58 protein-coding genes, 1 pseudogene and 2 riboswitches (2 of these 61 running past the window's edge) are annotated in these 54,872 nt (G+C 64.6%); of the genes and pseudogenes, 25 read left to right on the top strand and 34 right to left on the bottom strand.

Annotated elements, in window-relative coordinates; all coding sequences use genetic code 11:
- Positions 1 to 495, top strand: the 3' portion of a protein-coding gene (locus tag LZ016_RS03150) for a PilZ domain-containing protein (RefSeq protein ID WP_241445798.1). Its footprint begins 144 nt before the window's first position; only the last 495 of its 639 coding nucleotides appear in the window; its start codon lies off the left edge, out of view; the stop codon is at positions 493 to 495.
- 1 nt (position 496) lies between these two features.
- Here LZ016_RS03150 and LZ016_RS03145 read toward each other — a convergent pair whose 3' ends face one another.
- The 9 genes from LZ016_RS03145 to LZ016_RS03105 form a co-directional block, all read right to left on the bottom strand.
- Positions 497 to 907: a PilZ domain-containing protein gene (locus tag LZ016_RS03145; protein WP_241445797.1), complete on the bottom strand. Its 411-nt coding sequence runs from the start codon at positions 905 to 907 to the stop codon at positions 497 to 499.
- Between the two features lie 35 nt (positions 908 to 942).
- Positions 943 to 1,593, bottom strand: a complete 651-nt coding sequence (locus tag LZ016_RS03140; protein WP_241445796.1) for a DUF938 domain-containing protein — start codon at positions 1,591 to 1,593, stop codon at positions 943 to 945.
- Complete coding sequence (gene gcvPB / locus LZ016_RS03135; RefSeq protein ID WP_241447435.1) at positions 1,594 to 3,102, bottom strand: aminomethyl-transferring glycine dehydrogenase subunit GcvPB; 1,509 nt, start codon at positions 3,100 to 3,102, stop codon at positions 1,594 to 1,596.
- Positions 3,103 to 3,155: 53 nt separating this feature from the next.
- The gene (gene gcvPA / locus LZ016_RS03130) at positions 3,156 to 4,514 is read right to left on the bottom strand and encodes an aminomethyl-transferring glycine dehydrogenase subunit GcvPA (RefSeq protein WP_241445795.1); all 1,359 of its coding nucleotides are present in this window, start codon (positions 4,512 to 4,514) and stop codon (positions 3,156 to 3,158) included.
- Between the two features lies 1 nt (position 4,515).
- Positions 4,516 to 4,908, bottom strand: coding sequence for a hypothetical protein (locus LZ016_RS03125; RefSeq protein ID WP_241445794.1), 393 nt, complete (start codon positions 4,906 to 4,908; stop codon positions 4,516 to 4,518).
- Positions 4,905 to 5,669: a class I SAM-dependent methyltransferase gene (locus LZ016_RS03120; RefSeq protein ID WP_241445793.1), complete on the bottom strand. Its 765-nt coding sequence runs from the start codon at positions 5,667 to 5,669 to the stop codon at positions 4,905 to 4,907. The genes LZ016_RS03125 and LZ016_RS03120 overlap by 4 nt, the downstream gene beginning before the upstream one ends.
- Complete coding sequence (gene gcvH / locus LZ016_RS03115) at positions 5,651 to 6,022, bottom strand: glycine cleavage system protein GcvH (RefSeq protein WP_241445792.1); 372 nt, start codon at positions 6,020 to 6,022, stop codon at positions 5,651 to 5,653. Before gcvH ends, LZ016_RS03120 begins: the two co-directional genes overlap by 19 nt.
- Positions 6,019 to 7,221, bottom strand: coding sequence for a glycine cleavage system aminomethyltransferase GcvT (gcvT, locus tag LZ016_RS03110; RefSeq protein WP_241445791.1), 1,203 nt, complete (start codon positions 7,219 to 7,221; stop codon positions 6,019 to 6,021). Before gcvT ends, gcvH begins: the two co-directional genes overlap by 4 nt.
- Positions 7,222 to 7,282: 61 nt before the next feature.
- A riboswitch (glycine riboswitch) is annotated at positions 7,283 to 7,382 on the bottom strand.
- A 1-nt stretch (position 7,383) separates the two neighbouring features.
- Positions 7,384 to 7,487: riboswitch (glycine riboswitch) on the bottom strand.
- 68 nt (positions 7,488 to 7,555) lie between these two features.
- Positions 7,556 to 8,188, bottom strand: a complete 633-nt coding sequence (locus LZ016_RS03105) for a hypothetical protein (protein WP_241445790.1) — start codon at positions 8,186 to 8,188, stop codon at positions 7,556 to 7,558.
- Between the two features lie 91 nt (positions 8,189 to 8,279).
- On the opposite strand from LZ016_RS03105, the gene ispH reads away from it, so the two are divergent.
- The 3 genes from ispH to LZ016_RS03090 all read left to right on the top strand — a co-directional run bounded on the left by ispH (position 8,280) and on the right by LZ016_RS03090 (position 10,599).
- Positions 8,280 to 9,239: a 4-hydroxy-3-methylbut-2-enyl diphosphate reductase gene (ispH, locus tag LZ016_RS03100; protein ID WP_241445789.1), complete on the top strand. Its 960-nt coding sequence runs from the start codon at positions 8,280 to 8,282 to the stop codon at positions 9,237 to 9,239.
- Positions 9,239 to 9,700 (top strand): ribonuclease HI, encoded by a 462-nt coding sequence (gene rnhA, locus LZ016_RS03095; protein ID WP_241445788.1) that lies wholly within the window; start codon positions 9,239 to 9,241, stop codon positions 9,698 to 9,700. Before ispH ends, rnhA begins: the two co-directional genes overlap by 1 nt.
- Before the next feature lie 197 nt (positions 9,701 to 9,897).
- Positions 9,898 to 10,599 carry a L,D-transpeptidase family protein gene (locus tag LZ016_RS03090; protein ID WP_241445787.1) on the top strand — a complete coding sequence of 234 codons (702 nt, stop codon included), beginning with the start codon at positions 9,898 to 9,900 and terminating at the stop codon, positions 10,597 to 10,599.
- Here LZ016_RS03090 and LZ016_RS03085 read toward each other — a convergent pair.
- Both LZ016_RS03085 and LZ016_RS03080 read right to left on the bottom strand, forming a co-directional pair.
- The gene (locus LZ016_RS03085; RefSeq protein WP_366512878.1) at positions 10,591 to 11,631 is read right to left on the bottom strand and encodes a rod shape-determining protein; all 1,041 of its coding nucleotides are present in this window, start codon (positions 11,629 to 11,631) and stop codon (positions 10,591 to 10,593) included. The two genes, LZ016_RS03090 and LZ016_RS03085, sit on opposite strands and share 9 nt — an antisense overlap.
- 175 nt (positions 11,632 to 11,806) lie before the next feature.
- Positions 11,807 to 12,889 (bottom strand): NAD(P)/FAD-dependent oxidoreductase, encoded by a 1,083-nt coding sequence (locus tag LZ016_RS03080; RefSeq protein WP_241445786.1) that lies wholly within the window; start codon positions 12,887 to 12,889, stop codon positions 11,807 to 11,809.
- Positions 12,890 to 12,940: 51 nt separating this feature from the next.
- Between LZ016_RS03080 and LZ016_RS03075 the strand changes: the two genes are divergently transcribed.
- The 8 genes from LZ016_RS03075 to LZ016_RS03040 all read left to right on the top strand — a co-directional run bounded on the left by LZ016_RS03075 (position 12,941) and on the right by LZ016_RS03040 (position 20,291).
- Positions 12,941 to 13,411 carry an A24 family peptidase gene (locus tag LZ016_RS03075; protein WP_241445784.1) on the top strand — a complete coding sequence of 157 codons (471 nt, stop codon included), beginning with the start codon at positions 12,941 to 12,943 and terminating at the stop codon, positions 13,409 to 13,411.
- Positions 13,412 to 13,456: 45 nt separating this feature from the next.
- Complete coding sequence (cpaB, locus tag LZ016_RS03070) at positions 13,457 to 14,485, top strand: Flp pilus assembly protein CpaB (RefSeq protein WP_241445782.1); 1,029 nt, start codon at positions 13,457 to 13,459, stop codon at positions 14,483 to 14,485.
- A gap of 1 nt (position 14,486) precedes the next feature.
- Positions 14,487 to 15,944, top strand: coding sequence for a type II and III secretion system protein family protein (locus LZ016_RS03065; protein ID WP_241445780.1), 1,458 nt, complete (start codon positions 14,487 to 14,489; stop codon positions 15,942 to 15,944).
- A 29-nt stretch (positions 15,945 to 15,973) separates the two neighbouring features.
- A complete protein-coding gene (locus LZ016_RS03060) occupies positions 15,974 to 16,606 on the top strand; it encodes a CpaD family pilus assembly protein (protein ID WP_241445778.1) in 633 nt (210 codons plus the stop codon).
- Between the two features lie 2 nt (positions 16,607 to 16,608).
- Positions 16,609 to 17,877: a pilus assembly protein CpaE gene (locus tag LZ016_RS03055; protein WP_241445776.1), complete on the top strand. Its 1,269-nt coding sequence runs from the start codon at positions 16,609 to 16,611 to the stop codon at positions 17,875 to 17,877.
- Between the two features lie 52 nt (positions 17,878 to 17,929).
- Positions 17,930 to 18,898 carry a type II secretion system F family protein gene (locus tag LZ016_RS03050; RefSeq protein WP_241445774.1) on the top strand — a complete coding sequence of 323 codons (969 nt, stop codon included), beginning with the start codon at positions 17,930 to 17,932 and terminating at the stop codon, positions 18,896 to 18,898.
- A gap of 16 nt (positions 18,899 to 18,914) precedes the next feature.
- Positions 18,915 to 19,904 (top strand): type II secretion system F family protein, encoded by a 990-nt coding sequence (locus LZ016_RS03045; protein WP_241445772.1) that lies wholly within the window; start codon positions 18,915 to 18,917, stop codon positions 19,902 to 19,904.
- Between the two features lie 117 nt (positions 19,905 to 20,021).
- Positions 20,022 to 20,291, top strand: coding sequence for a hypothetical protein (locus LZ016_RS03040; RefSeq protein ID WP_241445770.1), 270 nt, complete (start codon positions 20,022 to 20,024; stop codon positions 20,289 to 20,291).
- Between the two features lie 3 nt (positions 20,292 to 20,294).
- On the opposite strand, the gene glyS is transcribed toward LZ016_RS03040, so the two are convergent.
- Both glyS and LZ016_RS03030 read right to left on the bottom strand, forming a co-directional pair.
- Entirely contained in the window at positions 20,295 to 22,538 is a 2,244-nt protein-coding gene (gene glyS, locus LZ016_RS03035) for a glycine--tRNA ligase subunit beta (protein ID WP_366512877.1), read from the bottom strand.
- Positions 22,526 to 23,386, bottom strand: coding sequence for a glycine--tRNA ligase subunit alpha (locus LZ016_RS03030; protein ID WP_241445768.1), 861 nt, complete (start codon positions 23,384 to 23,386; stop codon positions 22,526 to 22,528). Before LZ016_RS03030 ends, glyS begins: the two co-directional genes overlap by 13 nt.
- Positions 23,387 to 23,508: 122 nt before the next feature.
- On the opposite strand from LZ016_RS03030, the gene LZ016_RS03025 reads away from it, so the two are divergent.
- The 5 genes and pseudogenes from LZ016_RS03025 to pth all read left to right on the top strand — a co-directional run bounded on the left by LZ016_RS03025 (position 23,509) and on the right by pth (position 27,438).
- A complete protein-coding gene (locus LZ016_RS03025) occupies positions 23,509 to 24,402 on the top strand; it encodes a TraB/GumN family protein (RefSeq protein WP_241445766.1) in 894 nt (297 codons plus the stop codon).
- 173 nt (positions 24,403 to 24,575) lie between these two features.
- Positions 24,576 to 24,902, top strand: a pseudogene (locus LZ016_RS03020) (PilZ domain-containing protein); the annotation flags it as partial.
- A 278-nt stretch (positions 24,903 to 25,180) separates the two neighbouring features.
- Positions 25,181 to 25,990 carry a TraB/GumN family protein gene (locus tag LZ016_RS03015; protein ID WP_241445764.1) on the top strand — a complete coding sequence of 270 codons (810 nt, stop codon included), beginning with the start codon at positions 25,181 to 25,183 and terminating at the stop codon, positions 25,988 to 25,990.
- 111 nt (positions 25,991 to 26,101) lie between these two features.
- The gene (locus LZ016_RS03010) at positions 26,102 to 26,776 is read left to right on the top strand and encodes a 50S ribosomal protein L25/general stress protein Ctc (protein ID WP_241445763.1); all 675 of its coding nucleotides are present in this window, start codon (positions 26,102 to 26,104) and stop codon (positions 26,774 to 26,776) included.
- 86 nt (positions 26,777 to 26,862) lie between these two features.
- Complete coding sequence (pth, locus tag LZ016_RS03005) at positions 26,863 to 27,438, top strand: aminoacyl-tRNA hydrolase (protein ID WP_241445762.1); 576 nt, start codon at positions 26,863 to 26,865, stop codon at positions 27,436 to 27,438.
- Here pth and LZ016_RS03000 read toward each other — a convergent pair.
- Complete coding sequence (locus tag LZ016_RS03000; RefSeq protein WP_241445761.1) at positions 27,404 to 29,185, bottom strand: TIR domain-containing protein; 1,782 nt, start codon at positions 29,183 to 29,185, stop codon at positions 27,404 to 27,406. The genes pth and LZ016_RS03000 overlap by 35 nt on opposite strands.
- Positions 29,186 to 29,233: 48 nt before the next feature.
- Between LZ016_RS03000 and LZ016_RS02995 the strand changes: the two genes are divergently transcribed.
- Positions 29,234 to 29,830: a TIGR02466 family protein gene (locus tag LZ016_RS02995; protein ID WP_241445760.1), complete on the top strand. Its 597-nt coding sequence runs from the start codon at positions 29,234 to 29,236 to the stop codon at positions 29,828 to 29,830.
- A 15-nt stretch (positions 29,831 to 29,845) separates the two neighbouring features.
- Here the strand turns inward: LZ016_RS02995 and LZ016_RS02990 are convergent, their stop codons facing one another.
- Both LZ016_RS02990 and LZ016_RS02985 read right to left on the bottom strand, forming a co-directional pair.
- Complete coding sequence (locus LZ016_RS02990) at positions 29,846 to 30,544, bottom strand: glutathione S-transferase N-terminal domain-containing protein (RefSeq protein WP_241445758.1); 699 nt, start codon at positions 30,542 to 30,544, stop codon at positions 29,846 to 29,848.
- Positions 30,545 to 30,581: 37 nt separating this feature from the next.
- Entirely contained in the window at positions 30,582 to 31,334 is a 753-nt protein-coding gene (locus tag LZ016_RS02985) for a hypothetical protein (RefSeq protein WP_241445757.1), read from the bottom strand.
- Between the two features lie 127 nt (positions 31,335 to 31,461).
- Between LZ016_RS02985 and ychF the strand changes: the two genes are divergently transcribed.
- Positions 31,462 to 32,562 (top strand): redox-regulated ATPase YchF, encoded by a 1,101-nt coding sequence (gene ychF / locus LZ016_RS02980; RefSeq protein ID WP_241445756.1) that lies wholly within the window; start codon positions 31,462 to 31,464, stop codon positions 32,560 to 32,562.
- On the opposite strand, the gene LZ016_RS02975 is transcribed toward ychF, so the two are convergent.
- From LZ016_RS02975 to LZ016_RS02960, 4 genes are all read right to left on the bottom strand, one after another.
- Entirely contained in the window at positions 32,552 to 32,746 is a 195-nt protein-coding gene (locus tag LZ016_RS02975) for a hypothetical protein (RefSeq protein ID WP_241445755.1), read from the bottom strand. The genes ychF and LZ016_RS02975 overlap by 11 nt on opposite strands.
- A complete protein-coding gene (locus tag LZ016_RS02970; protein ID WP_241445754.1) occupies positions 32,743 to 33,396 on the bottom strand; it encodes a phosphatase PAP2 family protein in 654 nt (217 codons plus the stop codon). Before LZ016_RS02970 ends, LZ016_RS02975 begins: the two co-directional genes overlap by 4 nt.
- A gap of 21 nt (positions 33,397 to 33,417) precedes the next feature.
- Positions 33,418 to 36,015 (bottom strand): TonB-dependent receptor, encoded by a 2,598-nt coding sequence (locus LZ016_RS02965; protein WP_241445753.1) that lies wholly within the window; start codon positions 36,013 to 36,015, stop codon positions 33,418 to 33,420.
- A gap of 107 nt (positions 36,016 to 36,122) precedes the next feature.
- The gene (locus LZ016_RS02960) at positions 36,123 to 37,715 is read right to left on the bottom strand and encodes a tetratricopeptide repeat-containing sulfotransferase family protein (RefSeq protein ID WP_241445752.1); all 1,593 of its coding nucleotides are present in this window, start codon (positions 37,713 to 37,715) and stop codon (positions 36,123 to 36,125) included.
- A 62-nt stretch (positions 37,716 to 37,777) separates the two neighbouring features.
- On the opposite strand from LZ016_RS02960, the gene LZ016_RS02955 reads away from it, so the two are divergent.
- Positions 37,778 to 38,224, top strand: coding sequence for a MaoC family dehydratase (locus LZ016_RS02955; RefSeq protein ID WP_241445751.1), 447 nt, complete (start codon positions 37,778 to 37,780; stop codon positions 38,222 to 38,224).
- Between the two features lie 39 nt (positions 38,225 to 38,263).
- Here LZ016_RS02955 and LZ016_RS02950 read toward each other — a convergent pair whose 3' ends face one another.
- The 5 genes from LZ016_RS02950 to LZ016_RS02930 form a co-directional block, all read right to left on the bottom strand.
- On the bottom strand, positions 38,264 to 38,938 hold the full coding sequence (locus LZ016_RS02950; RefSeq protein WP_241445749.1) for a hypothetical protein: 675 nt from the start codon (positions 38,936 to 38,938) through the stop codon (positions 38,264 to 38,266).
- 142 nt (positions 38,939 to 39,080) lie between these two features.
- Positions 39,081 to 40,010: a cytochrome c1 gene (locus tag LZ016_RS02945; RefSeq protein ID WP_436286339.1), complete on the bottom strand. Its 930-nt coding sequence runs from the start codon at positions 40,008 to 40,010 to the stop codon at positions 39,081 to 39,083.
- A 9-nt stretch (positions 40,011 to 40,019) separates the two neighbouring features.
- Positions 40,020 to 41,324, bottom strand: coding sequence for a cytochrome b (locus tag LZ016_RS02940; RefSeq protein WP_241445747.1), 1,305 nt, complete (start codon positions 41,322 to 41,324; stop codon positions 40,020 to 40,022).
- Positions 41,325 to 41,341: 17 nt separating this feature from the next.
- A complete protein-coding gene (gene petA, locus LZ016_RS02935; protein WP_241445745.1) occupies positions 41,342 to 41,914 on the bottom strand; it encodes a ubiquinol-cytochrome c reductase iron-sulfur subunit in 573 nt (190 codons plus the stop codon).
- Between the two features lie 129 nt (positions 41,915 to 42,043).
- A complete protein-coding gene (locus tag LZ016_RS02930; RefSeq protein ID WP_241445744.1) occupies positions 42,044 to 42,937 on the bottom strand; it encodes a hypothetical protein in 894 nt (297 codons plus the stop codon).
- A gap of 106 nt (positions 42,938 to 43,043) precedes the next feature.
- Here LZ016_RS02930 and hemF point away from each other — a divergent pair, with 106 nt between their 5' ends.
- Together hemF and LZ016_RS02920 are read left to right on the top strand one after the other, a co-directional pair.
- Complete coding sequence (gene hemF / locus LZ016_RS02925) at positions 43,044 to 43,907, top strand: oxygen-dependent coproporphyrinogen oxidase (protein WP_241445742.1); 864 nt, start codon at positions 43,044 to 43,046, stop codon at positions 43,905 to 43,907.
- Positions 43,904 to 44,512, top strand: coding sequence for a GNAT family N-acetyltransferase (locus LZ016_RS02920; RefSeq protein ID WP_241445740.1), 609 nt, complete (start codon positions 43,904 to 43,906; stop codon positions 44,510 to 44,512). The genes hemF and LZ016_RS02920 overlap by 4 nt, the downstream gene beginning before the upstream one ends.
- On the opposite strand, the gene LZ016_RS02915 is transcribed toward LZ016_RS02920, so the two are convergent.
- On the bottom strand, positions 44,461 to 45,279 hold the full coding sequence (locus LZ016_RS02915; RefSeq protein WP_241445738.1) for a hypothetical protein: 819 nt from the start codon (positions 45,277 to 45,279) through the stop codon (positions 44,461 to 44,463). The genes LZ016_RS02920 and LZ016_RS02915 overlap by 52 nt on opposite strands.
- A 95-nt stretch (positions 45,280 to 45,374) precedes the next feature.
- Between LZ016_RS02915 and lipB the strand changes: the two genes are divergently transcribed.
- Together lipB and LZ016_RS02905 are read left to right on the top strand one after the other, a co-directional pair.
- A complete protein-coding gene (gene lipB, locus LZ016_RS02910) occupies positions 45,375 to 46,037 on the top strand; it encodes a lipoyl(octanoyl) transferase LipB (protein ID WP_241445736.1) in 663 nt (220 codons plus the stop codon).
- 85 nt (positions 46,038 to 46,122) lie between these two features.
- The gene (locus LZ016_RS02905) at positions 46,123 to 46,398 is read left to right on the top strand and encodes a hypothetical protein (protein ID WP_241445735.1); all 276 of its coding nucleotides are present in this window, start codon (positions 46,123 to 46,125) and stop codon (positions 46,396 to 46,398) included.
- Positions 46,399 to 46,471: 73 nt separating this feature from the next.
- Here the strand turns inward: LZ016_RS02905 and queE are convergent, their stop codons facing one another.
- From queE to LZ016_RS02870, 7 genes are all read right to left on the bottom strand, one after another.
- Positions 46,472 to 47,104, bottom strand: a complete 633-nt coding sequence (queE, locus tag LZ016_RS02900) for a 7-carboxy-7-deazaguanine synthase (protein WP_241445734.1) — start codon at positions 47,102 to 47,104, stop codon at positions 46,472 to 46,474.
- Complete coding sequence (queC, locus tag LZ016_RS02895) at positions 47,101 to 47,784, bottom strand: 7-cyano-7-deazaguanine synthase QueC (protein ID WP_241445733.1); 684 nt, start codon at positions 47,782 to 47,784, stop codon at positions 47,101 to 47,103. The genes queE and queC overlap by 4 nt, the downstream gene beginning before the upstream one ends.
- Positions 47,785 to 47,954: 170 nt before the next feature.
- Positions 47,955 to 48,347, bottom strand: coding sequence for a DUF3617 domain-containing protein (locus LZ016_RS02890; protein WP_241445732.1), 393 nt, complete (start codon positions 48,345 to 48,347; stop codon positions 47,955 to 47,957).
- A 50-nt stretch (positions 48,348 to 48,397) separates the two neighbouring features.
- Positions 48,398 to 49,300 (bottom strand): Hsp33 family molecular chaperone HslO, encoded by a 903-nt coding sequence (gene hslO / locus LZ016_RS02885; RefSeq protein ID WP_241445731.1) that lies wholly within the window; start codon positions 49,298 to 49,300, stop codon positions 48,398 to 48,400.
- A gap of 39 nt (positions 49,301 to 49,339) precedes the next feature.
- Positions 49,340 to 50,530: an aspartate aminotransferase family protein gene (locus LZ016_RS02880; protein WP_241445730.1), complete on the bottom strand. Its 1,191-nt coding sequence runs from the start codon at positions 50,528 to 50,530 to the stop codon at positions 49,340 to 49,342.
- 130 nt (positions 50,531 to 50,660) lie between these two features.
- Complete coding sequence (locus tag LZ016_RS02875) at positions 50,661 to 51,128, bottom strand: hypothetical protein (protein WP_241445729.1); 468 nt, start codon at positions 51,126 to 51,128, stop codon at positions 50,661 to 50,663.
- A gap of 119 nt (positions 51,129 to 51,247) precedes the next feature.
- Positions 51,248 to 52,084 carry an ABC transporter permease gene (locus LZ016_RS02870; protein ID WP_436286338.1) on the bottom strand — a complete coding sequence of 279 codons (837 nt, stop codon included), beginning with the start codon at positions 52,082 to 52,084 and terminating at the stop codon, positions 51,248 to 51,250.
- A 64-nt stretch (positions 52,085 to 52,148) separates the two neighbouring features.
- Here LZ016_RS02870 and LZ016_RS02865 point away from each other — a divergent pair, with 64 nt between their 5' ends.
- Complete coding sequence (locus tag LZ016_RS02865; RefSeq protein WP_241445727.1) at positions 52,149 to 52,820, top strand: GcrA family cell cycle regulator; 672 nt, start codon at positions 52,149 to 52,151, stop codon at positions 52,818 to 52,820.
- Here the strand turns inward: LZ016_RS02865 and LZ016_RS02860 are convergent.
- Positions 52,817 to 54,872, bottom strand: the 3' portion of a protein-coding gene (locus LZ016_RS02860) for an alpha/beta fold hydrolase (RefSeq protein ID WP_241445726.1). Its footprint extends 635 nt past the window's final position; the window shows 2,056 of its 2,691 coding nt (coding positions 636-2,691); its start codon lies beyond the right edge, outside the window — the gene reads right to left on this strand; its stop codon occupies positions 52,817 to 52,819. The two genes, LZ016_RS02865 and LZ016_RS02860, sit on opposite strands and share 4 nt — an antisense overlap.

Here is a 54,872-nt window from a genome sequence, read left to right as displayed (position 1 = left end):
ATCAAGAACATCTCTGCCGGCGGCATGATGATCCGCGCTTATTGCCCGCTGACGCAAGACATGCGCGTTTCCGTCGAGCTGAAGCGCGGGGAGCAGATCTCGGGCCGTGTCAGCTGGATCCAGGACGGTTCCGCCGGCGTGGAGTTCGACAAGCGCATCGACGTCGTCGAGCTTCTCGCGAACTCTATGGACGGTCCGCGCCCGCGCATGCCGCGCGTCGAAGTGCGCTGCATCGCCTCGATCAGGCTCGGCGCGCAAGTCTACGGCATGCGCGCGCACGACATTTCACAGGGCGGCCTCAAGGTCGAATCGAACAGCAGTCTGCCGATTGGTTCGGAAGTGGTCGTGGCGATTCCCGGTCTGCGCCCGCAGCCGGGCGTCATCCGCTGGCGCGAAGGCTCCTGCTACGGGATCACCTTCAGTCGGCTTCTTGCCCTCAGGGAATTGGTCGACTGGCTTCAATCGCAACGCGAGCTGCTGCGCGCCGCCGGTTAGTTCACTCGCCTGGGCGATTCGCGCCCGGGCTCCAGATCCAGCTTTCCGCCAGGCGCTGCTGTTCGGAGGTCATCGACCGAGGCGTGAAACCTGGACGGTATGCACGCGGCTGAATCTTCGGCCGGGGCTGCGGAATGTGCCGAAGCACTTCTTCCGGGTTCAGCTTCGAATTGAAGGCGATGCCGGCGAAACTGCCGTTCACCCAGACGACCTTGCCTTGGACGCACAATTCCTTGCGGCAGAACACCACCGGCGTGCCTTCGATCGGCAGCGACTTGCTTTCCACAAGCGCGCCGTCCGCAGACATGTTGCGGAGTTTCACCGATTGGGTCGCACCCGCGTGCTCGATCTCTGCCGTAAGCAGGACCTGAGAACGACGCGATCGCCGATTCTGACAGTTGCTAGCGTCCATGCGCATCGAGATAAACGAGCGAGGTAAAGCTTTGCTTAAGTGCGAGGCGAATTCGTCAGCCTGAACAGCAGCATGAGGTTGTTGGCGGGCATTTGGCGGGTTTGGGCCAGAACGAAACCGGCGCGCGATGCCGCGTCCGCGAAATCTTCGACGCGGCGAAGGCCCCATGCAGAATCGCGGCGCTTCAGCTCGGCGTCGAACGCGACGTTCGATGGGGCGGTCTCGAGGTCGTCCTTCAGCCACGGCCCGTAGAGGATCAACGGACCACCCGTCTCCAGCACGCGTGTCGCGCCCGCGATCAAGCCGAGCGAAGCGCTCCAAGGGCTGATGTGCGCCATGTTGATGTTGAGCACGGCATCGGCACGGTCGACAGGCCAGTCGGCCTGCGAGGCATCGATGACGACAGGCGCAAGCAGGTTCGGCAGGGCAGCTTCATTCCGCCGCGCGGCGAGCGATGCGAGCGCGTCCGGATGCGTGTCGCTCGCCTGCCAATCGAGGCCGGGGAAGCGTTCCGCGAAATACACCGCGTGTTCGCCGGTCCCGCTCGCGACTTCGAGTACGGTACCGCTCTCCGGTAACCATTGACGAAGCACATCCGCAATCGGCTCGCGATTGCGGAGCGCTGCAGGAGCGGAGCGGCGCGCCTGGCTCCCGGCGGGAGCTTCGTAGAAGCGCCGGTCGCCCACCTACTCCGCCGCTTGGGCCGGCTCCGCGTCCTTGTAGACCAGCACCGGCTTGCGCGCGGCGAGCGTCTCGTCGAGGCGGCGCCGCGGCGCATAGACCGGGGCAGCCTTCAGTCTTTCGTCCCCCGCCTTGGCCCGCTCGGCGATCGAGCGGAACGCGGCGATGAACTGGTCGAGGCTCGCCCTCGATTCCGTCTCGGTCGGCTCGACGAGCATCGCGCCATGCACCACCAAGGGGAAATACATGGTCATCGGATGGAAACCCTCGTCGATCAGTGCCTTGGCGAGATCCAGCGTGCTGAGCCCCTCGCCGAAGCCGCGATCGGAGAAGAGAGCCTCGTGCATGCAAGGGCCGCTCGGGCCGAACGGCGCATCCAGCAGGTCCTCGAGCGAGCGCAGGATGTAGTTCGCGTTGAGAACCGCATCCTCCGCAACCTGCCGAAGACCGTCCGAGCCATGGCTCAGCATGTAGGATGCCGCGCGTGTGAACATGCCCATTTGCCCATGGAACGCGACCATGCGCCCGAAGCTCTGCGCGTGATGCTCTTCGGCCGTCTCTTCTTCGACGAGGACGAAGCGATCACCCTGCTTCTCCACGAACGGGAGCGGAGCGAAGGGCGCTAGCGCGGCGCTGAGAACGACCGGACCCGCACCCGGACCGCCACCGCCGTGCGGTGTGGAGAAAGTCTTGTGCAGGTTGATGTGCATCGCGTCCACGCCGAGGTCGCCCGGACGGACCTTGCCGACGATCGCGTTGAAGTTGGCTCCGTCGCAATAGACGAATGCACCGGCCGCATGCACCGCGTCGCTGATCGCCTTCATGTCCGGCTCGAACAGGCCGCACGTGTTCGGATTAGTGATCATCACCGCCGCGACGTCCGGCCCCAGCCGGGTCTTCAGCGCTTCGAGGTCGACGCGGCCCGCCTTGTTCGCGGGGATGTTCTCAACGCGATAGCCGGCGAAGGCCGCCGTTGCCGGGTTCGTCCCGTGAGCGCTCTCCGGAACAAGCACGACCTCGCGTGCATCGCCGCGCGCTTCGAGCGCCGCGCGAATGCAGAGCAGGCCGCACAGCTCGCCATGCGCCCCCGCCTTCGGGCTCATGGCCACCGCCGGCATGCCCGTGAGCGTCGTCAGCCAGTTGCCGACCAGATCGATCAGCTCGAGCGCACCCTGGACACTGTCGATCGGCTGCAGCGGGTGCGCGTCCGCAAAGCCCGGGAGTCGCGCGACCTTCTCGTTGAGCCGCGGGTTGTGCTTCATGGTGCACGATCCGAGCGGGAAGAGCCCGAGGTCGATCGCGTAATTCTGGCGCGAAAGCCGCGTGTAGTGCCGCACGGCTTCCGGCTCGCTGAGCCCGGCCAAGCCGATACCGCGATGGCGCTCCAGATCGCCGAGGCGGCCCGCGTTCGCCTTGAACTCGGGGAAGTCGACGCCGGTCTGCTCGGTCGAGCCGATCTCGAACAGCAGCGGCTCTTCGAGCATCAGCGCCCGATTGCCGGTCACGGTCTGCATTTCGCCCTGCTCGTTCGCGCGAGTCGACGGCCGCCAGCCTGAAGGATTGACGGTCACTTGCACACCTCCTTCAGGCCCGCTTCCAGGGCGTCGATATCCTCGTCGGTCGCGGTCTCGGTGACCGCGATGACTAGCCCGTTCTGAAGCGCATCGGCGCCCGGATAGAGACGGCCGAGCGAAACGCCGCCCAGGATGCCGTTGTCGGCAAGGTGACGAACGACGGGGCGAGCCTCGACGGGCAGCTCGATCGTGAATTCGTTGAAGAAGCTGTCGTTGACCAGCCGAACGCCCGGGATCGCCGCCAGCCGGTCCGCGACCTCGCACGCGCGCGCGTGATTCAACTGAGCGAGCTGCCGCAGCCCCTTCTCGCCGAGCAGGCTCATGTGGACCGAGAACGCTAAAGCGCAGAGGCCGGAGTTGGTGCAGATGTTCGACGTCGCCTTTTCGCGGCGGATATGCTGCTCGCGCGTCGAGAGCGTCAGCACGAAGCCGCGCTTCCCCTCGGCATCGACCGTCTCGCCCGCGAGGCGGCCGGGCATCTGGCGAACGTATTTCTCGCGGGTGGCGAACAGACCGACGTACGGCCCGCCGAACTGCAGCCCGACGCCGATAGATTGGCCCTCGCCGACCACGATGTCCGCGCCCATTTCGCCCGGCGAGCGGATCAGGCCGAGCGCGACGGGCTCCGTCACCACTGCGATGAGCAAAGCGCCATTTGCGTGAGCAGCTTCGGCGATCGGAGTCAGGTCGGTAATCCGACCGAGAATGTCCGGGTATTGGACGACGACCGCGCTCGTTTCGCCGTCGATGGCTGCAATCAGCTTGTCGGCGTCAGTTGCGGCGTTCAGCTCGGGCAGCGACGTGTTGAGAACGTCGCCCGTGAACTTCGCCATCGTGTTCGCGACGCTGACGTAATGCGGGTGCAAGCCCGACGAGAGGATCGCCTTCGTCCGCCTCGTGATCCGCCGCGCCATGACGATCGCTTCCCAGCAAGCCGTCGAGCCGTCGTACATCGAGGCGTTGGCGACCTCACAGCCGAGGAGGCGCGCGACCTGCGTCTGGAATTCGAAGAGCACCTGCAGCGTGCCCTGAGCGATTTCCGGCTGATACGGCGTGTAGGCCGTCAGGAATTCCCCGCGCTGAATGATATGATCGACGCTCGCCGGGATGTGGTGCTTGTAGGCGCCGCAGCCGAGGAAGAACGGCACCTCGCCGGCGGCAAGGTTCTTGCGCGACAGCGCCGTCAGTTGGCGCTCCACGGCAAGCTCGGACGCATGAGCCGGAAGCTCGGCTATCGGTCCGGCAAGCAGCGCATCCGCCGGGACGTCGCAAAAGAGATCGTCGATGGCGGAGGCCCCGACGGCTTGCAGCATCTCGCCGCGGTCGGCTTCGGAAAGTGGAAGGTATCGCATCCTAATTCTCGAAAGGCGGGGGTTCAGTGGAAACGACCGAGCGCAGGCTCACCACGGTGAGGTCGGGCGCGCGGTCGAGGCAGACTTGGACGACGCAGCCGGAGTCGAAGCGTGCGTCGAATTCGACGTAGGTCGGCAAAAGCGGCTGGATCGTCTGGTCGAACTTCGCATCGGTCGCGATCGAAAGATGCTCTCCCGCACCCTCGGGATCCGAGGCCGGGCGCTCATCGATGGCGCACGACAACGAGCGGCAGGAGTTCACCCAGCCCTGCAGCCGTACGGTTCGCCCGTTAAACTTCTGCGGATCGGACCGGATGGCGGCGATCGTCGTCGCGACCGGCGGCGCCGGAGCGGGCGCCAGCTCGATTGGCGCGAACATCGCAAGCCAGATCACTTCGGCTTCCTCATGATGAAGCGAAGGCGCACGTAATCGGCATTGTCGGAAGCGACGGTCTCGGCGACGGCTTGCGCAATGTCGGCGCGGTCCTCTTGCGGGACGCCGGCGCGATCAAGCCAGCCGCGGCGAAAGGTCGTAACCCACTGCCCCACCCCATTGGGCAGCGGCGTTGGGCGCTCGATCAGCCGGGCATCGATCTCGTCGAATCCGGCAGCCTCGTAGATGTCGGCGAACTCTTCGACCGACGGATACCAGTTCGAGGATTCGAGCGGCGGCGGGTAGCCACGAGCGACGAGCTCCGCATCGAGCGCCTCGCGAAGCCGGCGCAGATTGCCCTCGCCGCCCATCTCGCCCGCAAAGCGGCCGCCAGGCTTCAGCGCCTGGAACGTGGCGCGAGCAACGCGCTCCTTGTCGAGCATCCAGTGCAGCGCCGCGTTGGTGAAGGCCGCATCGAACTCGGCAGCGAACGTCATGTCCGCTGCGTCCATCTCTAGCACTTCGATGCCGATAGCGCGCGCTGCGGCCACCAGTTCGGGCGAATTGTCGACCCCGATCACCTCGGCACCGCGCTCGATGATCTTGTGGGTCAGCGCGCCGTCGCCGCAGCCGACGTCGAGGATCCGCTCGCCCGGCTGCGGGTCGAGCAGATCCAGCGCGGCCTCCCCCAGATCGGAGACGAACCGTCCGATCCGGGCATAGTCCGCAGCGTCCCAGCTGCTGGTCGAGGCGGCTATTTCGGTCAGAGCGTCTTCACCCACTCGCGGTAGGACGCCTCGCCCATGAGTTCCTCAAGCTCTCCCGGATTGTCGAGGCGCAGCTTGAAGAACCAACCTTCGCCTTCGGGATCGCGGTTGATCAGCGCGGGATCGTCGGCGACCGCCTGGTTGCCTTCGGTCACTTCGCCCGCGACCGGCGAGTAGACGTCCGAAGCTGCCTTCACCGATTCGACGACCGCCGCTTCCTGCCCCTTCGCGAGCGTGCGCCCGGCCTCGGGCACTTCGGCGAAAACGATGTCACCCAAAGCCTCCTGCGCGTGATCGGAAATGCCGACCGTCGCCGTATCGCCGTCCACGCGGACCCATTCATGTTCGCGGGTGAAGTAGACCGTCATGCATTTGCTCCCTTGCGGTGATAGCGGTGGGGGACGAACGGCATCGTCGTGACGCGCACGTCGAACAGCTTTCCGCGCTGCTCGGCCTTCAGCGTCGTGCCCATTTCGGCGAGATGGCTTGCGACGTAGCCCATGGCGATCGGCCGCTGCAGCGAGGGCGAGAAGCCGCCGCTGGTGATCCGGCCGACTTCATTGCCTTCCCCGTCGAGAATGAGAGCGCCCTCGCGCACCGGCTGGCGACCCTCGACATCGAGCCCGACGCGCTTCTGCGCGGGACCGTCCCGAAGTTCGGCGAGGATGCGCATGTCGCCCGAGAAGCCGCCTTCCGCGCGGCGGCGCTTGCCGATGGCGAAGGAGAGACCCGCCATGACCGGCGTCGTGCTGCGGTCCAGGTCGTGGCCGTAGAGGGGCAGACCGGCCTCAAGGCGAAGGGAGTCGCGAGCGCCAAGCCCGATCGGCTTCACCCGCTCGTCGCCTACGAGCCAGTCGGCGATCGTCTGTGCCGCAACCGAGGGGACCGAAATCTCGAATCCGTCCTCACCGGTATAGCCGGAACGGCTGATCCAGACCGGATGGCCGCCCGCGCGAAACGGTCCACCCTGCATGAAGCCGAGATCCGAAACGCCGGGCGCCATGGCCTCGAGCACTTCGGCCGCCTTCGGCCCCTGGAGCGCCAGCAGCGCCTGCTCCCGCATATGATCGACGACGACATATTTCGGCAGCCGGTGCTGCAGGATGTCTATGTCCTCGTGCTTCGTCGCGCCGTTGACCACGACGTAGAATTCCTCGCCGCGGCGGGTCGCCATCAGGTCGTCGATGATGCCGCCGTCTTCGGCGAGAAGCACCGAATAGCGGAGCTTCATGTCACCGAGCAGCTTCAGTTCGCCCGGTAGAAGCGTCTCCAGCGCGACATCGACATGGTTGCCGTGCACTAGCAGCTGGCCCATGTGGCTGACGTCGAACAGGCCGGCATTCTCGCGGGTCCAGAGATGCTCGACCATGATCCCTTCGTACTGGACGGGCATCTCGTAGCCGGCGAAGGGCACCATCCGGCCGCCGTGGCGCCGGTGCCATTCGTCCAGTGGAAGCTTGTCGAGAGTGGGCTGCTCCAGACCCGCGCCGCCCTCAGGATCGCCGCTATAGGGCGTACCCCGGGCCTGGGTCTCGTCGGTCGGGCCGTTGTGGACTTCCTTGCTCATCAAGCACGCTCCGGCATGAGTGCGACGACTTGCGCTCGCGAAAGCGCCACAGCCACCGCCCCCGTCTGTCGCGCGACCTGAGAGCTTTCACCGGCACGGGAGCCGGCTTACCCCTTCGGTGGTCCGCCACGCCTTGCGGCGAGCGAACGCTTTCCAGACTGTCAGGCGCGCGCGGTCCCTTTGCCTGAGAGATTCCGGGGGCGGTTGCTCCTTCGGCGCCGCGACAACCCATTGAGGGCAATCGCGAACTCTCCCGCGCAGCCTTTCCGGAGACCGAGGCCTCCGGCGACGCGGCTGCCTTGGCGTTCGCCAAGGCCTGAGTCAACGGCCCGTGTTAGCGAGTGACGTTGTAGCGGAGCTGCTGTTCGGTCAGCTGAAAGCCGACCAAATGCTCGAACGTCGCATTGGCGACCGCTTCACGGATCTTCGGATCGGTCAAAGGATCGACTGCTGCGGTCGGGTCACCGGCCTTGCGTGGCCGGCTAAGAGTCTGCTGGACGTCCGCCGGCAACGCAGCCGCACCGCGATGCACGCGGGCATAGGCCTGGCCGGACGTCTGGGCGCGATAGCTGCCGGGCGCGAAGGTCAGGCCAACGCGGCCGACGCGCTTGGCGGTCACTTCACTGCCTGCGCGTAGGACGACGTCGTAATATGGCAGGACGACCTGACGCGCCTCGGTGGGGTCGCGGCGCGTGGCAACGACGTCGAAGCTCAAGGTCGAAACGAGCTGGTCGCCCTCTTCGTGGCAGCTGGCGCGAAGGTTCGTGATCGTCGCGGTCACGTCGATCGCCGCTGCGGTCACGTTGTTCGACGGGTTGAACAGGGTCACATCGCCGGTGCCGGCCGTGATGCCGGGAATCGGGCAAGGATTGCGCTTCGTATAGACCCCGCCGTCCATTAGCTCCTTGTCTCGCGAGCAGGCCGGCAGAAGGGCGAGGACGATCAGTGGGAGGTAGCGAAGCTTCACTGGGCTTGGATTCCTTGACGGCCTGGACAAGTCGAATTGCTCATAGGAAGCGCCTTCAAAGGCTGCAAGCGATGGCTTACATGGCACGCGAATGCCTGAACCTAAGCCTAACCCCAAGCCGGCGTTGCGCGTCCTGATTGCAGCGCCCCGCGGATTCTGCGCCGGCGTCGACCGCGCGATCCAGATCGTCGAGCTCGCGCTCGAGCGCTTCGGCTCGCCGGTCTACGTCCGCCACGAGATTGTCCACAATCGCTTCGTCGTGGAGCGTCTCAAGCAATTGGGCGCCGTCTTCGTCGATGAGCTGGACGAAGTTCCCGACGATCGGCCGGTCGTCTTTTCGGCCCACGGCGTGCCCAAGTCCGTGCCCGCGGCGGCCCGAGACCGCAGCCTGACCTTTGTCGATGCCACCTGCCCGCTCGTCTCCAAGGTTCATCGCCAGGCCGAGCGGCTGATCGAGGAAGGTCGCCACATCCTCTTCATCGGCCACGCTGGTCACCCGGAAGTGATCGGCACGTTCGGCCAGGTGCCGGCGGGCTCCATGACCCTGATCGAGACCGTCGAGGAGGCGAACGCCGTCAAGATCGGGAACCCCAGCAACATCGCCTTCCTCACGCAGACGACCCTGTCCGTCGACGACACGGCAGCGGTCGTCGATGCGCTGAAGGCCCGCTTCCCCGACATCCGCGCTCCGCGCAGCGAGGACATTTGCTACGCGACCTCGAACCGGCAGGCCGCGGTGAAGGCGATCGCCGGCGAGTGCGACCGGATGCTGGTGATCGGCGCCCCGAACAGCAGCAACTCGCTTCGCCTCGCCGAAGTCGCCGAGCGCATGGGCGTCCCCGCGCGCCTGATCGAGCGCGCAGACGACATCGACTGGGATTGGCTAGGTCAGCCGTCGACCCTCGGTCTAACCGCCGGCGCTTCGGCGCCCGAACTGCTCGTCCGCGAAGTTCTCGATGCCCTGCGCGAAAGGTTCGACGTGACTGAAGAAATCGCGGACCACACGCCCGAACGCATGACCTTCAAGCTCCCGCGCGAGCTCGTCGCCTAGTGGCGGAGCTCTCCGAGGTCGAAATCTACACGGACGGAGCGTGCAAGGGGAACCCGGGCCCGGGCGGCTGGGCCGCGCTCCTGCGCATGGGCGCAAAGGAGCGGGAGCTGTCCGGCGGCGAGCCCCTCACGACCAACAACCGCATGGAGTTGATGGCGGCGATCAAGGGCCTCGAAGCTCTCAAGCGACCGTGCCAGGTCCAGCTCTTCACGGATAGCAATTACGTCCGCGATGGCATCACCAAGTGGATCTACGGCTGGCAGCGCAACGGCTGGCGGACCTCGGACAAGAAGCCGGTCAAGAATGCCGAGCTGTGGCAGGAACTGCTGGCCGCCGTCGCACCGCATCGGATCGAATGGCACTGGGTGAAGGGCCACAGCGACCATCCCGAAAACGACCGCGTCGATGCCCTCGCCTGCGCCGAGGCGGACAAGTTCAAAGCGGGACGCATCCCGGCCTGATCAACTTTGCGTTGAACCGCGGCGCCCCAAGCGCGTTTTGCGCTCAAACACTGATTTCGAAGAGAAAAGCCGTGAAACTGCTCTCAATGCGCAGCGTGCTTGTTGCTGCCGTAGCGCTGTCGTGCGTCCCCGCCACTGCTTTGGCTCAGTCCGTCACGACTCCGAGGCCCGCAATTGCTACCGGTCTAGCAATTCCGGTGGGAGCGACAGCGGCACCGCCGCTCGCTTCCGCGGACATTCCGTCTCACGGCCGGTTCGTGCTTGTGGATGCCGCGTCTGCCCGCCTCTTCATGATAGAGAACGGACAGGTCGTGGATTCGATGAAGGTGATTGTCGGAAAGCCGTCGACGGCAACGCCGCAGATCCGCAGCACGATCTATTATGCGACGCTGAACCCATATTGGAACGTGCCGGTAGACCTGGCGCGCACGCTCATCGCGCCGCACGTGCTGCAGTCCGGCATGAGCTACCTCAAGGACCGCGGCTACGAGGTCGTCTCCGGCTTCAAGCGCGATGCCGAAGTGCTCCCGCCAGAGGACGTGGACTGGCACGCCGTCACCGACGGGACCGCGACGGTCTACGTCCGCCAGCGGCCGGGACCGGCCAACTCGATGGGCCGGATGAAGTTCGCCTTCGCGAACGACGAAGGCATCTTCCTGCACGATACGCCCCGCAAGGATCTGTTCGCTCAGGACCAGCGCGATCTAAGCAATGGCTGCGTCCGGCTGGAGGATGCGCCGCGATTCGCGCGCTGGCTGCTGGGCCATGATGCGCAAGCCAGCTCAGACACGCCGGAGCAGTTCCTGCCGCTTCCGGGCGCCGTTCCGATCCAGATCACCTATCTGGACAAGATGCTGCCTGTGCACATCGCAGCGCTGGAGACCGGCGCCTCAAACTGACACGAGCGCTCCGCGATATGATGCGTCCTCGAGCGTCATCCCCGCGCCCAGGGCCACGCAGCTGAGCGGGTCGTCCGAGACGCGAACCGGCAGCCCGGTCTCGTCGGCGATCACGCCCGCAATATCGCGCAGGAGCGATCCGCCTCCCGTCATGGTGATGCCTTCGTCGAGGACGTCGGCCGCAATCTCCGGCTGTGTGTGCTCGAGAGCGGAGCGGACGACGTGAACGATCCGGCTGACAGGCTCCGCGACCGCTTCTGCGACCTGTGCCTGGGTCAAAGTGATCTCGCTCGGAACGCCCCGCGCGACGTCCCGGCCACGAACGTGGGCAATCGGGTCGTCACCGGCACCCCGGCGGGCTGCGCCGATTTCCATCTTCACGCGCTCGGCCGTGCCCTCTCCGATCAGCAGGTTGTAGTTGCGGCGCACGTAGGAGGAGATCGCTTCGTCCATCTTGTCGCCGCCGACCCGCGCCGATTCGCAATAAGCGAGGCCCTGCAATGAGATGACACCGACCTCGGTGGTGCCACCGCCGATGTCGACGACCATGGAGCCCACCGGCTCGCGAACGGGCAGACCGGCGCCGATCGCGGCAGCCATGGGCTCATCGATCAGCGAAACCTTGCCGGCGCCTGCGTTGGAGACCGCATCGCGGATGGCGCGGCGTTCGACAGAGGTCGATCCCGACGGGACGCAAATCACAACCTCGGGCGAGCCCGAAAAGCGGCTGCCTCCGCCATGCGCCTTGCTGAGGAAGTGCTTGATCATCTGCTCTGCGACTTCGAGGTCGGCGATCACCCCGCTGCGCAGCGGCCGGATGGTTTTGATGTTCTCCGGCGTCTTGCCCATCATGAGCTTTGCGTCATCGCCAACGGCACGGACCTTCCGAACGCCGTTGAGGATTTCCATGGCCACGACCGACGGCTCCTGGAGCACGATGCCGCGCCCCTTCACGTAGACCACGGTATTTGCCGTGCCGAGATCGATCGCGATGTCACGCGACGCGAAATTGAAGATGCTCTTGATACCCACTGCGCCCCTCCCCCGAACCTGAAACAAGCCCGGCGCGCGTCCAGCCTAGGCGAGCAAATCTTACCCTCGGCGGGACGCAGTAACAGCGAGGTTCCAGTGGCCTGCCAATCGCAGGGCGCATATCGCCGTAAACGCCGTAAACCGTTGTCGGCACGTAAGAATTAATGCCAGCTGACTAGCGGAAGCGCGAAGCTGCGTAGGGCGCCGGATCGACCTCGAGCCGCGACGGTTCTCCGAGGAGCAGCGATGCGGCGAGGTCGCTTGCGGCTGGCGCCGTCTGAATGCCGAACCCGCCCTGCCCCACGCACCAGAAGAAGGACGGGACGTCTCGATCGAATCCGTAGACGGGAACGCGATCGCGCGAGAAGCTCCTGAGCCCGGCCCAGGTCCGTTCGACCGCCTCGACCGGCCAGTCGACGACGTCCTCGAAACGGGCCACTGCCGTCGCCACATCGATCTCATCGGGGGCGGCATCGCAGGGATCGCTGTCGATCTCGTCGTGCGGAGTGAGCCAGATGCTGCGGTCGCCCTCGCCTTTGAAATAGAAGGTGCCGGCCGCGTCATCGACCAGCGGCAGATCCCGCAGTCCCGATCGGCCGACGCGGAGCTGGACCATCGTCCGGCGCTTGGGCGAAATCGCCAACGGTTCGACGCCGGCGGCCTCGGCCACCTGGTCCGCCCAAGCTCCCGCCGCATTCACGAAGATCGCGGCCCGCAGCGTCGACCCGTCCTTCAGGTGAACGGTCCATCGCCCGTCGAACCAGCTCGCGCTTATCATTTGCGAATCGGCTGCGACCGTGCCGCCGCTTTGACGGAAGCGCCGAAGATAGGCTGCATGAAGCGCGGCGACGTCGATGTCCGCGCAGCCCGGCTCAAGCAGGGCACGCCGCCAATCCGGCCGGATGCCGGGCACAAGCTGCTCCAGCTCGCCTCGCTCGATGACCCGACTTTCGACACCGGCTGGGAGTTCTGGAAACGCATCCCGCGCAAGGTGGATCGCGCCACGAGTTCTCAGGAAGCCCCGTTCCGAAAAGTCTTCCGGCGGGCGCATCAGGAAGTCGTGTGAGGCGGCGCTCAGCACCGCCACGTGCGGGCCTCCGTAACTCTCCAGCCAGAACGCCGCAGACCGGCCCGTCGCATGGTATCCGCAGTGCGATTCGGCCTCGATGATCGCGGTCCGCCTGACCCGCGCGGCCTTCGCGCCGAGGCTCGCGCCGGCAATGCCTCCGCCGACGATCAGGACGTCAAAATCGCTCATTCCGTGCGCCGGTTACGGTTTGGAAAGCCCTGCCGTCTAGGTGTCGCGGCTATGACAAACGTTCCGTTTACTGAAATCCTGTGCGTGGCCCTCGCCCTGCTGCTCGTCGTGGCGGCGGTGATCGACGTCCGCACGTTCACGATTTCGAACCGGCTGAACCTGGCGGTCGCCCTCGGCGCGCCGTTTTTCTGGTGGTCGATCGGCCTGCCGCTGACCAATATCGGCGTGCAGACCGCCATCGCTGCGGGCGTTTTCGCATTGCTGGCGGGAGCGTTCTACGCGGGCATGATGGGCGGCGGTGACGTCAAGCTCGCGGCTGCTCTCGCGCTGTGGTTCTCGCCGCTGTCCACGCTCAAGTTTCTGGTACTGATGTCCCTTGCCGGCGGCGTCCTGACGCTGGTCGTTCTGCTCATCCACCGCATGCACAAAAAACAGGGTCGTCCGGAGATTCCGTACGGCGTCGCGATCGCCTTCGGTGGCCTCGCGATTCTCACCCAACGGTTTCTTAACCAATTTGCCTGATCTCTGTGATCGATACCGGGGCCCAGATGGGGAGGCGATTTCGCCATGAATGTTAAGAAGATCATGCTGCTCGTTGGAGCGCTCGTGATCGCGGCAGTCACCGCAATCATGGCCAAGAACATGTTCGCCGGAGCAGGCGCTGAGCAGGCTCAGGCGGCAGCTGCGGCAACGCAGGCGGTCCCCACGGGGCCGAAGGTGCTGGTTGCGCGCAAGGCGCTTCCGGTCGGCACGATCATCGATGCCGAAAGCCTCACCTTCCAGCCCTGGCCGAAAGAGATGATGCAGAGCGCTTACTACACGGAAGGCCAGCCTGACTCGGATCTGCCGAAGTTGCTGGGCACCGTGGTGCGCTATCCGGTCACCGCCGGTCAGCCGCTCACGCGCGGCGCCGTCGTCGGCCCGCAGGATCGCGGCTTCCTCGCCGCTGCCCTCGGCCCGGGAATGCGCGCCATCACCGTTCCGGTGAATGCAACGACCGGTGTCGCCGGCTTCGTCTTCCCGGGTGACCGCGTCGATGTCATGCTGACGCAGGAAGTCGCCGGCGGCGGCCAGGGCACGCCGCTCAAGGTCACCGAAACCATCATCCGCAACGTGCGTGTTCTTGCGACCGACCAGCGCGTCGACAGCAAGGGCGAGGACGGCAAGACCGAGGTCAAGGCCTTCTCCAACGTCACGTTCGAAGTCACTCCGCGCATCGCCGAGAAGATCGCCGTCGCGCAGAGCCTGGGGTCGCTGTCACTGTCGTTGCGTTCCATCGCCGACAATTCGTCCGAGCTCGAACGGGCAATTGCGGCTGGCGACGTGAAGGTCCCGGAAGGCGTCAACCCCGCTCAGGAGCGTCAGATGCTCCTCGCGGTCGCCAACCGGCCTGCCGACAGCAACACGACCTTCTCTACCGGTGGCGACGTGTCGCGCTTCCAGCGCCGCAGCGTCCCGGCACTTGCACCCAACCCTGGCGCCGCCGGCGCAGGTGCACCTTCGGGTCAGGGCGTCGCAGCGGTGATCCCGACCGGTCCGGTCGTGCGCGTCGCTCGCGGCAACAATGTCACCGTCGTTCCGGTGGGAGCTCGCTAAAATGACCAGTCGTTACAACCATCGCCGGGCGCGCCTCGGCACCGCCTTCGCGGCCCTGGCCATCGGCCTCGGCACGATCGCGGCTCCTGCTCCGGCGACCGCCCAGGCCGCCGCGGCACGGCCCTCGGAGACGCTGAACCTCAGCGCCGGAACGGGGACCCTGGTTCGCCTGAGTGCGCCGATGACCGACGTGTTCGTCGCGAACGACGCGGTCGCCGACATCCAGGTTCGTTCCTCGACCCAGCTGTACGTGTTCGGCAAGGGCAAGGGCGAGACCACTGTCTACGCAACGGGCAAGAACGGCCGGGTCGTCTATGCGGCGAACGTCCGCGTCGGCAACAATCTCGGCTCCGTTTCCGAGATGCTTCACCTGGCGATGCCGGAAGCGAGCATCCAGGCGACGCCGATGAACAACCTCGTGCTGCTCACCGGCACGGTCGCTCAGCCGACCGACGTCGAGGAAGCCCAGCGCCTGGTCCAGGCTTACGTCGGCGAAGGTACCCAGGTGGTCAGCCGCCTGCGTTCCGCGACGCCGCTGCAGGTCAACCTGAAGGTCCGCATCGCGGAGGTGAACCGCTCGCTGCTCAAGCAGATCGGCGTCAACCTTCTGACGAGCACCGGCGGCGGCTTCCAGATCGGCGTCGCACAGGGACAGGGCATCTTCCTGCCTACCCCAGGCTCGACCACGACCAACGCCACTCCCCGACCGATCCGTCCGGCGATTGGATCGTCGATCATCGGACGTGGCGCGCTGTTCGGCATGGACATCCTGTCTTCGCTGGATCTGGCCGAAGTCGATGGCCTCGTGAGCACTCTGGCCGAGCCGAACCTGACCGCTCTGTCGGGTGAGACCGCCAGCTTCCTCGCGGGCGGCGAGTTCCCGATCCCGATCTCGCAGTCGCTTGGCGCCGTGTCGATCGAGTACAAGCAGTACGGCGTCGGCCTCGCCTTCACGCCGATCGTGCTTGCCGATGGCCGCATCTCGATGCGCGTCCGTCCGGAAGTCAGCGAATTGTCGAGCGAAGGTTCGATCAAACTCAACGGCTTCGACGTGCCTGCTCTGGTCACCCGGCGCGCAGAGTCCACTGTCGAGCTCGGTTCGGGCCAGAGCTTCATGCTCGCCGGCCTGATCCGGAACAACACGACCAACAACATCGACAAGGCGCCATTCCTCGGCGACCTGCCGATCCTTGGTGCGCTGTTCCGCTCGACCAGCTTCCGTCGTCAGGAAACCGAGCTGGTAATCGTCGTGACGCCGTACCTGGTCCGTCCGGTTTCCGGCCGCATGGCACTGCCGACAGATGGCTACCGCGCTCCTTCGGACGCGGTCCGTAACTGGGAAGGCCAGAGCTACAGCAGCCAGGGCCGCGCTCCTGCTCCGGCAACCGGCCCCGCGCCCGCCTTCGGCGGATCCGCTGCCGGCGCCGCTGCCGCCGCCAATCCAGGGTTCAAGCTGTGATGCGCCGCTACATCAGGAAGGATGCCACGATGGCTTCGAAGTCTGCACTCCTGCTCGTCGCAGCGGCTCTGACCGGCTGCGCCTATCATCCCGGCCCGGAACCGCTTGCCGGCCTCGAGGCGGTCAATCAGCCCGTGCTCACCCGTTCGGACTTCGTGTTCGACGCGGCCGCGCCGAACGGCACGCTGCCTCCGTCGGAAGCGGCTCGGCTGGACGGCTGGTTTGCTGGCCTTGGCCTGCACTACGGCGACAGCGTCTACGTCGACGGCCCCTACTCGGACGCAGCCCGCGCCCAGGTCGCGGAGATCGCCGGCAAGTACGGGATGCTGGTCTCGCAGAGCGCCCCGGTGACGGCTGGCGCCGTCCAGCCCGGCAACGTCCGCGTGGTCGTCACGCGGTCGGTAGCCACTGTTCCGAATTGCCCGAACTGGGAAGAGAAGTCCCAGCCGAACTACAACAACAAGATGTTGCCGGGATCTGGTTGCGCGGTGAACTCGAACCTCGCAGCCATGGTCGCGAACCCCGAGGACCTGTTCCACGGGCGTGAGGGCGGCAGCACTGTCGACACGACGACGGCTACGAAGGCGATCAACTCGTATCGCACGCAGCCGCCGACGGGGACCAAGGGTCTCGCGGACGTCAACACCAAGAAGGGCGAATAACGATGAACGCTCCGTTCCAGGCACGCGCCGGTCTGCGCGATCCCTTCCAGGCCTTCGTCTGCGACGACGCGACCGCCGATATGCTTCGGCCGGTGGCGGTCGAGCACGGCTGGAGCCCGGAGAAGGTCAACAAGGGCGGTCTGCGGAACGCGGTTCAGTCCTTGTCGGTCTCGGCGAGCCCGAACATCCTGTTCGTGGACCTGTCGGAATCGGCGGACCCGCTCAACGACATCAACGCGCTTGCGGAAGTCTGCGAGCCGGGGACCATCGTGATCGCTTCGGGCCAGGTGAACGACGTTCGCCTGTACCGGGATCTCGTCGCCAGCGGCATTCACGACTATCTGCTTAAGCCGTTCACGGTCGATCACCTGCGCGACACGTTCGCCAATGCGCAGATGATCCTGTCTGGACCGCGCGGTGAGGCCCAGGCCGACAAGCCGCATGTGATGGCAGCAGTCATCGGCGTTCGTGGCGGCGTCGGCGCTTCAACGATCGCGACCTCCCTCGCCTGGCTTCTGGGTGAGAAGGCGCACCGCTCGACGGCGCTTCTGGATCTCGACATCCACTTCGGCACCGGTGCTCTCGCGCTCGACCTCGAGCCGGGTCGCGGCCTGACCGACGCAATCGAGAACCCGAGCCGCATCGACGGCCTGTTCATCGAGCGCGCAATGGTTCGCGCGAATGAAAGGTTGTCGGTGCTTTCCGCAGAGGCTCCGATCCACCAGCCGCTGATGACCGACGGCACCGCCTTCTTCCAGCTTCAGGAAGAGATGCGGAACGCGTTCGAATCGACGGTCCTCGACCTTCCGCGTCACATGCTCATCCAGTTCCCGCACATGGTGCATGACGCCCATGTCGCGGTGGTGGTGGCCGAGCTGACGCTGGCGGCGACCCGCGACACCATCCGTGTGCTCGCCTGGCTGAAGTCGAACGCTCCGCAGACCAAGGTGATCGTCGTTGCCAACGGCGTTCCCTCGGGCGGCGCGCTGGAAATCAGCCGCAAGGACTTCGAGCAGTCGATCGAACGCTCTGTCGACATCGTCATTCCAGCGGACGGCAAGCTTGCGGCCCAGGCTGCCAAGCTCGGCAAGCCGATGGCGGAGATCGCGACGGGCAAGATGACGGCGCCCTTCACCGCTTTGTCGAGCATGGTCCTGAGCCATGCGACCGAGGACGGCGCGAAGGCCGAATCCGGCGCTGCCGCCGGTGCCAAGTCGCTGGTCGACAACCTGAAGTCGATGCTGGCCAAGCCCAAGGCGAAGGCTGCCTAAGAGTGCGCGCGGCAGTTCACGCTGCCGCGCCTGACAAGGATCGGACGGTCGAATGCTGTTGACCATCATCATCATCCTCGGCGGCGTGGCGACACTCGGGCTGCTCGTCAGCGCGACCCGTGGTCCCTCGCCGCAGAAGGCGTTCAAACGCCGGATGGAAATGATCAAGGAGCGTCACGGTGACGTGATCGCGGCGAATGCCCAGGCGCAGATCCGCAAGCTCTTTGCGAACCGCAACAGCCGGGTGGAAGGCCTCGCCTCCTCGATCATCCCGAAGCCCGCGCTGCTGCGCAAGCGGCTCGAGATGACCGGCCGCGACATCACGCTTGGCAAGTACGCGATGGTGACGCTCGGCATCGCGCTCGTGATTGCCACCCTGTTGATGATGAAGGGCATGCCCTTCCTCCTGGGCATCTTCCTCGGCCTCTTCGTAGGTATCGGCCTGCCGCACTGGGTCGTCGGCAAGATGATCAAGCGCCGCGTGGCGAAGTTCACTTCGAACTTCCCCGACGCCATCGAGCTGATGGTCCGCGGTTTGCGCTCGGGACTTCCGATCACCGAAACGCTCGGCATCGTCGCCGGCGAAATTCCCGGCCCGGTCGGCGTCGAGTTCCGCATGGTTGCGGACAAGATGAAGATCGGCCGTACGATGGAAGCCGCGCTCCAGGAGACGGCCGACCGCCTCGGCACGCCGGAATTCCAGTTCTTCGTCATCACGCTGGCCATTCAGCGCGAGACCGGCGGCAATCTGGCCGAAACTCTTTCGAACCTGGCCGACGTGCTCAGAAAGCGCGCGCAGATGAAGCTGAAGATCCGCGCGATGAGCTCGGAATCGAAGGCTTCGGCCTACATCGTCGGCTCGCTGCCGTTCATCGTGTTCACGCTCGTGTACCTGATGAACCCCGATTACATGGGCAAGTTCTTCATCGATCAGCGCCTGATGGTCGCCGGTCTCGGCGGGCTCATCTGGATGAGCATCGGCGGCTTCATCATGGCCAAAATGGTCAACTTCGAGATCTGAGGGGGGACGCTTAGTTATGCCTTCTGGTGGGCCAACCCTTCTCGGCTTCGACGTCATCTGGATCGCCACGATCCTGAGCGGCATCGCGACCATGGCCGTCATGACCGCAATCTATGCGGCCACGACGGTCAAGGATCCGATGGCCCGCCGGGTGAAGGCGCTCAACGAGCGGCGCGAGCAGCTCAAGGCCGGCATCGTCGCGTCGACCAACAAGCGCAAGAAGCTGACCAACCGCAACCAGGCGGCGGACCGCGTCCGCTCGATCCTGGGCAGCTTCAAGATGCTTCAGGACGATCAGATCCAGAAGATCCAGACGAAGCTGATGCAGGCGGGTATCCGCACCAAGGACCTCGCCTTCTTCATCATCGCCGCGCGCTTCATTGCGCCGGTCGTCCTGGGCCTGACCGCAGTGATCCTGATCTACGGCGTCAACTACTGGCCCGACTGGTCCTGGTTTCGCCGTTACATCACCGTCGCCGGCGTGCTCGTCGGCAGCTACAAGGCTCCGGACATCTGGCTGAAGAACAAGGTCACGAAGCGCTCGCATGCCGTGCGCAAGGGCCTTCCGGACGCGCTCGACCTGCTGGTCATCTGTGCCGAAGCCGGTCTGACGGTCGACGCCGCCTTCGGTCGTGTCGCCCGCGAGCTTGGCAAGGCCTATCCGGAGCTCGGCGACGAGTTCGGACTGACCGCGATCGAGCTGGGCTTCCTTAACGAACGCCGCAACGCCTTCGAGAACCTCGCGACGCGCGTTGACCTCGAAGCCGTCCGCGGCGTGGTCACGACCATGATCCAGACCGAGAAGTACGGTACGCCGCTGGCGTCCGCCCTTCGCGTGCTGTCCGCCGAATTCCGTAACGAGCGCATGATGCGCGCCGAGGAAAAGGCAGCCCGTTTGCCGGCGATCATGACCGTGCCGCTGATCCTTTTCATTCTGCCGACCCTGTTCGTCGTCATCCTGGGTCCGGCGGCCTGCGCGATTAGCGACAGCTTCATCAACGGCTGATCAACCGAATGTGGTGGGGGGTGCCGCCCGCGTCTAAAGGCGCGGGCGGCTACCGCTTTGGAACCAACCGCGTTACCTAAGCTTGTTACCTCGACGGAACATTCGAAGGGGTGCGGAATGACGACCTTCTCTCAAGACCAGTGGTTCATCCTCCTGCTGGTCTTCGTCCTCGGGATGCTGATCGGCCTTTTCCTGACCTCGGGCGGCAGGAAGAAGTGGAAGACGCGCTACAATGACGAGATCGAACGCCGGAAGGTGCTCGAGCGCGAGCATGCCGACCGCGAGCAGCACTGGACCAACCAGGAGCGCGAGTGGCGTGAGCGAGATAGCCTCCGGGCCGCGGCCGTGCGGGATCGCCGCGACCCGGCCGAAGAGCAGCCGCTCTAGGCGTTAGCCTTCGATCTTCGAGAAGTCGGCGACGCGGTTCACCGCGTCCCGCAGCCGCGCCAGCAGGTTCAGCCGGCGCTCCCGCTTCTCCGGATCGGGATCGTTGACTGTCACATGGTCGAAGAAGGCGTCGACAGGTGCACGCAGCGACGCGAGCACTTTCATGGCCCGCTCGAAATCCTCTTCCTCGATCGCCTGCTCGGCGCGCGGTTCGGCGGCGTCGAGCGCCTCGTCCAGCTCGGCTTCCTGATGCAGCGGTTCGTATGAGTGAGAGCGCGGATCACGCCGCTCCTCCCACTTCTCCTTGCGCAGGATATTGGCCGCCCTCTTGTAGCCGGTGAGCAGGTCGGCTCCGTCCTTCGTGCCGATGAACGCCTGGAGTGCCTTCACCCGGGCGAGCAGGCGGACAATGTCGTCCTCGTCGCCGAGCGCGAAGACGGCGTCGATCAGGTCGTGGCGGACCCCGGCGTCGCGCTGCTGAACCTTCAGGCGGTCTTCTAGGAAATCGAGGATCTGCTCGGAGATGCTCGTGGCTTCTTCGATGATCTGCCCGCGCTCGATCTTGGGTGTCTTGGACGAATCCCAGCGAACGACCACCCGGTCGCCGTGGCGATAGGTGAAGGACCCCACCTCGGCCGTGATCTCATGCTCGTCCTCGTCGGGCTCGAGCAGGTCCGGAAAAGTCACCGTATTGATCGCCCCGAGACGCGAGACGATGAGCAGGACCGCTGCCTCGACCAGCACGTCCGACAACGGCATTCGCAGGCCGTTGCGCGTCAGGATCTGCAGGAAGCCCAGCGCCGCGCGCCGGAGTGCGAACGGATCGCGCGAACCCGTCGGCTTCTCGCCGATCGAAAAGAAAGCGACCAAAGTATCGAGCCGGTCAGCGATGTTGACGGCGACGGTAACCGGGTCGGTCGGAACGTCATCGCCCTGCCCCGCCGGGCGGTAGTGATCGCGCAGTGCGTCGGCGACGGCATTCGGCTCGCCCTGCGCGCGGGCGATATAGCCGCCGAGCGTTCCCTGCAGCTCGGGGAACTCGCCCACGATCTGCGTAACGAGGTCCGACTTCGCCATCTTGGCCGCGATGCGGACCTGGTCGGGATCGGCGCCGGGAACCAGCCGCTCCTTGACCAGCCACTGGGCCAGCTTGGCGACCCGCGCGACCTTGTCGGCGACCGTCCCGAGCTTCTCATGGAAGACGATGCCGCCGAGCTTTGCCGTCTGCTCGTCCAGGGGAACCTTCAGGTCCTGCTCCCAGAAGAAGCGTGCATCGGAAAGACGCGCGGCAAGGACGCGGCGATTGCCCTCGACAATCGCCTGTCCGCCGTCATTTGCGTCGATGTTCGCGGTGCAGATGAACGCCGGCGCGAGCAGGCCCTCGGCATCCGTGCAGGCGAAATACTTCTGGTTCGTCCGCATCGTCAGGACGATCACCTCGCGCGGAACGTCGAGATAGTCCGCGTCGAAGCGCCCGAGGAGCGGCACCGGCCATTCAGTCAGGCCGGCATTTTCAACGACCAGGCCCTCGTCGGCGACCAGCTCGAGGCCCGCGTCCGTCGCCGCCTTCGCAGCGCCTTCGCGGACCAGCTTCTCGCGCTCTTCGTGATCGACGATCACGTGGCATGCGCGCAGCTTCTCCGCGTAGTCGTGGGCACCGCCGACTGTGATCGGCCCGGGGTGGTGGAAGCGATGGCCGACCGTCGTCGCTCCGGACGTGATCCCGTCGATCTGGATCGGGACGATCTCCTCGCCCAGCAGCGCGACGATGCCGTGCAGCGGGCGGACCCAACGCAGCGATGCCGTGCTTTCCGACGACGCGCCCCAGCGCATCGACTTGGGCCAGGGAAAGCCGCGGATGATCCGCTCGACGATCGGTCCGAGGAGGTCGCGCATCGGGCGGCCCGGCTTCTCGACGATCGCGAACCAGACGCCGTCGCGCTCCTGAAGCTGCTCGTGCGGCAGCCCGACCTTGCGCAAAAAGCCTTCCAGCGCCTGCGGAGGAGCGCTCGTGCGAGGCCCCTTGATCTCCTCGCTCACCGCCTGCGTCTCGACCGGCAGCCCGCGTGCAACGAGGGCGAGGCGGCGCGGCGTCGACCAGACGTCGATCGCCTCGGCGGCAACGCCGAGCTCTTCCAGCTCCTCGGCCAAAAGGCGGGCCAGATCGTTGCGCGCACCAGCCTGCATCCGGGCCGGGATTTCTTCGCTCAGCAGCTCCAGCAGGAAATCGACGCTCACGCCGCCCACCCGTTACAATCCATCCACGTCGCGCAAGCCGCCTTCGCGAGGTCACGCACGCGGCCGATGTAGGCCTGCCGCTCAGCTACGGAGATTACCCCCCGCGCCTGCAGCGTGTTGAAGATGTGGCTCGCCTTGATCGCCTGTTCGTAGGCCGGAATCGGAAGCTTCGCGGCGATGCAATTCTCGCTCTCCGCGGCCGCCTTGCGGAACAGGTCGAACAGGGCCTCGGTGTTCGCGACCTCGAAATTATAGGCCGACAGCTCCTTTTCGTTCTCCAGGAACACGTCGCCGTAGGTCACCCCGGCGTCGTTGAAGCGGAGGTCGAAGACGTTGTCGACGCCCTGGATGTACATTGCCAGGCGCTCGAGCCCGTAGGTTAGCTCACCTGAGACCGGCTTGCAGTCGAAGCCGCCAACCTGCTGGAAATAGGTGAATTGCGTGACTTCCATCCCGTCACACCAGACTTCCCAGCCAAGCCCCCAGGCGCCGAGCGTCGGGCTTTCCCAATCGTCCTCGACGAAGCGAATGTCGTGCTTCAGCGGATCGATGCCGATCTCGGCAAGGCCGCCTAGATAGAGCTCCTGAAGGTCCGGCGGGCTCGGCTTCAGGATCACCTGGTACTGGTAATAATGGCCCAGCCGGTTCGGGTTCTCGCCGTAGCGGCCGTCCGTGGGACGCCGCGACGGCTGGACGTATGCGGCCTTCCACGGCTGCGGCCCGAGCGCTCGCAGCACGGTCGCCGGATGGAAGGTCCCTGCCCCCATCTCCATGTCGTACGGCTGCAGAAGCACGCATCCCTGCGCGCTCCAATAGCGATGCAGCGTGAGGATCAGGTCCTGGAAACTCAGGCTCAACGATTATGCCCCGTCATGACGTGAACGGCGGCTTTGGCGCATGGAGTTTGAGCGGGCAAGTGGACGGTGGGCCTTCGCGTTCATACATCGGGGGTCAACGCTAGCCCGGGCAGAGGAAATTGATGTTCACGAACCTGATCAAGCGCGGCCTCGCCGCCCTCGGCCTCTTGTCCGCGGCCATCACAGGCACGCCCGCCCTCTCCCGCGAGACCGGCCCTGCCCTCTGGCAAATCTCCGACAAGGACACGACCGTCTACCTGTTCGGCACCATCCATCTGCTGCCGAGAGACTCCCGCTGGCAGACTTCAAAGTTTCAGCAGGCCGTGCAGAACTCGCAGTCCCTAGTCCTCGAAACGCTCATCGATACTGCCAATCCGCAGCAACTCGCCGGGATCATGGCTGCGATGGGCTTTTCGAGCGGTCTTCCGCCGATTACCGAACGCGTCCCGCCGGAGAAGCGTGCGCTGCTCGAAGCGGCCATTACCAAGACCAAGATCCCTCGGCCGATGTTCGACCGCATGGAGACCTGGGCGGCAGCCTTCACCTTGCTCGGCGTGCAGTTCCAGATGCTGGGCGTCGAAGGCGAACAGGGCGTCGAGGCTGTTCTGCGCCGCTCCTTCACCGCGTCCGGAAAGCAGGTCGGCCAGCTGGAGACCAACCAGGAGCAGCTCGGCTTCTTTGATCGTCTGCCTGAGGCCGCCCAGCGCGAGCTTCTTGTCGGCGCAATCGATAATCCGACGGAGATGCGCACGAAGTTCGACGGCATGCTGAAATCGTGGTTGGCGGGCGACGTGAAGGACATCGCGAACACCTTCAACGCGGACCTGCAAGGCTCGCCGGAACTCAAGGCAGCGCTCCTCACGCGTCGGAACTACAGTTGGAGCCAGTGGATCGAGCGGCGCATGAACCAGCCGGGCACGGTCATGGTCGCCGTTGGGGCCGGCCATCTCGCGGGCGAAGAGTCCGTCCAGCGCTATCTCGAAAGCAAGGGCTACAAGGTGAAGCGCCTGCAGTAAGCCCCGCAGAAAACTCACTAATCTGGGATAGCAGACCCGCCGTTAAGCACGACCGGCAAGAAAGACTTAGACCGGTCCGGATTAAGTCCGTTTTGGCGTGGGGGCCTTAAGTAGAAGGCCTTGGGGTTATGGGTGAGTTTGGTAAGCGTTAGGGTGGCGGGCGGCGTTCGGCGGCCCGCACATCCTTTCCTTTGATTGCCGTCATAACGACCCTTCGGGACTCGCGATCGGCGGTACTTGCAGATGTTTCGTCGACGGGTGCTCGTTTGCGAGGGCGCAATCTACCGGCGGAGCACGAAGATCTCTTCATCGCCGTAGACGGCCTGTCCGTGTTCGGAACGGTCGCCTGGGCAGACGGCGACGAACGCGGCGTCTCGTTCGACGTGCCTTTGCAGCCCGGAGACGAGGCGATCCTGCGCGAGAGGATGGTGCAGGGTCAGGGGTTACCCCTGGAGCTCAAGGCCGCGCTCGACGACTGGGCGCAGGGCTTCGCGCGCTAGTCCCCTTGGCGAAGGGCGGAGGTGATTGCCTCCGCCGCTCAGCTCGTCGCGAATATTTCGCTTCCTGCTGAATTCGCTAGACATTTCTTAACGTGTCGATGACCATCCTTAGCATGGGTATCGGGCTGGGGGGCTGCGATGCACCGGGTGCGGAAGGGCGCGCCCCAGGCGCGCCGGCTGGGATCGATGCGGCACGCCGTTTCTAAGTCTTAGCCCCACCTTCCTGTCCGGTTTCATCCTAAGTTCCTCAACCCATCCGTGGGATTAGGAGTGCTGGGATGATCACTGCACTGATCGCCGCTGCGATAGCAGCTTCGCCGGCCCCGGCGCCTGCCGCCGAGGCTCCGCTGCACGAAGCTCGGCCAGCGATCTGGGTCGTCAACGACCAAGACACGATCATCTATCTGTTCGGCACGTTCCACGCGCTCGATGGGAAAAGCGCTTGGTTTAACGAGCAGGTGAAGACCACCTTCGGCGCATCCAGCGAGCTGGTTCTCGAGACCTTGGTGCCGCAGGCTCCCAAGGCAATCGCCGCTCCCGCCTTCTCGCCAAGAGCAATGCGCGCGCAGCCAGTGGGACCGTTCGCCGGCTCTGCGTCCTTCCTGTCGACCAGCAAGGCGGTCATGTCCGCGGGTCGGTCGCAGGGCATGTCGACTTCGCACGGCGCCGATGCCGTGCTGCGCGAAGCCGCCGAAGAGCTCGGCAAGCCGGTCGTCGGCCTCGAGACCTTCGAATTCCAGCTCGGCATGTTCAGCCGCCTTCCGGGCGCGCCGCCGCCGAAGGACGCAGCCGCTGCCGCGCGGGACAGGGCCGCGATGGCCGCCGTCCTCAATCACCTCCAGGCGGCCTGGAACCGCGGCGACATCGAGAGCTTCACGCCGATGCTCAACCAGATGCGCACGGGCTCTCCGCAGAGCTACAAGCTGCTTTTCAATGACCGTAATGGCCGCTGGGCGCAGTGGATCGCACATCGCCTGCAGCAGCCCGGCGTGGTCTTCGTCGCGGTCGGAGCGGGCCATCTCGCGGGCGCGGACAGCGTCCAGAACAAGCTTGCGCTGCTGCACGTGAGATCACAGCGCATCAACTGACGGCTGCTATTTGCCAAACTGCCGGGTGTCGCCTATAGGCGCGCCTCCCTTAGCCATGGTCATCCCTGGAGGCGTGGCGGGGGTTGAAAACTCTATCAAGGAATGAGCGAAATGAGCGAACAGCTGACGCTGCCCGCCCAAGCGCGCGATGGGCTTGGCAAGGGAGCCTCCCGTGAACTGCGCCGCAATGGACGGGTACCGGCCGTGGTTTACGGCCAGAAGAAGGATCCTCTCTCGGTTCACGTCGAGGAGAAGCTTCTCTCCAAGATGCTTTCCAGCGGCCACTTCATGAACTCGGTCGTGATGATCGACGTGGATGGCAAGCCGACCCGGACGCTTCCGAAGGCCGTGGATTTCCACCCGGTCACGAGCCGCCCGGTTCACGTCGATTTCCTGCGCATCAGCGAGCACACCAAGGTGAACGTCGCTGTCCCGATGCGCTTCGACAATGAAGAGGCCTCGCCGGGCCTGAAGCGCGGCGGCGTCCTGAACGTCGTCGTCCACGAGCTCGAGATCGTCTGCGACGCGGCCCACATCCCGGCCGAGATCCACATACCGCTCGACGGGCTGGAGATCGGCGATTCGATCCACATCAGCGGCGTGAAGCTGCCTGAGGGCGTGACGCCGGCGAACACCGAAGAGGACTTCACCGTTGCGACGATCGTCGCTCCGTCGGCCATGAAGTCCGAAGAGGAAGAGACGGCTGCTGCCGATGCGGTTCCGACCGTGGAGGGCGAGGAAACCGAGGGCGAAGGCGAAGCTGCCGAGGGCGGCGAAGAAGCCTAAGCTTTCTTTCTCAGCGAATACCAAGACCGCTCACCCGAAAGGGTGGGCGGTTTCTTTTTGCCCAACGCTCACGCTAGGTGGACACGATGCAGATCTGGGTGGGCCTTGGAAATCCCGGCGCGAAATATGCGCTGCACCGGCACAACGTCGGCATGATGGCTGCCGACATCATCGCCGAAGTGCACGGCTTCGGTCCCTGGTCGAAGAAGTTCCGCAGCCTGATCTCGGAAGGCCGCATCGGCCGTCACAAGATCCTTCTGGTGAAGCCGCAGACCTTCATGAACGATAGCGGCGACGCCGTTCAGCAGGCGCTGCACTTCTACAAGCTCGACGAGGAAGCCCTGACCGTCTTCCACGACGAGCTCGATCTCGCCCCGTTCAAGGTGAAGGTTCGCGTGGGCGGCGGGCTCGCCGGACACAACGGTCTCCGCTCCATCAACGCCGCGCTCGGGCCCGACTTTCGCCGCGTGCGCATCGGCATCGGCCATCCCGGGCCCGGGCAGAAGGAAAAGGTCACCCCGCACGTGCTCGGCAACTATCACAAGGCCGAGATGGAAGAGCTTTCCGACATGCTCGCCGCGATGGCGGCGGAGGCCAGTTGGCTGGCCGACGGCGACGACGCGCGCTTCATGAGCGAAGTGGCTCGCCGGATGCAGCCGTAGCCTCTTCTTCCGCATCGACGCAGGCGATGCGCTTCTTGGCGGCTTCATAGATCGCCTGAAAGCGAGGACTATCGCGGACAGGATCCAGATCCGAGTCCATGTCCGCGCGCCGAACGATCGATCCCACCGACCGGGTAAATACGTAATCGATATGATCGAGCGCGGTATCGTGATCGTCCGAATAACCGAGCAGGGTGCAGGCGAAATTATAGCGCATGTTGAGATTGTCGGGATCGAGAAGGAGCGCCCGCTCCATCCACCCTCTCGCCCGGTCTAGATCGCCGAGCATCACCAGCGCGTTCGCGCCGCTTCCAAATGCTGCGTTATCACTGGGATTTTTCTCGATCGCCGCCTGCGCCAGTTCGAGCAGCTTCGTGGCGGCCCTGCGAGAACCGGCCTGATCGTTCAGGGCACGGTAGGCCATTCCCAGCATATCGCATGAGTGGCGATCGTCTTCGGTCAGCTCGATGCATCGTTCGTAGTGCGGGATCGCTTCACGATACTTGCGTTGCCAGATGAACGTGGCAGCGGCCTCATTTTGGACCTCCCAAAGATCTGGCGCGAGCTTGAGAGCAATCTCGATCTGCTTCTCGGCCTCCTCGAAATTCCGGCTGGCAGCGGCCGCGCGCGCTTTCACGCAGTAAGGCTCGGGAAGCCCCGGATCGAGTTCCAGCGCTCGGTCGGCAGCCCGCACGCCATTCTCGCCACCCTTGTTGTAACCGAAGAACAGATAGGCTTGCGCGAGCGCCTTCAGAGCCCAAGCGCGGCCATAGTTCGGCTCCATCTCGATAATGCGACCGCACATGCGGATGACGGTCTCCTCCCGGCGTGCGTCGCCGTGAGTCCCGTTGACCCATGCCTGCCGTGCCATCAGGAACAGGTTGTAGGCGTCCGCATTCGTCGTGCCGCGGTTCTCGATCGCCTTCTTCTCGTCCGCCAGCAGCCTGACCTTGAGAGCGTCGACGATGGCCTTCGAAATCTCGTCCTGAAGAGCGAAAATGTCCGTAAGGTCCCGGTCGTAACGCTCGGCCCAGACGTGGCCCCCGGTCCTTCCATCGATCAGCTGAGCGGTAATCCTGACCCGCCCACCTGCCTTCCGGACGCTGCCTTCCAGCACATGATGGACGCCAAGCTTCCGAGCGACGTCGCAAATATCGACCGCCTGGCCCTTGAACGTGAAGGCCGTATTGCGCGCGATAACCGAGAGTGCGGACACTTTCGAGAGGTCTGTGGTGATGTCCTCGCTGATGCCGTCGCTGAAATATTCCTGTTCGGCATCCCCGCTCATGTTCACGAACGGCAGCACGCAGATCGAAAATCGGCGCGGCGCCGGTCTTGCCGGCTCCGGCCTCGCCGAATTCCCGGCAAGCTCCGCGACGCTCGCTGCAAGCTTCCGCCACCCGTCGGTCTCCCCGTTGCCATTCCAGTCCCTCAAGTCGGCGCACTGGATCTGATTGAAGGGCAGCGGGGGCAGCGAACCGTCCAGAGTGACCTGAACGAGAGTACCGGCCAGCCTCGCCGCATCCGCCTCGGCGCGAACCCACTGAGATTTTGCGGCATTGGGCGACCACAACACGACCACCGCCTTGGAGGAATTCAGCCGCTCCTGAATCACGTCGGCGTAAGCGCGATGCGCGGGAAGCTCATCATCGCGCCAGACGCTGAACCCCGCCCGACGCAGCGCATCGGCGACGCGCTTCGCATCCAGCTCATCCGGCCGCGCGTAGGAGACGAATACGTCCGCCATGACTGAGCCCCTCTTCCGCGTTGGATATCAGGACTCTACGGGGGAGTCATGGGACGCCGTCTCTTCGTCACGCAGCTTTACGATGCCGAGATCGCCGACGAGGGGATGCTGTCCGAACTGGCGCATTCGATCCGCAGCCTTACGGAAGACGATGAGGCTGGCATCGGCTGGAGCCGCGAGCACCGCTACGCCGGCTATACGAGCTACGCTTCGCTCAACGACCTGCCCCGCCGCGACCCGGCGTTCTCGGATCTGGCAAAGGTGCTGACGAAGCACGCGGCGTCGTTTGCGAAAGAGTGCGCCTTCGATCTCACGCGGAAGCCGCGGCTGGATAGCCTGTGGGTCAACCTGCTGCGCGGACCTGGCCACCACAGCGCACATATCCATCCGCACAGCATCATTTCAGGCACGCTCTACGTCGAGGTGCCCAAGGGCTCCGGCGCAATCCGATTTGAGGATCCTCGCCTGCCGATGATGATGGCCGCTCCGACGCGGAGCCCGCAGGCGGCAGAAGAGCTTCAGCCGTTCGTGAGGGTCGAGCCCCGTCCAGGCCTCCTGCTGCTCTGGGAAAGCTGGCTCCGGCACGAAGTGCTGCCCGGCACGGGCCGCGGGGAGCGGCTCTCAATCAGCTTCAACTTCGCCTGAGCTCGCGCGGAGAGCTTAGCCTTTCGAAGGAATCTGCAGTCCCCGCTGCACGGCGGGACGGGCGAGGCCGCGTTCCAGCCAGGCGGGCACGTTCTTGAGCGAAGCGAAGTCGACCAGCTCGCCCGCCTCGTAGAAGCCGACGAGGTTCCGCACCCAGCCGAGCAGTGAGATGTCGGCGATGCTGTAGTCGTCCATCACCCATTCGCGGCCCTCCAGCCGGTCGTCGAGAACGGCCAGCAGGCGCTTCGATTCATCGACGAAGCGCTTCAGCGGGCGCTTGTCCTCCCACTCGCGGCCCGCGAACTTATGGAAGAAGCCGACCTGGCCAAAGAAGGGGCCGATATGCCCCATCTGCCACATCACCCACTGGATGGTCTCGTAGCGCTTGGCGCCGCCGGGCAGCAGCATTCCGGTCTTGTCTGCAAGGTAGATGAGGATCGCGCCTGACTCCGCCAGGCCGAAGGGCTTCCCGTCCGGTCCATCGGGATCGATGATTGCCGGGATCTTGCCGTTCGGGTTCAGCGACAGGAATTCGGACGTCCAGCTCTCGTTCTTCCCAATGTCGATGAGGTGCGGCTCGTACGGTAGTCCCGTCTCCTCAAGCATGATCGACGCCTTCACGCCGTTCGGCGTGTTCAGCGAGAAGAGCTGGAGGATGTCGGGGTTCTGCACCGGCCAGCGGCGCGTGATCGGAAATGCGGAGAGATCAGTCATCGCGCCCAGCTAAGGCGCCGAACGGGACGTTTCAAACTCAGCCCATGTACACTTTCGCCGTCCGCGTCGCGCACTGCAGGACGATCCTGGCCGCGAGCATCGGATCGATGGTCCCCTTGCTCACATCCATCGCCTTCTGGATCGCATAGCCGATCGCGGTGGCCCTCCGCATCGGCGGCACTTCGTATAGGTCGAGCGGTTCCATGATCTTCGGAATGAACACCCTCGCCCATTCGGTCGGACGATCCACCATGTGCTCGGGCGGCAGATCGAGCTGCTCGAACTCCGGGCCGCCGACACTCCCGGCGACCTTTCTCATCTCTTCGTGGATCATCTCCATCGTCACCGGCGCGCCGAGCGACTGGGCGGCTCCGAATGCGAGGCTGATCACCGAATCTGGCGATTCCACGAGCAGGCGGTTGGGCGGATCGCCGAACAGGTACAGGCGTCCGTCGTTTCCTTTGACGCCCATCAGGCCAAGCTGCTCCAGCGTCGCATCGGGCGGCGCGGCGTTGAAAATCGGCGCAATGCACTGCTGCCCGGCAACCGACGCGAGCATGGCGAGGAGATTTTCGATGCGGACGCCGCGCTCGTCCTTCATCAGCTCATAGGCGAAGTCGAAGAGGATCGCTCCCGCGAGCCGCTCGCGAATGCCCGGGTCCTTCTTCTCCTCTTCAAGAAGATGACGAAGTACCGCCTGGTGACCGGGCTGGTTCTTTTGATCTTCGATGCCTTCACCGGAACCGCCTCCGCCAGCAGGCGCTACTTTCTTGCGACCGAACAAAGCCATGATCTTACCCCCGTCACGCCACTAACTTGTTGAGCTTAACAACAAATCCGCCGCGCGGAAGGTGATGCTTCATTTTCGCGGCTCAGGCGGCTAAGCGGTCTGAAATCCCTTCACTTCAGGACATTCCATGGGCTTCCGCTGTGGCATCGTGGGTCTGCCGAACGTCGGCAAATCCACGCTCTTCAATGCATTGACCGAGACTGCGGCGGCGCAGGCGGCGAATTATCCCTTCTGCACGATCGAGCCGAACGTCGGCCGGGTCGCCGTTCCCGACGAGCGCCTCGACCGTATCCGCGACATCGCCAAGTCCGCCCAGGAAATCGAAACCCAGATCGAGTTCGTCGACATCGCCGGGCTCGTCCGCGGCGCATCGAAGGGCGAAGGACTCGGCAACCAGTTCCTTGCGAACATCCGCGAGGTGGATGCCATCGTTCACGTCCTCCGCTGCTTCGAAGGCGGCGACGTGACCCATGTCGAAGGCCGCGTCGACCCGATTGCGGACGCCGAGACGGTCGAGACGGAGTTGATGCTCGCCGACCTCGACAGCCTCGAGCGACGCGTGCCGAACCTGGTGAAGAAGGCGCAGCAGGGCGACAAGGAAGCGAAGATCGAAGCATCCGTCCTCGGACAGGCGCTGGACCTCCTCCGCGAGTCCAAGCCCGCGCGTCTGACCAGGCCGAAGGACGTCGAAGAGGAAAAGGCGCTGCAGCGCGCGCAGCTGCTCACGGCCAAGCCCGTCCTCTACGTCTGCAACGTCGACGAGAGCGAAGCGGCGACGGGCAACGCCTTGTCCGAACGCGTGTTCGCAAAGGCGGCGGCGGAAGGCGCCAAGGCCGTCGTCATCTCAGCCGCGATCGAGGCGGAAATCGCCACCCTCCCATCGGAAGAGCGCGAGGCGTTCCTGTCGGACCTCGGCCTGCACGAGACCGGCCTCAACCGCATGATTCAGGCGGGCTACGAGCTTCTTGGCCTGATCACCTTCTTCACCGCGGGCCCGAAGGAATCGCGCGCGTGGACGGTACACCGGGGCGCGAAGGCTCCCGAGGCGGCGGGCGCCATCCATTCCGACTTCGAGCGCGGGTTCATCCGCGCGGAAACGATCGCCTACGACGACTTCATCAAGTTCGGCGGCGAGACCGGCGCCAAGGACGCCGGGCGGATGCGGGCCGAGGGCAAGGAATATGTTGTGCAGGACGGCGACATCCTGCTCTTCCGCTTCAACGTCTAGCTTCGCGGAACAAACCCCATGCCAGCACGGCCGGGATCGCCACGCCCAACAGACTGATCCAGCCGGGCAGCACGTGACTGCCCACGATCACCTGGAAATGCGTAACGAGCCGAATGACGTGAATGACCGCGATCAGTGCGAAGATGACGGCTGCGATCAGCGTGAAAGGCTTGCTTGAGGTCATTGTGCCCTCCCCTCGACGCGGACCGGGCGAGCGGTCCGCTGCGCAATCCATAGCATGAGAAGGCTCCAGAGCGCACCGAAGCTCCAGCCGGCAAGAACGTCGCTCGGCCAGTGAACGCCGAGCATCACCCGGCTGAGCCCGATCAGGAATGCGAGCACCAGGGCCGAGGCGGCCCAATACACTCGCCTGCGTTCGTTGCGCACAATCAGCAGCGCCATCGCGACATAAGTCAGCATAGCGTTCGACGAATGCGCGCTGGGGAAGCTCATCGTATAAACCGTCACCAGGTGCGGATTGAGGTCAGGCCGGATGCGGCCGAACTCATACTTCTGAACTTCGACGAGCATTCGCCCGACGAAATTCCCCGCGAGCAGGATGAGCGCCGTGCGGGGGTGTTTGCGCACTGCGAGCGCGACCGCGGCGGCGACTATAACGATTGTAACCACGTAGCCGCTGCCGAACAGCGTCAGCACTCGCGCAGCTTCGGCGATCGCTGGTCGGTGCCCGGCATAGAGCGCCGAAAGGACGGCCCGATCGCGCGGCCCTGTCCCTTCCACGAACGCAAGCAGCCAAACCGACGCCAAACCGGCGGCGAGCGACACTGAGGCGATGACGGAGCGGTTGGACGTCACAGTGGACGCCCAACCCATTAGCCGCTCAAACGCTCCCGACTAGAAGCGCGTCCCGACCCTCAGGCCGATCGTCCGCGGCGTGCCGGGAACGATGTGGATGTTGGTGCAGATGCTGCACGAAACGCTGCGCGACAGCTCGTTGCGTTTGTCGAACACGTTCGTCGCGAACAGCTCGAAGCTATACTTCTGCCATTCGTAACCGGCGAACAGGTCGACCAACGTGTAAGCATGCAGCTTGCCCGTCAGTTCGTTGTCATCGATCCGGAGAGCCGAGCGCGCGGAACCCTGATGGACGATGCCGATCTGACCGTGCGCTTTGCCCGGCCCCATGTCCCAGGTGTAGCGCGCCGTGCCGGTGATCTTGAACTTCGGCGTGATCGGAAGCCGCGTACCCTTCGGCGCCGTGATGAAGTCGTCCTCGACCCCGTCGCAGTCCGGAGCCTCGTCAGCGGCAACCGCGCAGATGTTCTCCTTCGTCTTCGCGTCCGTGTAAGCCGCCGCGGCGTTCAGCAGCCATCCACCATTCACGTAGCTGACGTCGGTCTCGATGCCGTTGATTTTCGCGTCGCGGCCGTTCTGGACGACGGTCAGGCTGTTCTCGCCCAGGAAGCTGAACTGGAATTTCTCCCATAGCTGGTGGTAGATCGCGCCGTTCCAGCGAAGCGGGCCCCAGGAGGTCTTCCACCCCAGCTCGTAGTTGACGAGGAAGTCCGGATCATAGGGTGCGAGACCCGGCTGGCGGTTGATGCCGCCCGGCCGGAAGCCCTTGGACCATGTCGCATAGAAGAGCTTGCCTTCCACGGGCTTCCACGTGCCGTTGAAGCGATAGGTGAAGCCGGAATCCTTACTCTGCTTTGGCTTGAGCTTCCCGTCCTTGAACTCGGCGACGTTGATACAGGGAGTGCCGCTCAGCACCCCGTCCATGATCAGCGTCGTGTCGGTGCCGTCGATCTGCGATTGACGCAGCGTATCGCCGCTCGTCGTGTAGCACTGTGCGACACCGGTCCGGGTGCTGCCGACCGCGTTCGGCGGCGGGTTGTCGTCAGCGCCCTGGAAGAAGGCCGGGTTCCGACCGAAGCCGGCGAAACCGAAGACCGTGTTGTCGAATTTATACCAGCGGGTGCCGCCGGTCAGCGTGATCTCCGGCGTGACGTCGAAGCTCGCTTCGCCGAACAGCGCATAGTCGCGGTCGATACGCTCCTGCTTGGTCAGCCAGATCAGGCCGGGGCGGCCGTTGACCGACAACAGCGCGGCGAGATTATCGACGCGATATTCCTGGAGAATGTCGTTCGACTGGCGCTGGTAGAAGGCGCCGCCGATGACTCGGAACGGCTTGTCGACCGGCGTCGAGACGCGCAGTTCCTGGCTCAACTTTTTGAAATTGTTGCCGCCCGTGATGTATTGGCGCGGATCGATCGGATCGCCGTTGTCGTCGAAGTAATACTGGTAGTTCGCGATACCGCCGTAGCTTTCGTAATAGGCGTCGTACGCGTCGGCATAATCGGTGTAGTCGTTCACGCCCGAATTCGGGCGGTGCATGTAGGCGCCGGCATAGGTGATGTCGAAATCGCCGATCTTCCCTTCGACCGTCAGCGCGTACTGCGTGAACTTGTCGGTCGCCGGCTCCTTGCGGAAGCGCTGCGTCTGCAGATCGCCGAGACGCTCGTCGAAGTACCACACGCCCTTGGTCTTCGAATGCTGGTGCATGATCGCCGGCGTGATCGTCCAATTGTCGTCGAGCTCGATCCTGAGTGCCGCGCGGCCCCCGTACGTGTCATTCGTGTTGAAGTTCTTCTTCACGAACTCGCTATTGTCCGCGTGGAATCCGTTGTGGACGCAGCCGTTGATCTCGCCTTCCTCGTCGAAAGTCGGATCGCCGCAATAATCTCGAGTGCCGTGGACGTTGTCGATGTAGCCGGCGTCACGCTGGTAAAAGGCGGACGCGCGGAACGCGATATTGTCGGCGACCGGCAGGTTGACCATGCCCTCCAGGCTGCCACCCACGCCGCCGTGTGCGACCGTGTTGATCTCGGCGTCCATGCGCCCGGCAGTCACGCCGAGCTCCGGCTTGTTGGTGATGATGCGGATCGTGCCGGCTTCGCTCGATGCACCGTAAAGCGTGCCCTGCGGACCGGCGAGACTCTCAATACGAGCGATGTCGTAGATGTGGACGTCGAGCGTTCCGCCGATGGTAGTGACCGGCTGCTCGTCCAGGTACGAACCGACAGACGGAAGCGAGCCCGTGTGGTTGCCGTCGCCGCCCGTAGCGACGCCGCGCATGTAGACGATGGTGAAGCCCGGCGCCGCCGTCTGGAAGCTGACCGACGGCAGCTGCTTCGTATATTCCTCGAAGTTCGAGATGTTCAGCTGGTCGAGGCGGCGGGTTCCGATCGCCTGCACGCTGATGGGGACGTTCTGGAGATTCTCCTCGCGCTTCGTAGCGGTGATGATGATCTCGTTCGAGTCCTGCGACAGCTCTTCGGTACTAGTCGGCGCTGTCTGAGCGGCTGGCGGCGCAGTCGTCGCCGGAGCCTGAGTTTCGTCGGTTGCCGGCGCCGTCTGTGCGAACGCAGGCGCGGCAATTGCTGTTGATGCGAGAAAACCGAAAGTGAGCGCGCGAATTTTCCGAGCGGTCATCAAAGCCCCCTTTGACGTGAATGACTGCATCGCGGCAGAGCGGCTTCGACTTGTCAACGGGCACTCGTTGCGTACCCGTCACTTCCCTGTGGATTGTGACAGCGGCGCTACAGAAATTCGACCGGTGCACCCGGATAAGCGTCGAGAACGGGGCCCAGCGCGCGCTTCAACGGGTCCATATGCGCCTCGTATGCGCGCCACTCTTCGGTCGCATCGCGGTAGATGGGGCGGCGAACCTGCTCCGAACTTGGGGTCCGTACGGCGCGCTCGGTCTCGTAAAACGACAAGCACGCCGGCTCGAACTCCAGTCCGCAATAGTCGAGCAGCGCCCGGATCTCGGCCTCGGTATCGTCCACCATCCGCTCGTAGATCACGCGGTGCACTCGGCCCGGAAGAACACTGTCCATGTGCGCCATCAGCCGCACGTAATCGGCATAGTAACGGCCAAGATCATCGAGATCGTAGGTGAAGTCCTGGCCCCGCGCGAAATGCTGGCGGAAGTTCGAGAAGCAGCAGCCGAGCGGATGCCGCCGCGCATCCACGATCTTCGCGTTCGGAAGGACAAGATGGATGAACGGCGCGAACATCCAGTTGTTCGGCAGCTTGTCGATGAAGAACGGCCGGTCGGTGCGGCGCTGCACCGCCGTCCGCTTCAGATATTCCTCGCCCGCCTCGCGGCGCCCTTGCGGGCCAAGCTCCGCCGCCGACGCCGGATATTTCCCCGATCCGCGAGCGATCACCGGCATGTCGGGAAGCTCCGACGTACCTTCGACCTTGCTGTGCGACGACAGAATCTGCTCGACGAGGGTGGAACCCGCACGCGGCATGCCGACGATGAAGATCGGGTCGGCGGCGGGGCTTCCGCCGGGACTGTTCAGCAGCTCCGCCGTGAACAGTTCGATACTGCGGTCGACCATTTCACGAAGGTGCCTGGCGTTGAACGGGTGGTACTCGCGCCGGAGCCGGTTGCCCGCGGCGTAATGGGCAAAAGCGTCGTCGATCCGTCCGACGTCGTGGAGCGCCTTGCCGAGGGCGAACTCCAGATGGAAGCGGTCGCTGTCCTTCAGATCCGGACGCCCGAGCGCCTGCTCCATTGCGGCTATGTCGTCTTCGGCAAAACGCACCGTCTTGAGGTTGGCGAGGCTCCACCAAGCCTCCCCCAGCGCCGGGTTGATGGAGATCGATTTCCGATAAGCCTCGATCGATTCATCCAGCCGCCCGACCGTCTTCAGCATGTGGCCGTAGCTCATCAGCACGCGCGGCTGGTTTGGGGCACGATCGAGTACCTGCCGGTAAAGCGTCAGCGCCTGCTCAAAGTCTCCCAGCCGTCCCAGCGTCGCCGCCTTGAGGTTGAGGTGGCCGACGCGGTCCGGCTCCGCCTCGAATATCTCATCCATCAGCTCGAGCGCTTCGGCCGGCCGGCCAAGGCGCCCAAGCACCATCGCGAGGTTCGCACGTGCGGCCGTGAAATTCGGATCAATCTCCAGCGCCCGGCGAAGAAGAGTCTCGGAATCCTTCAGCCGTCCCAGCCGCGCCGCCAGTTCGGCGAGCATGCGGATGGCTCGGACGTCGAACGGGTCTTCCTTGAGATGCGGCTTCAGGATCCGTTCGGCGACGTCGAAACGGTTCTCATGCAGGGCTCGCGCCGCCTCGATGAGACGCGGATGCCATCGGCCGGCCAGCGGAGCTTCGGTTGCCACGGCCGTTTCGTAGCGCGGGCTTTGCACTCGCGCCAAGCCATGTCGCTCGCTATGCCGCCGCCATGCGATATTTCGAAGACCTGGAGGTTGGAGCGGAAACCTATTTCGGCTCCTACGGCGTGACGCGGGAGGAGGTGCTCGAGTTCGCGCGCAAGTACGATCCGCAGCCGTTCCACCTGTCGGACGAAGAAGCGGCAAAGACGCACTTCGGCCGCATCGCCGCAAGCGGTTGGCATACCTGCGCCATGGTGATGGGCGTCATCGCCCGCCATGTGGTCGAGGATGAGCAGGCGGGGCTGGGATCGCCGGGGATCGACGAGTTACGCTGGCTGAAGCCGGTCTATCCGGGCGACACGCTCCACGTGCGCGGCAAGATCGTGGAGAAACGGCCGTCGAATTCGAAGCCGGAGATCGGATCGTTCCGCACGGAGACGACGGTGACAAACCAGGACGACGTCCCGGTCATGCGGTTCACGTCGATCGTGCTGATCCGGCGCAGGCCGAATTAGCAAAGGGCGCCCGCCGCATCGGCGAACGCCCCCTGCCCTTTAGTCGTTCTCGGTTCCACGTGCGTTGCGCACGCGAAGGCCGCGACGTTCGGAACGAACCTCCTCGCGAGACGCGCGACGCTCCGCCTTCGCCGACGAACGCTCCTGCGAGCGAGCCTGCTGAGCATCGAAGCGGGCGCGAGCGCGCTCCGCATTGATTTGCTGCTGGACGCTCACGTTGCGGTCGCGGAACGTGCCATTGGTGTTGGTGCGTTCCCGCAGAATCTGCTGCTGACGGATAACTTCCTGCTGGCGAGCCGTGTTCGTTGAACTCGGTCCGTTCTGGAAGTCCGCCCAGTTCTGGACGATGCGGTTCACCGAGCTGTCGCCGCGGTTGTAGCGCTGGCGGCGACTTTCCCAATAACGGCGCTGGTCGTCGCTCCAACGGTGCGGACGACGATACTGGTCGTACACGTAGTAGCCGGTGCCCGGATAATAGAAGCCGTTGTTCCAGCCGTAATACGGGTCGCCGTAACCGTAGCCGTAGCCCGCGCCGTAACCGTACGGCGAATAGCCGTAGCCGCCGCCGTAGTACGGATCATAATAGCCGTTGTTGCCGTAATAACCGTTGCCGTAACCGACGCCGACACCGCCGTAAGGTCCATAAGCGCAGCCGCCGAGGCCGAGGCCGGCCACAAGTGCTATCGCAGCGGTGCGAAGTGAGAGGACGCGCATAAGGTTTCTCCGGGATTACTAGGAGTTATGCACCAAAGAACGCTTCAGCACGTGAATAGGTGCTGAATTTGGTTTTCCCTCGGAGGTTTGAAGCGAACCCGCCTGAACGACACTCGTCGCGCAGGCGGGTTCGATATTCGGATTAACCCTGAATGCCCGCCTTGCCGCGCGCCCGCGCGGTCTTGGCCTGGTTCTTCGGGTCGAGCACGCCTGTCTCGCGGACGACCGACTTCTCCGTCCGCCAGATGTTCTGGTAGGCGAGATAGCCGAGGATAGTCGCGAACAGCAGGAAGATGGAGACGGCGATGCCCGTTGCATGGCGCTGCTCGAGCTTGGGCTCGGCCGTCCACACGAGGAACGCCGAGACGTCCTTTGCCATCTGGTCGACCGTCGGCTTCGGATTGCCCGGAGCGTAGGTGACCTGGCCCTCGCTGGTCAGCGGCGGCGGCATGGCGAGGTTCAGGTTCGCGAAATACGGATTGTAGTGCAGCCCGTTCGGCGTCTTCGCGGACGGGAACTTCTTCACCAGCTCGGCCGGCTGGGGCTGGAAGCCCGTCAGCAGCGAGTAGACGTACGCACCGCCGTCATGACGCGCCTTGGTCATCAGGGACAGGTCAGGCGGAAGCGCGTTGTTGTTGGCAGCGCGCGCGGCAACTTCGTTCGCATACGGAGCCGGGAAGCGGTCGCTCGACAGGGCCTTGCGGGTCGCCGGCTCACCCGTTTCCGGGTTCACCGAAGGAACTTCGGTCTGCCACTGGTTGGCGATGGCCTTCACTTCGGCCTCGCTATAGCCGAGCGCTTCCAGGTCGTGGAACGCCACCAGGCTCAGGCTATGGCACGCCGAGCAGACTTCCTTGTAGACCTGGAAGCCGCGCTGAAGCTGCTGGCGATCGAAACGCCCGAGCGGTCCGTCACTGGCGAGTGCCAGATGCTTCGGATGCTTGTGGAACTCTTCCTCCGCCGTCGGGGCCGGAGGGCTGCTCAGATAGTTCGAGACCCCGACGAAGAAGGAGATCAGCAGGACGCCGGCGAATGCAGCGCCGACGAGATACTTGATGGAGCGCAACAGCATTGATCCCCCTTACCCGGCAATCGTCGTCGAGTGCGCCGGAGCGCCTACCGGTGCAGCTTCCTTCTTCTCTCCATGCAGCCGCGAAGAGCTGATCGAATCCGGAAGCGGAAGCGTCGTCTCGAACTTCGAAATGAGCGGCAGGATGATGAGGAAGTGCGCGAAATAATACGCGGCCGCGAGCTGGCTCAGCGCGACGTAGAACGGCGTCGCAGGAGCGCCGCCGCACCAGCCGAGAACGAACACGTCGGCGACCAGCAGCCAGAAGAAGCGTTTGAAGATCGGACGGTAGGATCCCGAACGGACCGGCGAACGATCGAGCCACGGCAGGAAGAACAGCAGCAGGATCGAGCTGAACATGGCCACCACGCCCCACAGCTTCGCGGGCAGGATGAAGTCCACGGTGAAGGCGCGCAGGATCGCGTAGAACGGCCAGAAATACCATTCGGGAACGATATGCGCAGGCGTCGCCAGCGGATTGGCCGGAATGTAATTGTCGGGATGCCCCAGATAGTTCGGCGCGAAGTAGACGAACAAGGCGTAGAGCAGGACGAACCCGGCTGCGAACCAGCCGTCCTTGGCCGTGTAGAACGGATGGAACGGCAGCGTGTCCTTCTCGTCCTTCACGTCGACGCCGGTCGGGTTGTTCGAACCCGGGATATGCAGCGCCCAGATGTGCAGGATCACGACCGCCGCGATCACGAACGGCAGCAGATAGTGCAGCGAGAAGAAGCGCGTCAGCGCGGCCTGATCCGGCGCGTAGCCGCCCAGCAGCCACACGCGGATCGGCTCACCTACCAGCGGGAATGCCGAGAAGAACCCGGTGATGACCTGCGCACCCCAGTAGCTCATCTGGCCCCAGGGAAGGACGTAGCCCATGAAGGCCGTGGCCATCATCAGCAAATAGATGACGAGGCCCAGCATCCACACGAGTTCGCGCGGCGCCTTGTACGATCCGTAATAGAGGCCGCGGAAGATGTGGATGTAGGTGACGATGAAGAAGAAGCTCGCGCCGTTCATGTGCGCGTAGCGGATCGCCCAGCCGGCGTTCACGTCGCGCATGATGTGCTCGACCGAGTTGAACGCGCCGTCCGCGGACGAATAGTACCACATCGCCAGCACGATGCCGGTGACGATCTGGACCATCAGGAAGATGCCGGCGAGGACGCCGAAGTTCCACCAATAGTTCAGGTTGCGTGGAACCGGATAACCGCCCCCGATCGCACCATAGACCAGCCGCGGAAGCGGCAGGCGCTCGTCGAGCCAACGCATGATCGGCGCTTTTGGTTCGTAGGGTCTTGCCCAGGCAAAGCTCATCTTACGGCTCTTTCCCCTCAGCCGATCCGCACGGTCGTGTCGGAAACGAATTCATAGTCAGGCACCACAAGGTTCTTGGGTGCCGGCCCCTGCCGGATACGCGCGGCGGTGTCGTAGGCCGAACCGTGGCACGGGCAGAAATAGCCGCCGAACGGACCCCGGTTCTCACCCTCGCCGGTTCCGAGCGGAACGCAGCCGAGGTGGGTGCAAACGCCGAGCGTGATCAGCCAGTTCGCCTTGCCCGGCTTCGTCCGCTGCGCCAGCGTCTGAGGATCGCGAAGCTCGGACAGAGGGACCGAGTTCGCGGCCTTGATCTCGTCCGGCGTCAGGTTGCGGATGAACACCGGCTGCTTGCGCCACACGGTCTTGATCGCCTGACCCGCGGCGATCTTGGAAATGTCGACCTCGGTCGATGCGAGCGCGAGAACGTCGGCCGGCGGGCTCATCTGCTGGATCAGCGGAAGAGCGACCGCAACTACGCCGACGCCGGCGAAGCTGACTGCCGCAACGTTCAAGAAATCGCGACGGCGGACGCCGCCTTCCGATTCAGCCGGGTCCGAACCCTTTGCGGATTGTTCCAGCGTGGCCATGCTTCCCCTTGTGACGCAATGTGCTGCTAGTGCCGGAAGGGCACATAACGAAGTCGCCCGAGAGGACCTCCAAGGCGATTGGCGGGCCTGATAGCGGGGCGTTTCAGGGCTGCCAAGGGGCGGAATCGGTCAGATGGTGACCGTAGCGGTCGCACCCTCTGCGATGTGTTCGCGGCGCCCCACTATCGCGGCGCGGCTCATGACCGCCGCCGCGTATAGGACGACCACGATCACCAGCCAGCGAAGCGCCTCGAGCGGCATGCTCTTGACGATGAAGGCCGCAAGCAAGACTGCGGGGATACCGCCCAGCGCCATTCCCAGCGCAATGCGCACGTCGATCTGGCCGAGGCCGATGTGTCGAACACCCGCCCCGGCAACGGTGAGAGCCCCACCGCCCGCCATGATCGGGAAGCACAGTTTGGGGTCCAGGCCCATCAAACTGAGCATGACGAGGCTCGGCGCATAATGTCCAACCCCGAAGTTGAGCAGGATGCCGAAGACGAAATTGCCGACGATCGCGACGACCGTCAGGTTCATCGGCAAGCTCGAAGAGGTACCGCCGCCAGGCATCATGTGCAGATTGGTCATGACGTACAGGACGGCGGCGAGCAGGAGGGCAACGGCGACCGCCGCCTGTATCATCCAGACCTTGGTCCTCGCGACCATGGGCGCGCCGATGAGCCCGCCCATCAGCAGCGCGATCATGCAGCCGACCAGTAGCACTGGATCGACCAGTACCCCCAGAATGAACAGGTAGATGACTGCCTGAACCATAGTCGGCAGCGAGTGGCCAACGAGCATCGTCGGCGGGATCAACCGATCCGGCACCAGCTTGCGGAATTTGAACCAGGCCATCGTCGGCGCGAACGATCCGATACCGAGCGTATCGAAGAAATTGGTGATCGCCCCAAGCACCAGTCCTTCGCGGCTGGGCGCGGCGTTCCGCGAAAGAGCGGCTCTGAACAGGATAAACGCGAAAGCAAGGCTAGCAAGAACCAGCGGCACCAGCAGGGCAATCAACATCGCCGTCCCCTTTGCGATGCGTTGCGACCAGGATGTTGTAGCTCATCGCGCCAGCGCCACCAACAACACGCTGACAATCGCGCGGCAGTCCGACTAAAGGGCCGCCATGCTTCCGCTCGACGAACAACAGCAAGCCGCCCGCGACTGGTTCGAATCCCTCCGCGACCGCATCTGCGCCGAGTTCGAGACAATCGAGCGCGAGGCCGGTAGCGACGCGGCTTTGGTCTACACGCCTTGGGATCGCACGGATCATTCCGGCGATCCCGGCGGTGGCGGGGTGCGCGGACAGATGACCGGCAAGGTCTTCGAGAAGGTGGGCGTGAACGTCTCCACCGTCGGCGGCACCTTCTCGCCTGAGTTCGCCAAGAGCATCCCGGGGGCCGAGGAAAACCCGAACTTCTTCGCGACCGGCATTAGCCTCGTCGCTCACATGGCCAACCCGCATGTGCCGGCGGTGCACATGAACACGCGCTTCCTGACCACGACCAAGCGCTGGTTCGGCGGCGGCGCCGATCTCAATCCGGCCATTCCGAACGAAGAGGACACCGAAGCCTTCCACGCCCGCCTGCGCGCGGCCTGCGCGGCCCACGATCCGACCTTCTACCCGCGCTTTTCGAAGTGGGCGGACGATTACTTCTTCATCCCGCACCGCGGCGTTCCGCGCGGGGTCGGCGGCATCTTCTACGATCATCTCGACTGCTTCGAACCGGGCGAAGGACCGACCTTCGACGCCAATTTCGCCTTCACGCGTGACGTCGGCGAGGCCTTTCTCGACATCTTCCCCAAGATCGTCCGCCAGCGGCGCGACGCGCCGTTCGGCGAGGAGGATCGGCAGCGCCTGCTCGAGTTCCGCGGCCGTTACGTCGAGTTCAACCTGCTCTACGATCGCGGCACTCTGTTCGGCCTGAAGACCGGCGGCAACATCGACGCCATCCTGATGAGCCTCCCGCCGCTGGCCGCCTGGAAATGAGCTACGATCCCGTTGCCGACAGTGACCTCGCGGCGGTCGTCACCTTCCTTGAAATGCACGAGCCGCCTTCGGGCGCGGTGCCGCCGTCCCTATTGTCACTGCGACGGACCGAAGAGCCCGACCCCGACGCCTATCGCGAACTGTTCCGGCTGATCGGCTCACGCTGGCTGTGGTTCTCGCGCCTGATCATGAGCGACCAGGAACTTGCGGCTATCATCCGCGATCCGAAGGTCGAGCTCTATGTCGTCGAGCAGGACGGTCGCGACGTTGGCATGCTCGAGCTGGACTTTCGCGAGACCGGCCAGTGCGAACTGGCATTTGTCGGCTTGGCGCCCGAGCTGTCAGGTCAGGGACACGGCCGCTGGCTACTTGCCCAAGCGCTACGCCTGGCCTGGCGCGACGGCATCAAGCGCGTGCACGTGCACACCTGCTCGCTCGACCATCCTGCGGCCCTGTCAGCTTACCGGCGCGCGGGCTTCACGCCCTATCGACGCGCGATCGAACGCTTCCCCGACCCGCGCCTTCTAGGCTTCCTGCCGAGGGACTGCGCGCCTCAGGTGCCGCTGCTCGGAACGCTCGCCTCGGCATCGCGCCCCGCGACCTGAGCGTAGACGCGCGCCAGCATCAGCGCCGCCATCACCGAGAAAATGCCCTGCGCCGCGCCTGCGACGAGCGAGAGGATGAGCGCGCCGATGGAGAAAGGCTCGATGTTCGGGCTGACCATCTTCGCCAGCAGGCCGCCGATGATCCCCGCCGTGAACAGCAGGAAGATCGCCGCAATCAGCAGGAGGCCAACGAAGCCGGCAAGGCGCCAGTAGCGTCCGGTCGTCAGGTTCCAGCTCCGCTTCAGAATGGCGATCGGGCCGATCTCCTCTGCGCTGGAAACCGGCGACAGCAATGTGAAGCGGACGGAAATCGCGATGATGATCAGCAGCACTATGAGGATCAGCGTCGCTTCGGGTCCCTTCGGCTGCGCGGTCATATGCGCTATGTCGGCACCGAGCAGCGGCGCCAGAACGAGCACCAACGGGATGGTGACCAGCATCATCGCGATCACAAGGAGGATGATGGCGCCGAGCGCCGACGGAAAGCGGCGGGCGCCGTGACGGATGGCATCGCCGACGGTGGTCGACGGGCCGATCGCGAGCCGGATGATCGAGAGCTGCCCGATCAGCGCGATCAGTCCCGCGAGCAGCCGGAGCAGCTGAACGCCACCCGACGGCGTGTTCCCCGGATCGGGCGCAATGACGCCGACGGCGACTTCGGGAAGGACGATCATGGCGAGCGCAACGGCGACATACAATCCGCCGTCGCGGCGAAAGATGTCCCGGGTCTCGTCCCATGCGCGCGAGATCGAAAACGTGCTTGCCACAATGGGCCCCTCCAGTTGAACGCGGACGTTATGCGTGGCCGAACGGGCACTTGCAACGCTTGCCCAGAGTTCGCTGCGGGGCCATCTGCGCAAGCGTGACGGAGACGGCGGACATCGAATGGCGCGTTAGCGACAGGCTCGTCCCCTATGAGGAGGCGCATGCCTTCATGGAGAAGCGCGCCGCGGACATTCGCGCCGGCACGGCCTCCGAATGCGTCTGGCTGCTCGAGCACCCGCCCTTGTTCACTGCGGGGACGAGCGCGGACCCCGCGGAGCTGTTCAATCCCCTCGGCTTTCCCGTTTTCGAGGCAGGCCGCGGCGGCCGCTACACCTATCACGGGCCGGGGCAGCGGGTCGGATATCTGATGCTAGACCTCGACAAGCGGGGCCGCGACGTCCGCTGCCTTGTTCATTCGCTCGAAGGCTGGATCATCGCGACGCTGACAGACCTGGGCGTCGACGCGCACCGCGCCGAGGGGCGCATCGGCATCTGGGTCGGCGAAGGCCCGACCGAAGCGAAAATCGGCGCTTTGGGCATTCGCGTGAAGCGCTGGGTGACTCTCCACGGCTTCGCGATCAACGTGGATCCCGACCTGTCGCACTTCGGCGGGATCGTGCCGTGCGGCATCAGCGATTTCGGCGTCACGAGCCTGTCCGCTCTTGGGAAGCCGGCGTCGATGACGCGCGTGGATTCCGCTCTCAAAGCCAATTTTGACAGCTTTCTCAGCACCTTGCGGAGCGCCTGCAAAGTCTCTTGATGGTGGCGAGCGCTTCAGACTATTGTGCCCGCGATTTGCGCGTGGGCATCCCCCGCTCTCAGATCGGATAATTAGGGAGTTTTGAATGCGTGCTCTTATCCTGGTCGCTGGTGCGGCCCTGGCGGTTTCTGCTTGCAGCAGCAACGAATCCGCTGACAACACGATGAACGTCGACAACCTCGCGACCGACAACCTGATGGTGAACGACACCACCGGTCTCGACGCGACTGCGAACACGGACGCCAATGCGACCATGGACGCGAACATGAGCATGAATGCTGCGGACGCTGCCAACAGCGCCGCCGACGCCGCCAACAGCGCAGCCGACGCTGCGAACGCTGCGGCGACGAACGCTCAGTAAGTCTTCTGCACTCCTTCGGGAGTGTTGGATTTCAAGAGGCTGCCGGGTTCGCTCGGCAGCCTCTTTTTTATACCTAGGGAAGCCCTAGAAGCTTGTGCGTCTGCAAGGACAGGCGCCACTGGGGCCGCTCCATCACCAGCCGAATCGCCGCGTCGAGCGCCTCTTCCCGCGCCTCGCAATCCAACGGCTGGATCAGGAAGTTGCGAAAGTCCCAGCCCTCCAGCGCGTCGAGGTCGACGCCGGGCTGCGGCCAGACCAGCTTGAGCTCGTCGCCGCTCCGCTGAACGACGTCGGTGCCTGCCTTTGGACTGATGCACAGCCAGTCGATGCCTTCGGTCGCCGGAAGGGTGCCATTGCTCTCCACCGCGACCCGGAAGCCCTGCTCATGCAGCGCATCGAGGAGCGGCCGGTCGAGCTGCAGCATCGGCTCTCCGCCCGTAATCACGACGAGGCGGTCGTCGCAGCCCCTGCCCCAGACGTCCCGCACATGATCGGCGAGCGCTTCCGCACGGGCGAACTTGCCGCCCCCCTCGCCGTCGGTGCCCACGAAATCGGTGTCGCAGAACGTGCACTGCGCGCTCTCCCGATCCTGCTCCCGTCCCGACCAGAGATTGCAACCGGCAAAGCGCAGGAACACCGCGCGACGGCCGCTCTGCACGCCCTCGCCCTGCAGCGTGAGAAAGCATTCCTTGACGGCGTAGGTCATGCGTAGACCGTTGGATCCTTGATGCCGGCGTCCGCGAAGCCCTTGGCGCGCAGGCGGCAGGCGTCGCATTCGCCGCATGCGCGGCCCTGAGGGTCGGGATCGTAGCAGCTATGGCTCTGGCCAGCGTCGAGGCCGAGACGCTGCGCCTCCCGCGCGATGTCCGCCTTGGTCATGTGCTGCAACGGCGCATGGATGGTAATCTCGCCGCCTTCGCTCCCGGCTTTCGTAGCCAGCCGAGCGAGCTTCTCGAAGCCGCTGACGAACTCGGGGCGGCAATCGGGATAGCCGGAATAATCGAGCGCATTCACGCCGATGAAGAGGTCGCTCGATCCCTCCGCCTCTGCCCACGCCAAGGCAAGGCTCAGGAAGACGAGGTTGCGCGCGGGCACATAGGTGATCGGAATTCCGGGCTGAACGCCGTCCTTCGGCACGGCGGCGGCGCTGGTCAGCGCCGATCCGCCGAAGGCCCGCAAGTCGAGCGGCAGGACGATGTGGCGGATACCCATGCGTTCCGCGATCCGACGCGCCGCCTCCAGCTCCACGCGGTGACGCTGGTTGTAGTCGATCGTCAGCGCGAGAACCTCGAATCCCTGCTCCTTCGCCAGCGCGGCGCAAACCATGGAATCCAGTCCCCCGGACAGGAGGACGACCGCCTTCTTCTGTTGAGCCTGTTCAGCCATCGGCGCGCATCTAGGCGCGACGGGACGCCAAAGAAAGAAGGGCCGCCGTCCCGGAGGAAGGCGGCCCAGTTCCGGGTCAAACCCGTTTGGGAGGAAAGCGTGCCAAGTCCGGCACGAGCCCTTCCTAGCCTCTATTGGTTAAACCCTTGCTTAATGAGCCGAGACTTTTCTCAGCAATTTCCGACTTTTCGTGCCTGAATCGTGTAGTGGAACGGCGCATTGTCGGAAATGCCCTGCGTCTCGATGCGCAGCGCACGCGGCGTGATCTGCTCGATCGTCGTCGTGCCGAAGCCGCCGCCGGCACACGTGTAGCTGATCTCCGCCGAGGTCGGCGCATCGCGAACCACGTCACGCTTGCAATTGCCCGTGCGGTGCTCGAGCTGCGCGAGCACCAGTGGATTGGCGACGCAGATCTTCGGCCGGCCGCCCTGCGGGCCGCCCACGATCTCCCAAAGGCCGGGACCGGCCTGGACGAGGACTGCCGGATGCATTGCAGCCGTCAGGCCGAGCAGCATCACGATGCCGCCCGCCACTCCGGTTATCGCTCTAGCAACTCGGCTCATCGTGCCCGCTTACCACAAAATTGTTAACGGACGTAATCACTTTGGGCGTCCTAAGACACTTCCTCCAGAGTGATCGGAAAGCTCGTCGAGCAAAAGGCGCAGTCCACGGTGATGAATCCATCCGGACCCACCATCGCCTCGCGCTCCTCCTCCGGGAATCGTGCGATCACTGAGCGGACATAGGCCGGGTCGCAGCGGCAGCCGCGCTTGAGGTGAACGGGCGTGAAGGTGCGGACCTCCGCTTCCTCATGGAAGAGGCGCCAGATCAGCTCGTCGAGTGGTAGCTCCGGGTTCGTGAGCTCTTCCGGCTTCACCGACCCCGCAAGGATCGCGACGTGAGGCCAGTCGGGATGATCGAGCTGCGTGTGCAGCCGCTCACGGCCCTCTTCGCCTTCAGGCAGGTGCTGGAACAACAGTCCGCCGGCGGTCCAGCGGCCGTCGCGCTTCTCGGCGGCCAGGCGGACAAGGCTCGGGATCTGCTCCGACTGCGCGAAGTAGCTTTGCGCGGCCTGGGCGAGGCTATCTCCCTCCAGCGGGACGATGCCCTGGTAGCGCTCGTCGGTCAGCGGCTGGTCGAAGGTGATCGCCAGATAGCCCTTGCCGAACAAGGCGAAGAGCGAGGGGCTCGGCCCGACGTCCGCAAGGCGTGCAGGGTCGTGCCGGACGTAGCCGCGAAGCTCGCCGTTCAGATAGTCGCAGACGAGCAGGTCGATCGCACCATTCTCGGTCTGCGCCTGGAGCGTCATCTGCCCCTCTGGGTCCTTCAGGAGGGTCCCCAGGAGCGCGGTCAGAGTCAGCGCCTCGGCGAGCAGCCGCTCGATGACGGGCGGATATTGGTGCGCCGACAGGATCTCGTCGAGCACCGGGCCGATACGGGTGGCGCGACCACGCGCATCGCGCGCGGGGATGGTGACGCCGATTGCGACGTCGATGGACAGGCCGGTTGTTGGCATTGCGCCTAAATAGGAACCGCCGGACCGCCTTCCAACCTCTCAGGCCGCGGCGGCCGGAACCTCATATTGCGCGGCGGCGGCCGACAGACTCTCGACGAACTCGCGGACGTTGGCCTCGTCGATCGTCAGCGGCGGAAGCACGCGCATGACATTGTCGCCGGCCGCGACCGTCAGCAGGCCCTGCGTGCGCAGATAGTTTACGAAGGCGCGGCTGTCGGTCTTCATCTTGACGCCGAGCATCAGGCCCATGCCGCGAACGCTGTCGAAAAGATGATCGTGGTTCGGGATCATCTGCTCCAGCGCCGAACGCAGCCGCTCGCCCATCAGGCGGACGTTGGCGAGGAACTCGTCGTTCGCGACCACGTCGAACACCGCCTGACCGGCCGCCATCGCAAGCGGGTTGCCGCCGTAGGTCGAACCGTGCGTCCCGATGACCATGCCGCTCGCCGCCTTCTCCGTGGCGAGGCAGGCGCCCAGCGGGAAACCGCCGCCGATGCCCTTGGCCGACGCCATGATATCCGGCGCGACGCCGTACTGTTCATAGGCATAGAGCGTGCCGGTGCGTGCGACGCCGCACTGCACTTCGTCGAACACCAGCATCAGGTCATTCTCGTCGCAGACCGCGCGGAGGCCGGCGATGAACTCGTGGCTTGCCGGACGGATGCCGCCTTCGCCCTGCACCGGCTCGAGAAGGAAGCCGGCCGTATTCTCGTCGACCGCGGCGAGCGCCGCGTCGAGGTTGTCGAACTCGACGACCTTGAAGCCCGGCAGGAGCGGCGCGAAGCCGTCGCGCAGCTTTTCCTGATTGGTCGCGCTGATGGTCGCCATCGTCCGCCCATGGAAGGCGTTCGAAAAGGTGATCAGGTCGTGCTTGTGCGGATTGCCCTTCGCATGGTGATAGCGGCGGGCCGTTTTGATCGAACATTCGACCGCTTCGGCGCCCGAATTGGTGAAGAAGACCGTGTCGGCGAAGGTCAGGTCGACCAGGCGCTGAGCGAAGGCCTCACCCTGCGGGCTGCCGTACAGGTTCGACACGTGCATCAGCGTCGCGGCCTGCTTCTGGATCGCCTGGGTCAGGTGCGCGTGGCCGTGGCCAAGCAGGTTCACCGCGATGCCCGACGCAAAGTCGAGGTACTTCTCACCGTTCTCACCATAGAGATAGACACCCTCGCCTCGAACCGGCCGCACTTCGCAACGCGGATAAACGGGCATGAGCGGAGTGATTGCCATCTCGGGCGAGTCCTTCTGTGGTGGTTTGGAACGGCTGTTGCAGCCGCGGCACCTATAGCCAGAGCGCCCGAAAAGGAAAAGGCGCGCCGAGTTTCCCCGGCGCGCCTCTCATGGATCCTGGCGTTTCCGCTTAGTCGTGGCGGTAGCCCTGATCGTCTTCGTAACGGTCGTTGCGGCCGTCGCGGTCCCGGTCGACCCAACCGCTATTGTTGTAGCCGTTGTAGTTGTTATAGCCGTAGCGGCGGCCGTCGTTCACCTCGTGCGAGATGCGCTGCTCCAGGCGCGCGATGCGTCCCTGGATCTCGGCGTACTCGCGCCGGTTGAGGCCGTTGCGGCTGCGATCGGCGAGACGGCGCTCGACGTTACGCGCGTCATGCTGGAGACCGTTGTACTCGTCCCGGCTGATCGCTCGGCGCTGTGCGAGCCGATCGATCTGGCGCTGCAGCTGGTTCACGCGAACCTGCAGGCTGCGGACGCCGCCGTAGTTGTTGTTGTAGCCGTAGCCATACTGCGGCGCAGGCGCCCACTGGGCGGCGGCGGGAGCCGCAAACGCCAGGACCGAAACTGCGGCGGCGGCGGAAATCAGAACCTTACGCATCACTTGCTCTCCTTCGAGCGGGTTGATGCGCATCTTGTGGAGGACAGCGGATATTTGGACCCTGAACGCGCTCGTTATCCGGCGTTCAATTAGCTTAACGGGCTAAGTGGCTGAAAAGGCTACTGCTTGATCTTCCAGCCACGTTTTAGCAGCGTGTAGCAGGTCGCCCATAGGACGATGTTCAGCAAGAAAAGGACGAGCGCGCCGATGAGCACAGGCGAATCGCTCACGCCCAGGAAGCCGTACCGGAACCCGCTGATCACGTAGAAGAAGGGGTTGGCGTGGCTCACCTTCTGAAAGGCGGGCGCCAGCTGGTGCACCGAATAGAAGGTGCCCGACAGCAGCGACAAAGGCGTCACCACGAAGTTCGTGACCGCCGCGGCATGGTCGAACTTGTCGGCCCACAGCGAGGTCAGCAGCCCCATGAAGCTCAGCATCAGCGCGCCCATCAGGCCGAACCATAGCGCCCACTGAGGATGCCGGACTGCGACCGACACGCCCGGCCACAGGAACATCGCAAGCCAGACTGCGAAGCCGACGAGGAAAGCACGAGTCACCGCGGCCCCCACCAAACCCGCGATCAGCTCGCCCGTCGAAAGCGGCGGCATCAGATAGTCGACGATATTGCCCTGCATCTTGCCGACCAGCAGCGAGAAGCTCGAATTGGCGAAGGCGTTCTGGATCATCGCCATGACAATCAGGCCCGGCGCGATGAAATCGGCGAAGTGAATCCCCATCACCGTCTTGCCGCCACGACCCAGTGCGACGGTGAAAATGGCGAGGTACAGAAGGGTGGTAATGGCCGGAGCCCACACCGTCTGCATCTGCACCTTGAAGAACCGGCGCACCTCCTTGATATAAAGGGTCTTGAGCCCGCCCCAGTTGACGCCGTGCAATACCGGCTCTCCTGGCGGTGTTTGAACCCAGATTGGAGATTGCTCGCTCGAACTGTTCACGCGGGTGCGCCTATCGGTTGGCGTCATCCCCCGCAAGACGAGCGATATTGGAGAAGCAAGTTAGATGTCCTGGACGGAAGAGCGGATCGAACGCCTGAAGGCGATGTGGACTGAAGGATCGACGGCCAGCCAGATTGCCGATGAACTTGGTGGCGTGAGCCGTAACGCAGTGATCGGCAAGGCGCACCGCCTCGGTCTCGAAGCGCGTCCCTCGCCGGTGAAGCCGGGTGAGGAAAAGGAAAAGCCGGTTCCGGCCGCCGCCGCTCCCGCGCCCAAGGCCGAGAAGGTCGAGCGCCCGGCCCCGCGCGCCGCAGCGCCCGCTCCTGCCCCCGAGCAGGCCGCGCCCGCTCCCGCGGCAGCGGCTCCGACGCGTTCGCCGCAGCGTCCCGCCAATCCCGACCTGCAATATCGCTCGATCGGTCCGGGCGGTTTCGTCCGCCAGGGTCCGGGCGACCAGCAGGCGCCGATCCCGCCGGCTCCGCCGCGCCGCCTCGTTCCGGCCAAGCCGAGTCCCGAGGTCGCCGACAAGACGAGCCTGCTCGAACTCAACGACCGCATCTGCAAGTGGCCGATGGGCCATCCGGGCGAGCCCGACTTCCATTTCTGCGGCGCTCCGTCGAACCCGGGCTTCCCGTACTGCGTGCAGCATTGCGGCGTCGCCTACCAGGCGCAGCTTCCGCGCCGCGATCGGCGTCCGCCCCCGCCACTTCCGTTCGGCGGTCCCCGGGTTCGTTAACCCCGCAAAAACGCCCTAGCCTGGCGCGTGAACTGGCGCCAGGCGGGTTCGTCGCCCAGCAGCACGTGGTTCGCGCTGTCGAGCTCGATGAAGCGCGCGCCCGCGATCGCCTCGGCGACCTGCCGGCCGACATGGACCGGCGCGTTGCCGTCCTTGTCGGCGTGAAAGATCAGCGTCTCCGCCTTGATCTTGGGTAGCTCGTCGCGGACGTCGATCATCGAGGCGAGCTGGATCATCTTCTCCATGTTCGGCACCGGCCCGAGCGTCTGGAAATGCTCGTTATGCCAGGCGATCAGCTCGTCGCTCGCGGACGGGAAGTAGAGCGTGATGAACATCTCTCCGAGCAGGCTGCGCCGGAAGGACGGCCGCTGGCGGTTCATCTCCAGCAATGACTCCCGAAACGCGATCTCCTGAGGATCCGCGCGCACGCGCCAGCCCGCGGCGAAGCTGTTGACCAGCACGAGCTTGCGCACCCGTTCAGGATGCCGCGCCGCATAGGCCATCGCGAACGCGCAACCGTGCGAAACCGCAACCAGGTCGAACCTCTCGAGCTGCGCGTGGTCGAGCACGACCTCCATGTCCCCGACCATGTCGTCGAACGTGAAGCTCGGCGTGTCCCAGTCGGAAAGGCCGAACCCGCGCAAGTCCATTCGGATTAGCTTCCCGAGCTGAACGGCGAACTCGTACCAGTGACCGTATACCGGGCTCGTCCAGTCGTGCTTCAGGTGAGTCATCCAGTTCGGCGCCTTGACGATCGGGAAGCCTGACCCGTTCGTCGCGTAGGCGATGCGGGCGCCGTCCGGCCCGTTGCACGTGTCGAATTCATCTTCCGAGCGCGTCCGGGTCGCGATCGCCGGCGCCGATGCTTCCCAGTCGCCGGAGTTCAGAAACTCGCGGGACACGCGCGTGAAGTGCTGCCAGGCGGCTTCCTTCTCCAGGATGATGTGGTTGTCGCCCTCAAGCGGGACGAAGGTCGCGCCCGGAATGTGCTTCGCCAGATTTTCCCCAGCCGCGAACGGCACCACCTGGTCGTCCTTCGAATGGAAGATGAGCGTCGGCACGCTGACCTTTGGAAGCAGGTCGCGGACGTCGATCAGCGACAGCGCACGCTGGAGCTTGACGGCATTGGCGGGCGAGCAGCTCACCTTCTGCATCTCGTTCCACCAGTCGACCTGCTCGCGGCTGCCGTCGGGAATGTAGAGGTTGGTGAAGATCTGGCGGTAGGTCGGATGGTCGGCCCCCCATCCCGTTTCGGTCAGCGTGATCAGCGCCTCGCGCCGCGCAATCTCCTCCGCGTCACCGCGCGTCGCCCAGCCCGCGGCATAGCCGCCGCAGATCAGCAGCTTCCGCACTCGGTCGGGATGGCGGACAGCATAGGCGATGGCCACCGACGCGCCCTGGCTGATGCCGAGCAGGTCGAACTTCTCGACCCCCGCGCAATCGATCACGCATTCCAGATCGTCGACGAAGGCCTCGAACGAGATCTCCGGCGTGTCCCAGTCGGACATGCCGTTGGCCCGCTCGTCGTAACGGATGAGTGTGTGGCCGGTCGTCAGCTCGTGAAGCCAGTGCCGCCACACCGGGCTCTTCCAGTCATGCTCAAGGTGATTGAGCCAGTTCGCCGCCTTCACCAGCGGCGGCCCATCGCCGACCGCAGAGAAGGCCAGCCGAGTCCCATCCTTGGCCGTGCAATAGCGAACGATCTGCTCGGGAAGTCCGCCGGCGGCACGTTCGGCGCGCTCCTTCGCCTCTTCCTCCATCCTCCGCCGCCACGTGGCGGGCGGCTCGCCATACTCGCGCTTGAACGCGCGCGTGAACGCCGCCTCCGAATTGAAGCCGACCGCATAGGCCACGTTCGCGGCATTCTGCTTGCCGTCGCGAAGCATGTTCGCCGCAACGCGCATGCGCCATTGGGCGCAGTACCGCATCGGCGGCTCGCCGATGAGCTCGGTGAACTTCTCGCCAAGGACAGTTCGCGAAACCCCTGCCTCGCGCGCGAGAGTCTCAACGTCGATGTCCTCGGCGTAGCGGCTATGGATGATCGACAGGGCC

This window comes from Sphingomonas telluris (genome assembly GCF_022568775.1).
GTDB lineage: Bacteria > Pseudomonadota > Alphaproteobacteria > Sphingomonadales > Sphingomonadaceae > Sphingomicrobium > Sphingomicrobium telluris.
The sequence above is the reverse complement of the archived record's forward strand: the minus strand, read 5'-3'. Positions and strand labels throughout refer to the sequence as shown.

Excerpts from the sequence above, each read along its gene's own strand:
- LZ016_RS03145 (WP_241445797.1), bottom strand. The coding sequence starts at position 907 with ATGGACGCTAGCAACTGTCAGAATCGGCGATCGCGTCGTTCTCAGGTC.
- gcvPB (WP_241447435.1), bottom strand. The coding sequence starts at position 3,102 with ATGCAGACCGTGACCGGCAATCGGGCGCTGATGCTCGAAGAGCCGCTG.
- gcvPA (WP_241445795.1), bottom strand. The coding sequence starts at position 4,514 with ATGCGATACCTTCCACTTTCCGAAGCCGACCGCGGCGAGATGCTGCAA.
- gcvH (WP_241445792.1), bottom strand. The coding sequence starts at position 6,022 with ATGACGGTCTACTTCACCCGCGAACATGAATGGGTCCGCGTGGACGGC.
- gcvT (WP_241445791.1), bottom strand. The coding sequence starts at position 7,221 with ATGAGCAAGGAAGTCCACAACGGCCCGACCGACGAGACCCAGGCCCGG.
- ispH (WP_241445789.1), top strand. The coding sequence starts at position 8,280 with ATGCCTGAACCTAAGCCTAACCCCAAGCCGGCGTTGCGCGTCCTGATT.
- LZ016_RS03080 (WP_241445786.1), bottom strand. The coding sequence starts at position 12,889 with ATGAGCGATTTTGACGTCCTGATCGTCGGCGGAGGCATTGCCGGCGCG.
- LZ016_RS03075 (WP_241445784.1), top strand. The coding sequence starts at position 12,941 with ATGACAAACGTTCCGTTTACTGAAATCCTGTGCGTGGCCCTCGCCCTG.
- cpaB (WP_241445782.1), top strand. The coding sequence starts at position 13,457 with ATGAATGTTAAGAAGATCATGCTGCTCGTTGGAGCGCTCGTGATCGCG.
- LZ016_RS03065 (WP_241445780.1), top strand. The coding sequence starts at position 14,487 with ATGACCAGTCGTTACAACCATCGCCGGGCGCGCCTCGGCACCGCCTTC.
- LZ016_RS03060 (WP_241445778.1), top strand. The coding sequence starts at position 15,974 with ATGGCTTCGAAGTCTGCACTCCTGCTCGTCGCAGCGGCTCTGACCGGC.
- LZ016_RS03055 (WP_241445776.1), top strand. The coding sequence starts at position 16,609 with ATGAACGCTCCGTTCCAGGCACGCGCCGGTCTGCGCGATCCCTTCCAG.
- LZ016_RS03050 (WP_241445774.1), top strand. The coding sequence starts at position 17,930 with ATGCTGTTGACCATCATCATCATCCTCGGCGGCGTGGCGACACTCGGG.
- LZ016_RS03045 (WP_241445772.1), top strand. The coding sequence starts at position 18,915 with ATGCCTTCTGGTGGGCCAACCCTTCTCGGCTTCGACGTCATCTGGATC.
- LZ016_RS03040 (WP_241445770.1), top strand. The coding sequence starts at position 20,022 with ATGACGACCTTCTCTCAAGACCAGTGGTTCATCCTCCTGCTGGTCTTC.
- LZ016_RS03025 (WP_241445766.1), top strand. The coding sequence starts at position 23,509 with ATGTTCACGAACCTGATCAAGCGCGGCCTCGCCGCCCTCGGCCTCTTG.
- LZ016_RS03015 (WP_241445764.1), top strand. The coding sequence starts at position 25,181 with ATGATCACTGCACTGATCGCCGCTGCGATAGCAGCTTCGCCGGCCCCG.
- LZ016_RS03010 (WP_241445763.1), top strand. The coding sequence starts at position 26,102 with ATGAGCGAACAGCTGACGCTGCCCGCCCAAGCGCGCGATGGGCTTGGC.
- pth (WP_241445762.1), top strand. The coding sequence starts at position 26,863 with ATGCAGATCTGGGTGGGCCTTGGAAATCCCGGCGCGAAATATGCGCTG.
- LZ016_RS03000 (WP_241445761.1), bottom strand. The coding sequence starts at position 29,185 with ATGGCGGACGTATTCGTCTCCTACGCGCGGCCGGATGAGCTGGATGCG.
- LZ016_RS02995 (WP_241445760.1), top strand. The coding sequence starts at position 29,234 with ATGGGACGCCGTCTCTTCGTCACGCAGCTTTACGATGCCGAGATCGCC.
- LZ016_RS02990 (WP_241445758.1), bottom strand. The coding sequence starts at position 30,544 with ATGACTGATCTCTCCGCATTTCCGATCACGCGCCGCTGGCCGGTGCAG.
- LZ016_RS02985 (WP_241445757.1), bottom strand. The coding sequence starts at position 31,334 with ATGGCTTTGTTCGGTCGCAAGAAAGTAGCGCCTGCTGGCGGAGGCGGT.
- ychF (WP_241445756.1), top strand. The coding sequence starts at position 31,462 with ATGGGCTTCCGCTGTGGCATCGTGGGTCTGCCGAACGTCGGCAAATCC.
- LZ016_RS02975 (WP_241445755.1), bottom strand. The coding sequence starts at position 32,746 with ATGACCTCAAGCAAGCCTTTCACGCTGATCGCAGCCGTCATCTTCGCA.
- LZ016_RS02970 (WP_241445754.1), bottom strand. The coding sequence starts at position 33,396 with ATGGGTTGGGCGTCCACTGTGACGTCCAACCGCTCCGTCATCGCCTCA.
- LZ016_RS02965 (WP_241445753.1), bottom strand. The coding sequence starts at position 36,015 with ATGACCGCTCGGAAAATTCGCGCGCTCACTTTCGGTTTTCTCGCATCA.
- LZ016_RS02955 (WP_241445751.1), top strand. The coding sequence starts at position 37,778 with ATGCGATATTTCGAAGACCTGGAGGTTGGAGCGGAAACCTATTTCGGC.
- LZ016_RS02950 (WP_241445749.1), bottom strand. The coding sequence starts at position 38,938 with ATGCGCGTCCTCTCACTTCGCACCGCTGCGATAGCACTTGTGGCCGGC.
- LZ016_RS02945 (WP_436286339.1), bottom strand. The coding sequence starts at position 40,010 with ATGCTGTTGCGCTCCATCAAGTATCTCGTCGGCGCTGCATTCGCCGGC.
- LZ016_RS02940 (WP_241445747.1), bottom strand. The coding sequence starts at position 41,324 with ATGAGCTTTGCCTGGGCAAGACCCTACGAACCAAAAGCGCCGATCATG.
- petA (WP_241445745.1), bottom strand. The coding sequence starts at position 41,914 with ATGGCCACGCTGGAACAATCCGCAAAGGGTTCGGACCCGGCTGAATCG.
- LZ016_RS02930 (WP_241445744.1), bottom strand. The coding sequence starts at position 42,937 with ATGTTGATTGCCCTGCTGGTGCCGCTGGTTCTTGCTAGCCTTGCTTTC.
- hemF (WP_241445742.1), top strand. The coding sequence starts at position 43,044 with ATGCTTCCGCTCGACGAACAACAGCAAGCCGCCCGCGACTGGTTCGAA.
- LZ016_RS02920 (WP_241445740.1), top strand. The coding sequence starts at position 43,904 with ATGAGCTACGATCCCGTTGCCGACAGTGACCTCGCGGCGGTCGTCACC.
- LZ016_RS02905 (WP_241445735.1), top strand. The coding sequence starts at position 46,123 with ATGCGTGCTCTTATCCTGGTCGCTGGTGCGGCCCTGGCGGTTTCTGCT.
- queE (WP_241445734.1), bottom strand. The coding sequence starts at position 47,104 with ATGACCTACGCCGTCAAGGAATGCTTTCTCACGCTGCAGGGCGAGGGC.
- queC (WP_241445733.1), bottom strand. The coding sequence starts at position 47,784 with ATGGCTGAACAGGCTCAACAGAAGAAGGCGGTCGTCCTCCTGTCCGGG.
- LZ016_RS02890 (WP_241445732.1), bottom strand. The coding sequence starts at position 48,347 with ATGAGCCGAGTTGCTAGAGCGATAACCGGAGTGGCGGGCGGCATCGTG.
- hslO (WP_241445731.1), bottom strand. The coding sequence starts at position 49,300 with ATGCCAACAACCGGCCTGTCCATCGACGTCGCAATCGGCGTCACCATC.
- LZ016_RS02880 (WP_241445730.1), bottom strand. The coding sequence starts at position 50,530 with ATGGCAATCACTCCGCTCATGCCCGTTTATCCGCGTTGCGAAGTGCGG.
- LZ016_RS02875 (WP_241445729.1), bottom strand. The coding sequence starts at position 51,128 with ATGCGTAAGGTTCTGATTTCCGCCGCCGCCGCAGTTTCGGTCCTGGCG.
- LZ016_RS02865 (WP_241445727.1), top strand. The coding sequence starts at position 52,149 with ATGTCCTGGACGGAAGAGCGGATCGAACGCCTGAAGGCGATGTGGACT.